Raw genomic sequence first — 51,848 nt, 5'->3', positions numbered from 1 at the left:
CCAACGCATCTGCGAAGCTCGGTTGCCCCACCTGCCGATATGCCATCCCCAGATCCTCTTCAGATGTCTCTTAGAGATCGCAGATTCGCGATTTACGCAAAGCCCTCGCACGCGGGAGAGGTTGCACCGAACCTGCCGCGTGAGTGATTGATTCTCGCTCGAGCGTGCCTGGCTGCGCCACCTCGCCGCACCCGCCGAGTTCCCCAAAAATCGAGCCAGGACAGCCATTTACCGCAGTCCTGTTTTGACTTTTGGATGGGTTGACCCGCCCCCCTCATCCGGCCAACTTCCCGGCCGGTTTGGGGAGTAGAAAGATCATGAAACGAACGATTTTCGGAGTGGCCGCGGCTGTTGCTCTGGCGGCGTCGGCGCCTTGCGCGCAGGCGCAATCCTTCATCAACGTGCTGACCGGCGGCACCTCCGGCGTCTACTATCCGCTCGGGGTCGCGATCGGAAAGATCTACGGTGACAAGATTCCGAACGTGAAGACGCAGGTGCAGGCCACCAAGGCGTCAGTCGAGAATCTGATCCTGCTCCAGCAGGGCCGCGGCGAGCTGGCATTCACGCTGGGCGACTCGCTGAAAGCGGCCTGGGACGGCGAGGAGGAGGCGGGCTTCAAGTCCAAGCTCGACAAGCTCAGGACCATCGGCGCGATCTATCCGAACTACATCCAGATCGTCGCGACCGCCGAGAGCGGCATCAAGACGCTGGCGGACCTCAAAGGCAAGAGCCTGTCGGTCGGCGCGCCGAAATCGGGCACGGAGCTGAATTCGCGCGCGATTCTGGCGGCGGCGGGTATGAGCTACAAGGATCTCGGCAAGGTCGAGTATCTGCCGTTCGCCGAATCCGTCGATCTCATGAAGAACCGACAGCTCGGCGCGACCCTGCAATCGGCCGGGCTCGGCGTGGCCTCGTTGAAGGATCTGTCGACCTCGAGCCCGATCACGGTGGTGTCGGTACCGAAGGAGACCGTCGACAAGATCGGCCTGCCCTTCATCGCGGCGACCATTCCCGCCAACACCTACACCGGGCAGGACAAGGACGTGCCGACCGCGGCCGTGGTCAACTATCTCGTCACCAGCTCGGCCGTGTCGGACGATCTTGCCTACCAGATGACAAAACTGGTCTACGAGTCGCTGCCCGAGCTCGCCAACGCGCATGCGGCCGGCAAGGAGATCAAGCTCGAGACGGCCGCCAGCGGCAGCCCGGTTCCGCTGCACCCCGGCGCGATCCGCTATTACAAGGAAAAGGGGCTGATCAAGTAAGGTCGGCCGTCACTATCGGACGTCATGGCCGGGCTTGTCCCGGCCATCCACGTTCTAAGGCCAGGCGAGAAAGATCGTGGATGCCCGGGACAAGCCCGGGCATGACGGTCTGAATACGCGGCGCCAATGCTATAAGCGCTGGACGGTTGGGGACATATCGATGTTGCAGGCAGAGGGCAGCGAAGCGCCCATCAAGGTCGAGTTCGACAATTTCGAACACGGTTTTCCGGAAGGCTTTGGCCCGGGCTGGTGGGGCACGCTCGCGTACTGGATCGGCATCGCCTTCGCGACCTTCCAGCTTTATGTCGCGGCCTTCAACTATCTGCCGAGCCAGGTGGTGCGCGGCGTCCATGTCGGATTCCTCATCCTCCTCACCTTCGGCCTGATCGGCAACTTCACCGCCAAAAGCAATGTCGGCCGCGGGCTCGGCTGGCTGATCGGCAGCGCGGGCTTTCTGTGCGGGCTCTATCAATGGATCTTCTATGCGGATCTGATCGCACGTGACGGCGATCCGACGCGCCTCGATCTTGTGGTCGGCACGCTGCTCGCCGTCCTGATCTTCGAGGGCACGCGGCGGCTGATGGGCGCGGCGCTCCCGCTGATGTGCGGCGCCTGTCTCGTCTACTGGTTCTTCGGCCAGTATCTGCCGTCACCGCTGAACCATCGCGGCTATGATTTCGACCAGATCGTCACTCATCTGTCGTTCGGCACCGAAGGTTTTTACGGCGTGCCGATCTACGTCTCGGCGACCTATATCTTCCTGTTCATCCTGTTCGGCTCGTTCCTGGAGCGCGCCGGCATGATCCAGCTCTTCACCGACGTTTCTCTTGGCTTATTCGGCAGGACCCGCGGCGGCCCGGCCAAGGTCGCGGTGTTCGCCTCCGGCATGATGGGCACGATCTCGGGCTCCGGCGTCGCCAATGTCGTCACCGTCGGCCAGTTCACGATTCCGCTGATGATCAGGTTCGGCTATCGCCGCGCGTTCGCGGCCGGTGTCGAGGCGACGGCCTCGATGGGCGGGCAGATCATGCCGCCGGTGATGGGAGCGGTTGCCTTCATCATGGCGGAGACGCTCGGCGTCCAATATTCGGAGGTCGTGAAAGCGGCTGCGATTCCCGCGATGCTCTATTTCGCCTCCGCCTTCTGGATGGTGCATCTGGAGGCCGGCAAGCACGGGCTCACCGGGATGAAGAAGTCGGAGACCCCGAGCGCCTGGAAGGCGCTGGTGACGCGCTGGTACCTCGTGCTGCCGCTCGCAGCGCTCGTCTACATGCTGTTCGAAGGCTTTACGCCACTCTATGCCGGCAGCATGGGCCTCGCGCTCACAGTGGGGCTGATCCTCGGCACCGCCATTACGACGGGCGCACCTTCGATGGCTATCCGCTATATCTTCTGGATCGGGCTTGCGCTCGTCGTCGCGGCGCTCTCGCGCGACGGCCTCCAGATCGTGCCGGTCGCAGGCGTCGTCGTCGCGTTGATCGTGATCACTGCGTTCGTGCGCGGCGGATTTTCCGCCCTGCGCGCCTGCCGCGATGCGCTGGCTGAAAGCGCGAAATCCGCCATCACCGTCGGCATGGCCTGCGCCATCGTCGGCGTCATCATCGGCATGATGTCGCAGACCGGCGTCGGTACCATCTTCGGCGGCTGGGTGATCGGGCTCGGCGAGAAGAGCCTGTTCCTGGCGCTGATCATGACCATGCTGCTGTCGATCCTGCTCGGCACCGGCATCCCGACCATCCCGACCTACATCATCACGGCGGCGCTCGCGGCGCCCGCGCTGGCGAAACTCGGCGTACCGCTGATCGCGAGCCACATGTTCGCGTTCTATTACGGCATCATGGCCGACCTCTCGCCGCCGGTGGCGCTGGCTGCGTTAGCCGCGGCACCGATCGCGAAGGAGAATCCTGACAAGATCGGCTGGGAGGCGATGCGCATCGCGCTCGCCGGCTATGTCATCCCCTTCATCTTCGTCTATTCGCCGGCGCTGATGCTGCAGGCCGGCGATCCCATGGCTGCCAAGCTCGGCTTCTACGGCGCGGTGGCGCTGGCGACCTTGAAGGCCTTGGTGGCGATCGCGCTGTTCGGCATGGTCGCGATCGGCTTTTTGTTCACGCGGCTGACGTTCCTCGAACGTTTGGTCGCGCTCGGTGCCGCGATCTGCCTGCTCGGCGATTTCCCGTTCAGCGACACCGCCGGCTTCCTGCTCGCCGCGGCAATCGTGCTGTGGCAGTGGCGGCGGCGTCCGCCGTCGCCGGTCGAGGCGGTGTGAGCCTCTGCTTCGTCACAGCCTCAGGCGTGAAGGCGCTGGCGCTGTCCGCGTTCACGCTGGTGTGGACGCATTCCATCGCGAAGGTCGACTGGCAGGAAGACTGGCGCGTCACCCCCGCCGGGCTCGAACTGACGCAGGCACGCGTGAAGGGCACCGGCCCCGGCATGGAGCCGCCGCCCGAGGCGCGCCTCGTCGACGGCTGGTTTCAGTGGAGGCCTGCGCGTGCGCCGATGCCGGAGGTGGTGCTCGGCAATTCGGGCGCGGCTGGCGAATGGCGGCTATGCCATGACGGCAAGTGCCGGACGTTGTCCGAGATTGTCGGTCATCCCATTGGTGCTAACGTCACAAAGATGAAGATTTGCGACCATCCGTAGCCCGGATGAGCGAAGCGACATCCGGGAGCGGCGGACCCGGATATCGCTACGCTCATCCGGGCTACAAGAAAAATAAAGGAGAAACGCGATGGGTCGGCTCAAGGGCAAGGTTGCGATGGTGGTGGGCGCGGGCTCGATCGGCCCCGGTTGGGGCAACGGCAAGGCCACCGCGGTCACCTTTGCGCGCGAGGGCGCGCAGGTGTTTTGCGTCGATCGCAACGGCGCGGCCGCCGAGGAGACCGTGAAGATCATCACGGACGAAGGCGGCCAGGCGATCGCGTTCACGGCCGAGGTCTCGCGTGCGCACGAGGTCGAGGCGATGGTCGCCGCGTGCCTGCAGGCCTACGGCCGCATCGACGTCCTCGACAATAATGTCGGCATCGCCGAGATGGGCAGCGTGGTCGAGGTGACCGAGGAGAGCTGGGACCGCGTCTTCAGCGTCAACCTCAAGAGCGCGTATTTCGCCATGAAGCACGTCATCCCCGTGATGGTGAAACAGGGCGGCGGCTCCATCATCAACATCTCCTCGATCGCTTCGATCCGCCACATGGGTATCTCCTACGTCACGTACGGCACTTCGAAAGCGGCGATGAACCAGATGACGCGCACCACCGCGATCGAATTCGCGCGCCACCATGTCCGCGTCAACGCGATCCTGCCCGGCCTGATGAAAACGCCGATGGTGGAGCATTCCGCCGGTCTCGCCGCCAGTTACGCCAAGGGCGATGTCGAGGCGATGTGGCGGGCGCGCGATGCGCAAGTGCCGATGGGCCACATGGGCGACGCCTTCGACGTCGCTAACGCCGCACTGTTCCTGGCCTCGGACGAAGCGAAATATGTGACGGGGATCGAGCTCGTGGTGGACGGCGGGATCACGTGCAAGGCGGGGGCGTAGCTCCTTGCTCGTCGCCCTGGCGTAAGCCAGGGCCCATTACCACAAGGCTCGGTTGGCGAAGACTGCCGGCTCCAGCTTCTTCAACAATCAGCATTCGGGGTAATGGGTCCTGGCTTTCGCCAGGACGACACTATTGCGCCAGCGCCAGAATCCCGCCGGCGAATGAATGCCATGCCGCCGTTTCGCTGATCGGCCAGTTCAGTACCTTCACCGCCAGCATCGCGAGCGTGCCGGTGATGTAGACCGGGTGCACGCGGCCTTCGGTGCGCCAGTCGCGTACCATGGCGACGACGAGCAGCAGCGAAGCGACCATCGCGGGTGCGATGGTGACGGGCACCGGCGGCGGCCCGGGCGGTCCCGGAGGCGCGAGGAAAGTGAGAAACCAGCGCGCGATCGCGGCATCGAGGATGGAGACCCCGGCGAGCAGCATCAGGCGTTTGTGAATCTCCGGCTTTCGCGTGTTCATGATCGCGAGCACGAACACCATTGCAAAGAACGCAATCCCGCTCATCGGTACGATCGAGAAGGCGATGCCGGCCTGTTTCTGTCCGAGCGCCGCGGAATGCTGCATCACATGGACGGAGGCGAGGAAGCCGAAGATCGTCATCGCGGTCGCGAGCGAAACGCCGGCGATGCCGAGCGCACGGTGATTGACCACGCGGCCTGAGGCGGCGAGCCAGGTCTGGATCACGAAATAGAGAGACCAGGTGAAGAACAAGAGACCATGGAAATGAATGACGGGGCTTGCGGACAAGGTCCGTTGCGCGAGCGGCACAAAATAGGTCGGTGCGAAGCCGAGAAAGGCGGTGGCCGCGCAGGCCAGCGCCATGTGGAGATAGAAATATCGTGCGGGCGACGCATCTCGCGCGCGCACACGACGGTCGTCGATCAGGGTCGTCATGAGGGATGAGTCTGGAGAGGCGGCGTTTGGTTCAAAGCAAACCGTCCCTGCGCCGTCGTCCCGAGGCGCGCACAGCGCGAGCCCGGGACCCATAATCACAGGGCGCGGTTTGGCGCGAAGCTGGTAACTCCGAATCTTCGCAAAACACTTGCTGCGGCGTATGGGTCCCGGATCTGCGCTTCGCTTGTCCGGGACGACAGCGGTGTTTGCGGATCTAACCCCCCGCGCTCAATTCCGCGCGATCAAGCTCCTCCTCGATTCTGTGAAACGCGTCGTCGCCGATCACCTCGGTGGCGCGGAGTTCGAAGATCGACTTGCGCGCGGCCGCGATGCCGCGGCGGCGCAGGGGATCGGCCGGCAGTTCGCCGTTGGTGATGCCGCCATGGGGATCGTCGTCGGCCTGCATCAGGATGGCGCGATATTCGAGCCGCAGGATTTCCGCTTCCTCCGACGGATCGTCCTCGATCGCGTCGAGCGCCGCGCGATAGGCGACGGCGCGGGCACGCGCGACCTCGATGCCGACGGGATCGTCGTCCTTGAGGCCGAACGCCAGGATCAGCGGCCGCAACGTCAGGCCCTGCACGACCAGCGTGCCGAGCACGACGGCAAACGCCGAGAAGACGATGAAGTCACGATGCGGAAAGCTCTCCGGCAGGGCAAAGGCGGTGGCGAGCGTAACCAAGCCGCGCATGCCGCACCAGGAGATGATGAGGCCGCCCTTGGCCGAGGCGACCTGCTTCGGATCCTTGGGGTGATAGATGCCGTGCGCCACCAGCGTGCGCAGCGTCGTGCGGTAGAACGTAATCCAGGCCAGCCGCACCAGGACCACGGTGAGCAGGATCCAGGCGGCCGCCACGCAATATTCCCAGCGCACGTCCGCATCGAGGCGCGTCCAGATCGGCCGCATCTGCATGCCGATCAGCATGAAGGCGAGCACGTTGAGCACGAACACCATGGTTTCCCACACCGCATAGGAAGGTACTCGCAGCCGCGCCGGCATGCGTGTCCCAGCCGTGCGGGCGATGGTGATGCCGTAGACTACTATGGTGAGGATGCCAGAGAGACCGAGATGCTCGGCGGCAATCCAGACCATGAAGGTCGTGGCGAATTGGATGATGATCGAGCTGGGGGCCTCCTTCACGCGTTCCATGAACAGCGGAATGATGCGGCCTGCGACCAGGCCCGCGACGACGCTGCCGACCAGGGCCAGCGCCATGGTCGGCGCGACCTGGCTCCATGCCAGATGCTCGGTTGCGATCGCTCCGACCGCGATGCGATAGATCAGGAGCGCGGTCGCGTCGTTGAGCAGGCTCTCGCCCTCCAGGACCTTCACCATGCGGTGAGGCAGCTTCACCTGGCTCAGGATCGCGACCGCAGCGGCCGCGTCCGGCGGGGCCACGATGGCGCCGAGCGCAACCGCGGCGGCCCAGGGCATGTCAGGCATCAGCCGGTGGGCGACGTAGGCCACAGCGGCCGTGGTCAGACCGACGGCGGCGACGACCAGAGTGGAGACCGGAACCCAATTGTTGCGGAGATCGCGCAGCGAGGTGTCGAAGGCGGCATCGAGCAGGACCGGTGCGACAAAAAGAGCCAACGCCAGGTCGGGCTCCAGCGTCCAGGACGGGCTCGACGGCACAAACGCGATCAGCGCGCCCCCGATCGCGAGAAAGGTCGGATAGGGGACCTTGATCCGCCGCGCCAGCGCCGATAATCCAACGGCGCCGAGCAGAAGCACAATGATCCATTCGAATGTCGACACGTTGATCCCCGAAACCGATTTGAGCGGCGCCACAAGCTAGCACCAATCCGGCCGTATGATGGATAGTGCGGCCCCGAGACAAGACCTCAACCCGGACCTTAACCCAAGATTTTCCGACTGTGACGAGCATGCGTTTTCTCATTCAATGGTCCGGCGCCGGGGTGCTATTCGCGCTCTCGTTCGTCGTGGCTCATGCCGCGACCGGCGGCGAACCGGCCGCGGTCCCGCAGGTCGACATCGCGCCGTGCCTCGCGGCTGCCGCGGCCGACGACATCGACAAGGCCGCCACGGCCTGCGCCGCCGTGATCGACAACGAGAAGACGGCGAAAGGCGATCTGATCAAGGCGCTGATCGCGCGCGGCGGGCTTTATGCGCGGCACGACCAGATCGATCGCGCGATCGCCGACGACAGCCGCGCTCTGGAGCTCGATTCCGGTCTCGCCGATATCTTCAACGCGCGGGGCGAGCTCTGGCTGAGGAAGGGCGACAAGCCTAAGGCGGTGCAGGATTTCGGCGCGGCGTTGAAGATCGATCCGAACCACGAGCAGGCCAAGGCCAATCACAAGGCGATGGCGCGCGAGATCGAGCGGATCGGCGCGCAGATGGCGGTCGCGGGCAAGCCCAGCTTCATTTGCAAGGGTGCGCGCCGCCCCGTCGAGAAGGCGATCTGCGCCAACCGCGAGCTCGCTGATCTCGACCGTGAGGTCTTTGCCGCCAACGCGCGCGTGTTGCGCGAAGCCCGCAATGCAGGCGAAGCGAAGGCGCTTCAACGCGAGCAGGACGATTTCATCGCCCGCCGCAACGCCGGGTTCGGCCGGCCGGGGTACGATTTGAAGAAGGCGATGCAGGAGCGGCTGCAGCGGCTCAACGGGGTGGACGGGTATTGAGGCTGCTCATCTCGCCCGTAAGAGCGGGTCGAAAAAGGGAAGGATCGGTGCGCCGCTGGCACGCCTCGATTTGAACCGATTCTTTGGCCGCCGCGACAATGGTGAAAGCCTGATGTCCCGGAGCTCTATGCCATGTGCGGCACGCATCCTTCCGCGCAAATGCTCTCGTTTGCAAAAATCTCGTTTCGCTCGCTCCTGCTCAGCGCGGCAATGAGCGTCGTCCTCGTCGCTCCTGCCTTGGCCGGCGTCGATTGCGTGATGGAGAGCAAAGCCGCTCCGGCTGAGCTGATCCCGGCCTGCAGCGCCACCATTGACCAGGCCTCAATTCCATCCTCCGATCGCGCCGCGGCGTTGCTGGTGCGCGCCGACGCCAATGCGCGGACCTCGGGCGGCCGCACGCAGGCGCTGCGGGACATCGACCGCGCCATTGCGCTCGATGGCAAGAACGCAAAAGCCTGGCGCCTGCGCGGCGATCTCCTCCGCGAGGCCGGCGGCGATCTCAACCGCGCCGCGGCGGACCTCAGCAAGGCCATCGAACTCAATCCGCAGGATTCGGAATCTTACGAGCTGCGCGGCGTGGTCTACACCAACCAGCGCCGGCTCGACCGCGCGCTTGCCGATTACGACCAGGCGATCAAGCTGAAGCCTGACAATGCACAGGCCTGGTCAGACCGCGGCGTGACCTATTATCTCGGCGGCGACAACGAGAACGCGATCCGCGATCTCAGCGAGGCGTTGCGGCTCGATCCGAATCGGCCGCGCAGCTACACCAATCGTGGCGCCGCCTACAAGAAGCTCGGCCAGCTCGAGAGGTCGGTTGCCGACGACGGCGAGGCGATCAGGCTCGATCCGAAGGTGCCCGAATATTACGACAATCGCGGGCTGTCCCTGGCCGCGATGGGCGAGTACGACAAGGCGATTGCCGATTACGATCAGGCGCTGCGGCTGGCACCGCGCCCGAACTTCTTCGCTAACCGCGGCGACTCCTACCACCTCAAGGGCGAGCTTGGCGCGGCGCTGAGCGATTACGAGGCCGCGCTGAAACTCGAGCCGAATTTCGCGCAGACCTACAATAACCGCGCCGTGCTCTACAAGAAGATGGGCGAGCGCAAGAAGGCGCTGGCCGACTACGAGACCGCGCTGCGGCTCGATCCCGGCAACGACAACGCTGCCGCCGGCCGCCGCGCCATGATCGCGGAGATCGTGAAATTCGGCGGCGAGCCGCTGCGGCCGCTCGCGGCGAATTCCGGCAAGGGCCCGTCGTTCGATTGTGCCACTGCGAAGCGCGAAGTCGAGAAGGTGATCTGTGCCGATCCGCAGCTGGGTGTGCTCGATCGCCAGATCGCCGAGACTTATGAGCGCGTGCTGAAATCGGCAGGGTCCCGCTCGGCCGGCGACCTCCGTCGCACCCAGCGCGACTTCCTCGCCACCCGCAATACGAGCTTCGGCCGCGCCGGCTATGATCTGAGGAAGGTCATGCAGGACCGCCTGCAGCGGCTGAACGCGATGGATAGCTGAGCACTGTTCTTTTCAGCTTGAACCGCGGCCCATTCCCGGGAAAATAGCCCTCAAACATGGCCGGTACTTGATCCCTGTCATGGCGGGACGTTTGTCCTGCCACAAGGTCAAGGCTAGGCGAATAAAAGGGAACGGGAGCGCGGGAATGAACGTCCGAGGAAACGTCCAAGGAAACATCGACGGAAAGAGCCTCTATCACGAGGTTTATGCGCGCTCGCTGGCCGACCCTGAGGGCTTTTGGGCCGAGGCGGCCAAGGAGATCGACTGGATCGAGCCACCAAAAAAGATCTTCGATCCCTCGCAGGGCGTCTACGGCCGCTGGTTCAGCGGTGGCATTGTGAACACCTGCTACAACGCGCTCGACCGCCACGTCGAACGCGGCCGCGCCGACCAGATCGCGCTGATCCATGATTCGCCGCTGGCAAATAGCGTCACCAAATTCACCTACGCCGAACTGCTGGCCGAAGTGCAGGCGCTCGCCGCCATCATGCAGGACTTTGGTGTCGCCAAGGGCGATCGCGTCGTCCTCTATATGCCGATGGTCCCGGAGGCCGTCGTTGCGATGCTCGCCTGCGCGCGCATTGGCGCGGTGCACTCCGTGGTGTTCGGCGGCTTTGCCGCGAAAGAGCTCGCCACCCGCATCGACGATGCGCAGCCAAAGTTGATCCTGTCGGCGAGCTGCGGCATCGAGCCCGGCCGCATCGTGCAGTACAAGCCGCTGCTCGACGAGGCGATCAGGCTTGCGGGCGCAAAGCCGAAGGCCTGCATCGTGCTGCAACGTCCGCAGCTCGTCTGCGCCCTCACGCCCGGCCGTGACTATGATTGGGCGGGCCTGCGCCGCAAGGCGATGAACGACGGCAAGCAGGCGCCTTGCGTGCCCGTCGCCGCCACCGATCCGCTCTACATCCTCTATACGTCAGGCACGACCGGCATTCCCAAGGGCGTCGTGCGGGACAATGGCGGCCATCTCGTCGCAGTGAAATGGTCCATGTTCAACCTCTATGGCGTCAAGCCGGGCGAGGTCTGGTGGTGCGGCTCCGACATCGGCTGGGTGGTCGGCCACAGTTACATCGTCTACGGCCCGCTGCTGCACGGCGCGACCTCGATCATGTATGAGGGGAAGCCGGTCGGCACGCCCGATGCCGGCGCGTTCTGGCGCGTGATCAGCGAGCACAAAGCTGTCGCCTTCTTCACTGCGCCGACCGCGTTCCGCGCGCTCCGGAAAGAAGATCCGGAAGGAAAATTCATCCGGCAGTACGACCTCTCGACGTTCCGCACGCTGTTCCTGGCCGGCGAGCGCGCCGATCCGCCGACGGTGGAATGGGCGGAGCAGCAGTTGAAAGTGCCTGTCATCGACCATTGGTGGCAGACCGAGACCGGCTGGTGCATCGCCGGCAATCCGGTTGGCTTAGGCCAGCTGCCGGTGAAGCACGGATCGCCGACGGTGCCGATGCCGGGCTACCAGGTCGACGTGGTCGACGAAGCGGCAAAGCCGGTCGGTCCGAACACCATGGGCTCGATCGTCATCAAGCTTCCGATGCCGCCGGGCTGCCTGCCGACACTGTGGAATCAGGACGAACGGTTTAAGGAAGCCTACCTCACCGAATTCCCCGGCTACTACAAAACATCGGATGCCGGCTACAAGGACGAGGACGGCTATGTCTTCGTCATGGGCCGCACCGACGACATCATCAACGTCGCCGGCCATCGGCTCTCCACCGGCGGCATGGAGGAGATCCTGGCTTCGCATCCCGATGTCGCCGAATGCGCCGTGCTCGGCGTCAAGGACGCGATCAAAGGTGAGGTACCCTGCGGCTTCCTGGTGCTCAAGGCGGGTGTGAAGCGGGCCCCCGCCGAGATCGAGAAGGAGATCATCGCGCTGGTGCGCGACAAGCTCGGTCCCGTTGCCGCGTTCAAGCTCGCCATCACCGTCGGGCGCCTGCCCAAGACGCGCTCCGGAAAGATCTTGCGCGGCACCATCAAGAAGATCGCAGATGGTGAAGCCTGGACCATGCCGGCGACGATTGAGGACCCCAAGGTGCTCGACGAGATCGGCGATGCGCTGAAGGGGCGGGTGTGAGGTTTGCAATGGGGCTTGAATAGGCCGCATTTTTCCGCTCAATCCTCATCCTGAGGAGCGCGCCTGGCGCGCGTCTCGAAGGATGAAAGGCCCCGCTGCTCCAGCTTGGCCTGCATGGTTCGAGACGCCCGCTGCGCGGGCTCCTCACCATGAGGATGAAGGGCCTGCCATGAATTCGAAGCCGTTCCTAGCGATTGCATTTGCGGGCCTCATTCTCTCCGCCTGCTCCGCGCGCTACCAGACGCCGGTGGCGATGGGCGGCGATGATGACGACGCGGTCTGCCAGAGCCGCGGCTATGCGGCCGGCTCGCCTGAATACGTGGCCTGCCGCAAGGACCGCGACGTCCAGCGCAGCGCCGCGACCACCCGCGCCGACCGCCGCCAGCGCGACCTCGGCGAATACATGCTGAACCATCCGGACCGGCCATGATGTAAGCCGTGGCATTATCCTGCCGCGACAGATCTGCAACGCCGCAGCCAAATCGCAATCGCACTTGTCCTGATTTGATCGGCATCAAATCCTTCACCACTGCCTTTCTGCTCTGACGCTGATGTCGCGCAACGAAGCGCGCAAATGGCTGAAGGGGAATGCAATGGACGGAATAATAAGAAACGTGGCGCGGCTCGCGGCGCTAGGTGCGGCGCTGGCGGGGGCTTTTGCCTCGGCACAGGCCGCCGATTTGCCGATCTACAAAAAAGCGCCGCCGCCGGTAGAAGCCTTCAATCCCTGGATGGTACGCTTGCGGGTGCTAGGCGTGTTGCCGGATGCGGGCGGCTCGACCGTCAATGTCGCCGGCGTTCCGTCACTGTCGTCGCCGAATTCGGGCCTCTCGATCAGCGACCAGGTCGTGCCTGAGCTCGACATCAGCTATTTCTTCACCAGGAACATCGCGGCCGAGCTGATCCTGGGCGTAACCCGGCATTCGATCAGCGGCACCGGCTCGCTCGCAAATCTGCCGATCGGCAAGACTACGCTGCTGCCGCCGACGCTGACCCTGCAATATCACTTCGACAATTTCGGCGCATTCAAGCCGTATATCGGTGCCGGCGTGAACTACACAATGTTCTTCAGCAACTCCGCCGCCAATACGCCGGCCGTCATCGCAGGTCCGCCCGCGATTGTCGCCACCACCACGAGCCTGCATGTCAGCAACGCCTTCGGTGGCGCGGTGCAGCTCGGCTTCGACTACATGCTCGATCGGCACTGGGGCCTCAACGTCGACGTCAAGAAGCTCTGGTTGCGGCCGGACTATTCGGCGACGGTCAGTGGGCTGCCGGTTACCGGCACTGCGCATATCGACCCGTGGCTGGTCGGCGGTGGTGTGACGTATAAGTTCTGAAGTTGTTGTTGCCTTAGGGAGGCACACTGTCGCCCTAACGTCGTCCTGGCGAATGCCAGGACCCATACCGCGGAATCTATCGACTGAGCGCGGTAGGAGAACCGAGCGACGAGTCTTCACCAAATTCCTCCTTGGGGTAATGGGTCCTGGCTTTCGCCAGGACGACGCCGGAGGGTATGCGTTGTCAGTCGTTTTGCAGATGCAAAATAAAAACGCGGCAGGTTTCCCTGCCGCGTTTTTGTTGGGTTCACGAATGAGGAGCGGAAGGATTACTCCTCCTCCTGGTCCTGCTTCTTGCCGCCGAGTGTCTTCAGCTTGGCGAACACGGCATCGACGTTGAGATCGTCGCTGGACCTCTCGGCGGGTTCGTACTCGTCCTTCTTGGTGGTTTCGGAGGCCGGCAGCAGGGTGGCGCCGCCATAGGCCGCGTCGATCGGCTTTTCCTTGGCCGCGCGCGCGACCTCGAAATCGAGCTCGATCTGCGAGCAGAGGCCGAGAGTGACGGGATCAATCGGCGTCAGCTGAGACGTGTTCCAGTGGGTGCGATCGCGGACACTGGCGATCGTGCTCTTGGTCGTGCCGACCAGGCGCATGATCTGGGCGTCCTTGAGCTCGGGATGGTTGCGCAGCAGCCAGAGGATGGCGCTCGGGCGTTCGTGGCGGCGCGAGACTGGGGTGTAGCGCGGGCCCTTGCGCTTGGGTTGCGGCGGCAGCACCACCTTACTCTCCTGGAGTCGGAGCCGGTAGTCCGGGTTGTTCTCGCCCTTCTCGATCTCCTCGCGGGTCAGCTGGCCGTTGGAGAGGGGATCCATGCCCTTGATGCCCTGGGCGGCGTCGCCATCGGCGATCGCGCGCACCTCGAGGGGGTGCATTTTGGTGAAATCGGCGACCTGATCGAAGGTCAGCGCGGTGTTGTCGAGCAGCCAGACGGCGGTCGCCTTGGGCATCAGAGGTGCGTTGCTCATGGCAAATCTCCTTTGTGCTTCGCCCACCCCTTTGGAGGCGAAACCGGTGGTCATCAGCGATGACTGGGAATTCGCGCTATATAAGCCCGGAGGGGGTAGCCACGCAATGGTTCTGCTATAGATAGTGCCTTGACAGCGCCCGAAAGGGGGCCCAATTCCCTCTGAAGTCCCTGTAAGACCGTACCCAAGCCCTATTCATTCATCGACCGCTTCCCGCCCATTTGGCGAGGTGATTCGGTCCCGAGATCGCTCAATGTCAGCCAAACCAGACCTCAAGATCGTGCTTTGTTCTCCCCGTGGCTTCTGCGCCGGGGTGGTCCGGGCGATCGATACCGTGGAACGGGCGCTCGATAAATACGGCGCCCCCGTCTATGTTCGCCATGAGATTGTGCATAACAAATACGTCGTCGATGGGTTGAAGAAGAAGGGCGCGATCTTCGTCGAGGAACTCGCCGAGATCCCGGAAAACACCACCGCGCCGGTGGTGTTCTCGGCCCATGGCGTGCCGAAATCGGTTCCGGCCGACGCCACATCCCGCAATTTGTTCTCGCTGGATGCGACCTGCCCCCTGGTCACCAAGGTCCACCGCGAGGCCGCGATCCATTTCAAGCGCGGCCGCGAGATCTTCCTGATCGGCCATTCCCATCATCCCGAGGTGGTGGGCACGCTCGGCCAGCTCCCGACCGGCGCCGTGACCCTGATCGAGACCGCCGAGGACGCGAAGACCATCGCCCCGAAGGACCCGAACAACCTCGCCTTCGTGACCCAGACCACGCTGTCGATCGACGACACCGCGGAGATCGTGGCGCTTCTGAAGGAGCGCTTCCCGAACATCAACGGGCCGCACAAGGAAGACATCTGCTACGCCACCACCAACCGCCAGCTCGCGGTGAAGAAGGTGGCGCCGGTGGTCGACGCCCTGATCGTGGTCGGTGCGCCGAACTCGTCGAACTCGCAGCGCCTGCGCGAAGTCGCCGAACGCGAGGGTTGCCCGATCGCCGTGCTGGCGCAGCGCGCCACCGAAATCGACTGGAAGCGGTTCGAGAACATCACCAGCCTCGGCATCACCGCTGGCGCCTCGGCACCGGAAGTGATCGTCGAGGAGATCATGGACGCGTTCGCCGAGCGCTTCACGCTGCATGTGGAGACGGTCTCGGCCGCGGAAGAGAACGAGTTCTTCCCGCTGCCGCGTCAGGTGCGCCCCGAAGCCGCCGCCGAGTAGATCTTCATGGCGGTCTACACCGACGTTGCCGCCGACGAGCTTGCGGACTTCCTCAACCAATACGATCTCGGCGAGTTGCTCTCGTACAAGGGCATCGCCGAGGGCGTCGAAAATTCCAACTTCCTGCTGCATACGACCAAGGGATCGTTCATCCTCACGCTCTATGAGAAGCGCGTGGCGAAGAACGATCTGCCGTTCTTCCTCGCACTGATGACGCATCTGGCCGAGCACGGCGTCAACTGCCCGCTGCCGGTGAAGGGAACGGACGGCGAGGCGTTGCGCGAGCTGTCGGGCCGGCCGGCCGCGATCATCACCTTTCTCGAGGGCGTCTGGCCGCGCAAGCCGAACGCGGCCCATTGCGCCGGCGTCGGCGAGGGGCTCGCCAGGATGCATCTGGCGAGCGCGAATTTCGCGATCAGGCGTGCGAACGCGCTGTCGGTCCCGGGCTGGCGGCCGCTGTTCGATGCCGCGTCACAGCGGGCCGACGAGGTGCAGCCCGGCCTGCGCGCGTTCCTGAGCAACGAGCTCGACTACCTCGAGAGCGGGATCTGGCCGACGCAGCTGCCTGAAGGCGTGATCCACGCCGACCTCTTCAACGACAACGTCTTCTTCCTCGGCGACAAGCTCTCCGGAATCATCGACTTCACTTTCGCCTGCAATGATATGCTGGCTTATGACGTCGCGATCTGTCTCAACGCCTGGTGCTTCGAGCCAGATCATTCCTTCAACGTCACCAAGGCGCGGGCCTTCCTCAACGCCTATGGCCGTGTGCGAAAGCTGTCCGAGGCGGAAGAGGCAGCGCTGCCGCTGCTCGCGCGCGGCGCCGCGATGCGGTTCCTGCTGACGCGGCTGGTCGACTGGCTCAACGTTCCGCCCGGCGCGCTGGTTCGGCCGAAGGATCCGCTGGAATATGTCCGCAAGCTGCGCTTCCACCAGAGCGTTTCCAGCGTGCGCGACTACGGGCTGATGCCGTCGGGGCTGGTGGCGTGAGCGAGCTTCCGATTGTCACGATCTACACCGACGGCGCCTGCTCGGGAAATCCGGGGCCCGGCGGCTGGGGCGCGATCCTGAAGTTCGGCGACAAGGAAAAAGAACTGAACGGTGGTGAGCGCCACACCACCAACAACCAGATGGAATTGATGGCGGCGATCTCCGCGTTGGAAGCGCTGAAGAAGCCGTGCACGGTCGATCTCTATACCGACAGCCAATATGTCCGTCAGGGCATCACCGGCTGGATTCACGGCTGGAAGCGCAACGGCTGGCGCACCGCCGACAAGAAGCCGGTGAAGAATGTCGAGCTATGGCAGCGCCTCGATGCTGCGCTGAAGGCTCATGACGTGCGCTGGCACTGGGTCAAAGGCCACGCAGGGCATCCCGAGAACGAACGCGCCGATCAGCTCGCGCGGGACGGCATCGTGAAGGCGCGGTTGCAGGCGCGGGTGGCGGAGTAGCGCGGATCCGCGCTCCTTCCTCATGTTCCGCCGTCATCGCCCGGCTTGACCGGGCGATCCAGTACGCCGCGGCCTCTCGATTCAACAACAACTGTCTCTGGAATACTGGATGCACCGCTTTCGCGGGGCATGACAGTGTCGTTTGTGGCTGAAAGCGGTGGCCGCTTACAGCTGCCCGAGCAGCGTATCGCCGCCGGACACCTCGACCTTGCCGGGCATCGCCTCGAGGTTCAGCTTCTTGACCACGCCGTCCTCGACCAACATCGAATAGCGCTTGGAGCGGATGCCGAGACCGTTGCCGGAGGCGTCGAGCTCCATGCCGATCGCCTTGGCGAAGTCGGCATTGCCGTCGGCGAGGAAGATGGCCTCGTCGCGCTGGTCGGTGTCGCGCTTCCACGCGTTCATGACGAAGGCGTCGTTGACGGAGACGATGGCGATGGTGTCGACGCCCTTGTCCTTCATGGCGTAGGCGTTGAGGAAGATGCTCGGCAGATGCATCTTGTGGCAGGTGCCGGTATAGGCGCCGGGCACCGCGAATAGCGCCACTTTCTTGCCCTTGAAGATGTCGTCGGTGGTCTTCACCTGCGGGCCTTCGGCCGTCATCACGCGGAATTTCGCCTCGGGCAGCTTGTCGCCAGTCTGGATCGCCATCGTCAGTCTCCCTGAAAATCGGTCCCGCTTTTTAGACCGTGCGGCGGCGCTGCACAATGTTGCCGGTAGGGCAGGCGGTGAGGGCGGGACCCTTCACCATTATGTCATCAGCCGGCGAACCCGCCGCCGTCGAGGAAGGCCTGCTCGTCCGGGGTGGTGTCGCGGCCGAGCAGGCGGTTGCGGTGGGGGAAGCGGCCAAACCGCCGGATGATGTCGGCGTGCTCACGCGCGTATTTCAGGTTTTCGGCATTCTCGGTGTTTTGAAACAGCGCGACGCAGTGCAATTGGTCGGGCAGGTGCTCGGAATGCATGAAGGGCAAATAGAGGAATTCGAGCAGGACCGGATCGATCCTTTGATCTGCACCCCGCGCAATGGCGCGGCGGGCGACGTCGCGCGCGAGCGCGTCGCTGGCAAAGGCCTGCGCCGTGCCCCGGAACATGTTGCGCGGAAACTGGTCGAGCACGATGACGAGCGCGAGTGCGCCCTCGTCGGTCTCCTCCCACGACGAGAGCTCGCCGGCGACCGCCTTCTGCCACAGCGCGAGAAAGCGGCGCCTGACCTCCGCGTCGAATGCGTCGTCGCGCTCGTACCAGGCATCGCGGCCGGCCTCGCGCCAGAAGGCGAGGATGCCGGCCGGACTGATGATGCTGTCGTCGGTCATGAACGAAAGAGGCGCTTACGCCGCCTCCGCCTTCTTCTCGTCGCGCAGCTGCCGGCGCAGGATCTTGCCGACATTGGTCTTCGGCAGGTCGGTGCGGAATTCGATGTGCTTGGGCACCTTGTAGCCCGTCAACTGCTCCTGGCAGAATTTGACCAAGGCCTCCGCCGTGAGGTTCGGGTCCTTCTTGACCACGAACGCCTTCACCGCCTCTCCCGACTTGGAATCGGGAATGCCGATGACGGCGCATTCGAGCACCCCCGGGTTGCTCGCGATCACTTCCTCGATCTCGTTCGGATAGACGTTGAAGCCGGAGACCAGGATCATGTCCTTCTTGCGGTCGACGATCTTGGTGTAGCCTTTCTCGTCCATGATGCCGATGTCGCCGGTGCGGAAATAGCCGTCTGCGGTCATCACCTTGGCGGTCTCCTCCGGCCTGTTCCAATAGCCCGACATCACCTGCGGACCCTTGGCGCAGATCTCGCCGGGCTGGCCGAGCGGCATCTCGTTGCCGTCGTCGTCGCGGATCGAGATCCAGGTCGAGGGCACGGGGATGCCGATGGTGCCGTTGAACTCGGGATCGGTCGTGGTGTTGCAGGTCAGCGTCGGAGACGTCTCCGACAGGCCGTAGCCTTCGGCGATGGAGCAGCCCGTGATCGCCTTCCACTGCTCGGCGACGGGGCGCTGCACCGCCATGCCGCCACCATTCGAGATCTTCAGCTTGGAGAAGTCGAGCTTCTTGAAGTCGGGATGATGCATCAGGCCGTTGTAGAGCGTGTTCACGGCCGGGAAGTTGTTGACCTGGTACTTCGCCAATTCCTTGATGAAGCCCGGGATGTCCCGCGGGTTGGGGATCAGGAGATTGCAGCCGCCGGCGCGCACCGCGAGCAGGTAGCAGGCCGTCAGCGCGAAGATGTGATAGAGCGGCAGCGCGCAGACGACCATGAGTTGATCGACATGCGGCGGCGCGGCCATCGCCGGCTGCAGCCAGGCGTCGTTCTGCAGGACGTTGGCGACGATGTTACGATGAAGCAAGGTGGCACCCTTGGACACGCCGGTGGTGCCGCCGGTATATTGCAGGAAGGCGACGTCGCCGGGCGACAGCTTCGGCTTGTTGAATGCCAGAGAGCGGCCGGCGGAGATCGCGTCGTTGAAGGACACCGCGCCTGGCAGCGACCAGGCCGGCACCATCTTCTTGACGCGGCGGACGACCAGATTGACGATCACGCCCTTGAAGCCGAGCAGGTCGCCCATGCTGCCGACGATGACGTGCTTGACTTGCGTCTTCGCGATCACCTGCTCGACGGTGTGGGCGAAATTCTCCAGCACGATGATGGCTTCGGCGCCGGAATCCTTGAGCTGGTGCTCGAGCTCGCGCGGCGTGTAGAGCGGATTGACATTGACCACCGCGAAACCGGCGCGCAGTACGGCTGCGGTCGCGACCGGATATTGCAGCACATTCGGCATCATGATCGCGACGCGGGCGCCGCGTTGCAGGCCTCGCCCTTGCAGGTAGGACGCCATCGCCAGCGACATCTGGTCGAGGTCGCGATAGCTGATCGACTTGTCCATGCAGATGAACGCCTTGCGGTCGGCGAACTTGGCGAAGCTCTCCTCCAGGAGGTCGACCAGCGATGAATATTGCGTCGGCTCGATATCGGCGGGGACGCCGGGCGGATATTGCTTAAGCCAGATGCGCTCCATGGAAACTCCCCTCATTGACCAGAGCCCGTTGTGTCTCGGGCTTGCCTCATTGCCGTCAGTATCGAGCCTGCCGGAACGGGTGGCAAGCGGTCGAGGCTTAGGATAAACGCCAGGGAGTGGCTACCGGAATCCTCGCAAACGGCGCTGCCGCAAGTGCGAAGTGCGGCGCGGTCTCGTCTCGCGTCGGCCGTTAACTGTTGTTGGCCGGCTTGGCGGGCTTGGTCGCGGCCTTGGGCTTGGCGGGCTTGGTTGCCTCGCCGCTCACCGCAGGCTTTGCCACCGCATCGGGCTTGGCTGCGGCATGCTTGGTGCCGGCCGGCTTGACTGCGGACTTGCCGTCGGCCGGCTTGGCGGCCGCCACCGGCTTGGCATCGGGCTTCGCCGCCGCCGTCTTGGCATCCTTCGGCTTGTCTGCTGGCTTGTCTGCCGCGTCGGGCTTTTTGGCGACGCGCGACTTCTTGCCACGCGGCTTTGGCGTGGCCTGCTGGTCGGCATCGGCCGCGACCGCCGCGATCAGGGCGGTCCCGGTGCGGGTCGGACCGGTATACACCAGCACGGGCTCGGCCGCGGCCGGGGCCGAGGCCATCAGCTCGGAGGCCTTCATCAGCGGCGGCTGAAGCCCGGCCGTGAAGAAGGTGACCTGGGCTTCGCCGCCCGTGGCCGAGGCGGACCCGGACGTGCCGCCATTGGTCGCGATCAGCGCGTCGTCATCGTCGCTGGCCGGCCGCTTGCGATGGCCGCCGCACATGTCGTCACGCAGGTTCGGCGGCGAGGCGTCGACCGGCACCAGCTTGTCGACCGTGCCGAGCGAGGGCCGGAGCCAGGTGAGATTGTCTTGCGAGAAGCCGCGCTCCAGCAGCTGCGCTGCCTTCACCGCGCGCGCGGTCCCGGAGTTGGCGCCCAGCACGACGGCGATCAGCCGGCGGCCGTTGCGGGTGGCCGATGCGACGAGGTTGTAGCCGGAGGCGCAGATGAAGCCGGTCTTGAAACCGTCGGCGCCGGGATAGCGGCCGATCAGCTTGTTGAAATTGCCGGTGACACGCTTGCCGAAGCGGATAGCCGGAATGTGCACGAAATACTCGTACTCGGGCAGGTCGCGCAGGAACGAGCGCGCGAGAATGCCGAGATCCCGCGCGGAGGTGATCTGTCCGTCGGCGGGCAGGCCGTTCGGATTGACGTAGCTCGTCTGCGTCATGCCGAGCTTCTGCGCGGTGTCGTTCATCAGCGCCGAGAAGCCGTCGATCGAACCGCCGACGCCTTCGGCGAGCACGACGGCCATGTCATTCGCCGATTTCACCATCATCATCTTGAGTGCGTTGTCGACGGTAAGCTGCGTTCCCGGTCGAAACCCCATCTTCGAGGGCGACTGCGAGGCTGCCGTCGGCGACACCGTGAGCAGTGTGTCGAGTGTGAGCTTGCCGTCCTTGACCGCCTTCAGCGTCACATAGGCGGTCATGATCTTGGTGACGGAAGCCGGATACCAGGGAATGGTCGCGTTTTCCGCCTGCAGCACCTTGCCGCTATCGGCCTCGATCAGGAGCAGCGCTTCGGCGCTCGCCGCGCGCGGCACGAGCAATGCGCCGCATGCGAGTGCCGCGGCGAGCAGGTTGAACAAGGATTGACGAAGCAGCGGGCGAAGAGCGTGCACTATCCGATTCCGGTCCTTGGAGACCCGCCGGTTCCGGTCGGCTCTCGTGATCTGATGTTCGGTTCTGAAATCCAGCGCCGCCGCTTGCGGCGCCGCAAACCTATACCGGCTGGTGCGTCGGGAATAGGGGCATCAGCGGGGTATTCCGCAATGAAATGGGCCGAATTTCGACGATACGATGGGGACTTGCCAAGGCTTGCTAAGGCGATTTGGCGGCAGTCGCAGCAGCCTCAGCCGCTGTCACGCTGGCCCGTGCGCTCTCCTGAACCATGAACTGGGCCCTGGCGAGGTCGGCGAAATGGCCGCCTTTGGCCACGAGTTCATCAAAAGTTCCGCTTTCGATCACACGCCCGTTCTCGAATACCAGGATGCGCGTGGCATTGCGGATGGTGGAGAGACGGTGGGCGATCACGAAGGTGGTGCGGCCCTTCATCACTTCGTCGAGAGCGGTATTTACCTTCGCCTCGGTGACGGCGTCGAGTGCGCTGGTCGCCTCGTCCAGGATCAGGATCGGCGGATCCTTCAGCAGTGCACGGGCGATCGACAGCCGCTGGCGCTCGCCGCCGGACAGCATGCGGCCGCGCTCGCCGGCATTGGTCTCGAAGCCGCCGCTGCGCTCGATGAATTCGAGCGCCTGCGCACGCTCCGCCGCCTTGCGCATCTCGGCCTCGGTGGCATCAGGCTTGCCGACGCGCAAATTCTCCGCGATCGAGCGGTTGAACAGCAGCGCCTCCTGAAAGACCACGCCGATGTTCCGCCGCAGCGATGTCAGCGTCACCCCGCGCACGTCCATGCCGTCGATCCTGATGAAGCCGGACTGCGGATCGAAGGCGCGATGCAACAGCGCAATCGCGGTGGATTTTCCGGCGCCGGTCGCGCCGACCAGCGCGATGGTCTGGCCGGGAAGCGCGGTGAAGGAGAGATCCTCGACCGCCGGCCGCTTGCCGTCATAGGAGAAGGTGACGTCGTTGAATTCGACGAGGCCGGAGAGCCGACCCGCATCGATCGCGTCGTGCCGGTCGTGCACCGCAGGCACCGCATCGAGCACGTTGAAGAACTCGCGCAGGCGCGGGGCTTCCATGAACACGTTGTTGATGAAGCTCACGACCTGCTCCAGCTTCTGGATCAGAAGCGTCGCGAAGCTCACGAACATCACGATCTCGCCGACCGAGGTCAGCCCCTGGTCGTGCAGCGCGATGCCGAAAGCGAAGATCGCGAGCACCGTGATCGTGGTGGAGGCGCGCGTGATGACGGTGACGAGCGCCCACCACGACAGCACCGGCATCTGGGCTGCAAGCAATTGGTCGGCAACGGAGCGCAAACCCTGTACCTCGGATTCGACGCGGACGAAGCTCTGCACCAGCGCGACATTGCCGAGCGCATCCGAAGCGCGTGCGGAGAGCTCGCTGTATTGCTCTTCGACGTCCATCTGCATGCCGAATGTCTTGCGCACCACGAAGGTGGTCAGCGCGGTGAAGACGATGCAGAGCACGAACAGCAGGATTGCAAGCCGCCAGTTGAGGTAGAGCGACAGCGGCAGCAGCACCACGACTGAGAGGATCGCAGCAAAATGCTCGCGGAAGAAGCCCAGCCACAGCCGCCACAGCGCATCGGTGCCGTTGAGCATGACCTTCATCAGCCGGCCCGAATGGGTGCCGGAGTGGAAGGTCAGCGGCAGTTGCAGGATGTGCTCGAAATAATCCGTCAGGACCGCTTGCCGCTGCCGGTGGGAGAGCCGGTCGGCCTGCAACGCCACGAGCGCGCTGCAGGCGATGGTGAACAGTCCGAACGCAACCCATGCAACCAGGAACGGCCAGGCCGAGTTGGAGCCTGCGACCGTCTTGCCGGAGAGCACGTCGACGATCCGGCCGAACAGCACCGGCTCGGCGAATTGCGAACCCGCAAGCAGGAGATTGACGATCGCGAGCAGCCAGCCCAGCCGTGCCTCCTTGCCGAGCAGCTCGAGAACACGGGTGTAGAGGCGGAGAATGGGCATGGGCGAGGAGCTCGGGCGGCTGGAGTGAGCCCATACTCTAATCAGGGATCGGCTGCGAGATATAGCGGAAGCTGTCGGTTTTGCTCAGTTGATCAACCGCCCTGCGAGCGGCGGCAGGAAGCCGCCGTCGAAGATATCGTCCGCCGCCGGCCGTTTGCGGAATTTGAAATCCTGCCCGATCTGGTCGATCGCGCGATCCATGCGCGCCGGGTCGATGTCGCCGAGGCCGTTGCGACGGACCTCGTCGGTCAGGATGTTGTCGACGAGGACGGTGCGCAGGCGCTCCAGCTCAAGATCGCGGTCGCCGTCCTCAATGCGGCTCGCGGCCTCGTCCGCCGCGCGCGCCGGGTCCTTGACGGTCGCGTTGATGCCGGCAATCAATGCGCGGACGAATCCCTTCACGCTGTCCGGCCTGGACGCGGCGAAAGCCGGGTTGACCACGACGGCAAAGCCATAGGCCTCGCAACCATAATCGGCATAGCGAAGCGCGACGAGATCGCCGCCTGGCACGCCGCGGTCGCGCAGGTTCACTGCCGAGAGATAGCTGAAGCCGGCGACGGCATCGACCTGTCCCGCGGCACCGCGGCGCTGATCTTGTGGAATTTCACGTGAGCCGTGTCGATGCCGTTCTGCTGCGCCAGCGCCGGCCACAGCCGCATCGACAGATCGCTATCCGCGACGCCGACGGTCTTGCCGTCCAGGTCGGGCATGAGGTGGATGCCACGGCTCCTGCGGGCGACGATCGCGTAGGGCGCGCGGTTGAACAGCACGAACACCGACTTGACCGGTGCCGGATCCTTGTCGCGGAAGCGGATCAGCTCGTTGATGTCGACGAGCGCGAACTCGCTATCGCCCTTGGCGACGCGCGCAAGCGCCGCCGGCGATCCGGCCGCGCTGCTGAAGGAGACGTTGAGACGTTCGGCGCTAAAGCTGCCGTCCTTTGCGGCAAGAAAAAACGGCGCCATGCTCGCATCGATCGGGCGGTCGAAGGTGAAGTGGATTGCAATGGAGGGCGCGACGGTCTCGGCCGCGGTAGCATCGCGCGCAGTCAGCGCCGCAAGCAAGATTGCAAGGGCCGGTAGGCAACGAAGGGCAGTGGTCCTGAATCCGAACATCAGTGGCGCCGGTCCCGCATTGTGGTTCGTGACGCTCGCAGCGCCGGCGGGCGTAGCAGTCTGTTTGCGCCAATATGAACGGCGGATGAGCGGCGGTTGCGTCACGATCACGCAACTCCGTTCAGCTTGTGTTGGGGTTGGGGAACCCAACATGGGATGCAGGTGTTTGAGAGACACGAGCCTGTCATCAGGCACCATTCGAGGTCCCAAGGAGGGTCCAGGACATGTTTGACAGATTTTCAGGATTTGCCGGCCGTAAGGCCCTTCTCGCTACCGCCGCGGTGCTGGCGCTGACCGCAATGACCCCGACCGCTTCATACGCGGGCGGCCGCCATTGGCATGGTGGCGGCGGCGCGGCCTTTGCCGGCGCGGCCATTGCCGGTGCTATCGGCACCGGCCTCGCAATCGCCGCGACCCGCAATGCCTACGCCTATGACGACGGCCCTTATTATGGCGGTCCCGCCTATTACAGCGGCCCTGCCTATTACGGTGATGGCCCGTATTACGGACCCGGCCCGAACTACCAGTATCAGCGCTACGGCGGCACCGCTCCGTCGGAGCTTTGCGGCCAAGGCTACCACACCAACTGCTACTAGGTTTGGCCGCAAAAGGTTGACCACAAACGGGCCGTCGTGCTTGCCGCGGCGGCCCATTTTGGGCTTTTACTATCGCGCGTTAACGCGCTCGCCATGGGTTTAGAGTAGTTTCGAGTACCATGAGTGATTCGCTTGAGCGGCTATATCTGGCTGTGCTCGCGGCCAGGGACCTTGATCCGGCAACATCGCGCACCGCGCGGCTGTTTCAGCGCGGCCCGTCAAAAATGGCGAAGAAACTGGCTGAAGAGGCCATCGAGGTCGTCATCGACGCGGTCAACGGCGATAGCGAAGCCGTGATCCGGGAAAGCGCCGATCTACTCTACAATCTGATCGTGCTATGGGCCTCGGCCGGCGTGCGCCCCGAGGACGTCTGGCGCGAGATGACGCGGCGTGAAGACATGCTCGGCATCGCCGAGAAGCTGCCGAAGTCGGCGATGAAGCTGCCCAAAGTTGCGTCACCGCGGGTCGCCGCCAGGCGGCCTATCGTCGCGCTCGAAGGCCGCAGCGCGCGCAAGCGCCACTAGTATTGGCACAAATCGGTCCCATCTCGGCATGGACAAATCCGTCCCATGGTGCTTCATCGCGGCGCCATGCTGAAACGTATCTACGACTGGTGCATCGACGCCGCTCACAAGCCTTACGCGCTCTGGATCATGGGCGCCGTGGCTTTCGCTGAAAGCTCCTTCTTTCCCGTCCCGCCGGACGTGATGCTGATCCCGATGTCACTGGCGCGCCCGCAGCGCGCCTGGGTCTATGCGGCGATCTGCACTGCGACGTCGGTGCTGGGTGGTCTGTTGGGCTACGCCATCGGTGCGCTGCTCTTCGACTCGGTCGGCCATTGGCTGATCGAGGTCTATGGCCTCGGCGGCAAGGTTGACGCCTTCCGCGCCTCCTATGCCGAATGGGGCGCCGTGATCATCCTGCTCAAGGGCCTGACACCGATCCCCTACAAGCTCGTGACCATCACGTCCGGCTTTGCCGGCTACAATATCGGGCTCTTCATCCTGTGCTCGATCGTGGCGCGTGGCGGGCGCTTCTTTATCGTGGCGATCCTGCTCAACCGCTACGGCGACTGGATCCGGGTCAAGATCGAGAAGCATCTCGGATTGGTGGTGGCAATCGGCGCTGCGGTGCTCGTGCTCGGCTTTGTCGTCGCAATCAAGTTGATCTAACTCCAAGGCGCTTTGCCGCCGCGCCTCGTTCGGCTACGGTTGCCGTCATGATGCTTCGATCCGGCAATCCGGTCCTGCGGCTGGGCACGCTGACATTTGCGGTGCTTTCGCTCCTGCTCGTTGCCGGCGGCACCGGATGGCCGCAATCCGCGCCGCCGGCGCTCGGCTTGCAGGAGCAAGGACCGCAGGCCGCACCGGCGCCCTCGACAGCTCCTTCGTCGCCGCCGGCGCATGAGGAAAATCCCGGGCTGATCAACGAAATGGGCAAGCTGTTCGACAAGCTGCCGTCGATCCTGCCGCCGATCAAAAGTCCGAGCGAGACCATGAACGATTTGTCGCGCCTGGCGAAGCCGTCGACCATGGTGTCGGGACGCGTCGCCTGTCCGGCCTCGTCGAACGGCGCGCCCGACTGCAAGCTCGCCGCCGACAAACTCTGCCAGAGCAAGGGCTACACGGAAGGCAAGAGCCTGAATGCCGATTCCGCGGAAAAGTGCTCGGCCAAGGTTCTGATCCCGGGCAGGCAACGCAAACCGGATGACTGCCGCACCGACACCTTCGTCACCAGCGCGCTGTGCCAGAACTAAGGACGTCGCGCGAGCAAGCAAGGAGCGCCCATGAGTCGCACGGAGCAGGACTTCCTCGGACAGCGTGAGATCGCCGACGACATCTATTACGGCGTCCAGACCATCCGCGGGAAGGAGAACTTCCACATCACCGGCATTCCGATGAACCAGGAGCCTTACTTCGTAAAGGCGCTTGGTTACGTCAAGAAGGCCGCCGCCATGGCCAACCGCGATCTCGGCGCGGTGGACACCAAAGTCGCGGAAGCCATCATCGTGGGCTGCGATCGCGTCATCGCCGGCGATATGATGGACCAGTTCGTCACCGACTTCATCCAGGGCGGGGCCGGCACCTCCACCAACATGAACGCCAACGAGGTGATCGCCAATCTCGCGCTGGAATCGCTCGGCTTCGCCAAGGGCGACTACCAGCACGTCAGCCCCAACGATCACGTCAATTACGGCCAGTCGACCAACGACACCTATCCGACCGCCTTTCGGCTGGCGCTGATCCTGCGGCTCGAGAGCTACATGACGGCGCTGCGCCAGCTCCAGGAGGCGTTCTTCGCCAAGGGCAGGGAGTTCGAGCGCGTGCTGAAGATGGGCCGCACCCATTTGCAGGACGCGGTGCCGATGTCACTCGGCGCCGAATTCCGCGGTTGGGGGACCACCATGGGCGAGGAGGTCGATCGAATCTCCGAGGCCCGTGCGCTGCTGCGCGAGATCAATCTCGGCGCCACCGCGATCGGCACCTCCGTCACCGCGGCGCACGGTTATCCCAAGCTCGCGGTCCGGCATCTGAGCGCGCTCACCGGCGTCGACTTCATCCTCGCCGGCGATCTCGTCGAGGCGACGTCGGATACCGGCGCCTATGTGCAGCTCTCCGGCGTTCTCAAACGCACCGCGAGCAAGCTAACGAAGATCTGCAACGACATCCGCCTGCTCGCCTCGGGCCCGCGTGCCGGCTTCAACGAGATCAACCTGCCGCAGCTTCAGCCGGGTTCCTCGATCATGCCCGGCAAGGTCAATCCTGTGATCCCCGAGGTCGTCAACCAGACCAGCTTCCTCGTGATCGGGCTCGACACCACCGTGACGCTCGCGGCGTCCGCCGGTCAGCTCCAGCTCAATGTGATGGAGCCGGTGATCTCGTTCGCGCTGTTCTTCTCGATCCGCACCATGGAGCGCGCGGTCAACAGCCTGCGCGAGAATTGCGTCGTCGGCATCACTGCCAACGAGGAGCACACCCGCAACATGGTGCTGAATTCGCTCGGTATCGTCACGGTGCTGAAGCCGCTGCTCGGCTACAAGCAATGCGCCGAGATCGCGCGCGAGGGCTACAAGAGCGGCAAGTCGCTGCACCAGATCGTCGTGGTCGAACGCAAGCTGCTGACCCAGGAGAAATGGGACGAGATGTTCTCGTTCGAGCGGCTGATCAATCCGGATTTGCTTGCATAGGCGCCGCTCTCTCCTCCCGTCATTCCGGGCCCGCGAAGCGCGAGCCCGGAATCCATTTCGCCATTCGTGCCGAGGCCCGATGGATTCCGGGCTCGACGCTACGCGTCGCTCCGGAATGACGGAAGCAGGAATTCCGCTGTTTGGAATTGCGGTAACGGCGTCCTCCACGGCGCCAAAACGCAATACTTGACAGTGGAAAGATTGCCTTGTTGGTATGGCTCCCAACTTCGATGTGACCGCCAACAGAGGATCGTCTCGCAATGTCCATGCCTGCCTTGTTTAGGGGACGCCTGTCGATCCCCGTGATCGGCTCGCCGCTCTTCATCATCTCGGTGCCCGATCTCGTGATCGCGCAGTGCAAGGCGGGCGTGGTCGGCTCGTTTCCGTCGCTGAACGCGCGTCCGCCGGAGCTGCTTGACGAGTGGCTGGCGCGGATCACTGAAGAGCTCGCGGCCTATGACCGCGCGCATCCGGACAAGCCGTCGGCGCCGTTCGCGGTCAACCAAATCGTGCACAAGTCGAACAACCGGCTCGATCACGACATGCAGCTTTGCGCCAAGTACAAGGTGCCGATGATCATCTCGTCGCTCGGCGCGCGCGAGGAGCTGAACCAGGCCGTGCACGGCTGGGGCGGCATCGTTTTCCACGATGTGATCAACCAGAAGTTTGCGCACAAGGCGATCGAGAAGGGCGCCGACGGCCTGATCCTGGTCGCGGCGGGCGCCGGCGGCCATGCCGGCACGATCTCGCCGTTGGCATTCGTCGCCGAGACACGAAAATGGTTCGACGGCCCGATCGCGCTGTCGGGCGCGATCGGCAACGGCAAGGCGATCCGCGCCGCGCGCATTCTCGGAGCCGACTTTGCCTATATCGGCTCGGCCTTCATCGCCACCAAGGAAGCCAATGCGGTCGAGAAGTACAAGGAGATGATCGCGGGCGCGACGGCCGACGACATCGTCTATTCCAACCTGTTCACCGGCGTGCACGGCAACTATCTGAAGCCGTCGATTCTCGCCGCCGGCATGGATCCGGAGAACCTGCCGACGTCCGATCCCTCGAAGATGAACTTCGGCACCGACGCCTCCGGTGAGCGCGCCAAGCCGAAGGCCTGGAAGGAGATCTGGGGCTCCGGCCAGGGCATCGGCAGCGTCGACGGCATTCTTCCCGCCGCCGAGCTGATCGCGCGCTTCAAGAAGGAGTACGACGAAGCGATCGATCCGCCGTTGTAATGGCCCTCCCAATGACGGCCATCTACCGCGTCGACGGCAACAGCGTCATCACCAGCCCGGATGCCGCCGGCCCGTGGGACCGGCGCATGCAGCACGGCTCGGCGCCGGCCTCGCTGGTGACGTGGGCGGCTGAGCGTATTCCGACGCCTGTCGCGATGGACATCGCGCGCGTCACCATCGACCTGATGCGCCCGGTTCCGGTGGCGCCGCTCACGATCGCGACCGAGGTCTTGCGCGAGGGCCGCAAGATCCAGCTCTGCGGGGTCAAGCTGCTCGCCGACGGCGTACAGGTGGTCGGCGCCACCGTGCTCAAGATCAAGCGCCAGGCGCTGACGCTGCCCGATGACATCAAGGCACTGCCGGTTACGCTGCCGTCGCCGGAGGACTCGCTGCTCGAGGACGGTCATGCCGCCACCAGCCCGTTCGTGCGATCGGTGTCGATGCGCGCCGCGCGCGGCCGCTTCGGGCAAGCCGGCGCCGGCGCGATCTGGTTTCGCGTCGACCATCCCCTGATCGCAGGCGAACCGCTCTCGCAGGCGATGCGCGCCGTGGTCGCGGCCGATTTTTCCAACGGCACCGCCTCGTCGCTCGATTTCCGCGCCTGGACCTACATCAACGCTGACCTCACCGTGAGCTTTGCGCGCCAGCCGGTCGGCGAATGGATCCTGCTCGACGGTGATTCCTGGATCGGCCCCGATGGTGCCGGGCTTGCGATGTCGCGGCTGGCGGACCGGACGGGGTATTTTGGCCGCGCCGTGCAGAGCCTGGTGATCGAGAAGCGGTGAGGGGCTGCGTGAGACTGCGCCGCGGCCGGGGCAGGAGCTACCCCACCATCCGGTCCCGCCCGCTCCAGAATTCCGCGCGCAGCACCTTCTTGTCGACCTTGCCGACGCCGGTCATCGGCAATTGCCTGACGAACTGGATATGCTTGGGCGCGTGAGCCGAGCCCTTCCGCGTTCTCACCATGTTGATCAGCTCGTCGGCGTCAGGCGTAGCGCCCTCGCGCGGCACGACGATGGCAGTGACGGCTTCGTCCCATTTCTCGTCAGGGATGCCGACGACCGCGACCATGGCCACGTCGGCGTGCTGTGACAGCACGTCCTCGATTTCCCGCGGAAAGATGTTGAAGCCGCCGGAGACGATCATGTCCTTCTTGCGGTCGAGGATGAACATGTAGCCGCGTTCGTCCCTGCGCGCGATGTCGCCGGTATGGACCCATCCGTTCCGAAGCGTCTCGGCGGTGATGTCGGGCCGCTTCCAGTACTCCGCCATCGCGTGCGGGGCGCGCACGCAGATCTCACCGGCTTCGCCCGTCTTCACTTCTTGATCGTTGTCGTCGAGGATCCGGACCTCGCAGGCCGCGATCGGGAAGCCGCAGGACAGGAACAGTTCGGGCGTCCTGGGATCGTGATCCGCCTTGCGCAGCACCGAGATTGGATAGCATTCGGTCTGGCCGTAAAGCTGCGAGAACACCGGCCCGATCCGCTCGATGCCCTCGATCAAGCGGCTCGGCGACATCGCGGAGGCGCCGTAGAGCACCAGTTCGAGCGAGGAGAGCTTGGTCCTGCTCAATGCGGGATGATCGAGCAGCACATAGATCATGGTCGGCACGAACAGCGTGAAGTTGATGCGCTCGCGCGCGATCGTCGCCAGCACCGCCTCGGGATCAAAACCCTTCAGCATGTGCACGGTGCCGCCACGCATCAGGGTCGGCAGCACCTTCGTGCCGGCGACATGGCTGATCGGTGCCACCGCGAGGTAGCGCGCGCCATCGGGGATCTCGAAGTCGGCGAGGATCGCGGCCGCGGCCCCGGCATTTTCGCGGTGGTAGCGCAACGCGCCCTTGGATTTGCCGGTCGTGCCACCGGTATAATTCAGCGTGGAGAGATCGTCGGGGCCGGCGAGGCAATGCGCGCTGGCATGGCCTTCGATCTCGATCGCCTGCAACAGGTCGACGCCATAGGCGGCCGGTCCCATGGTGAAGACCGCCTTGAGCCACGCCGCCTGCGCGGCGAGTTCGCCGCCGCGATCTCGGAAGGCGGCCGCATCGACCACCAGCACCTCGGCCTCGGAATCCTCGAGCTGAAACAGCTGGTCTGCCCGCGATCCCAAAGGATGCAGCCAGGTGACGCAGAGCCGCGACAATTGCGCGGCGACGCCGGTGCACCATGTGTCGGCGCGGTTCGCGGTGAGGAAGGCGACCCGCGCGCCGGGCTGCAATCCAAGCCGCATGAACACGCCCTGGATGCGCCCGATCAGGTCGATGGTGCCCTGATAGCTCAGCGATCCGCCGGGCCACGCGAACGCGGTGCGGCCCGGATAGCGCGACAGCGCCCGCAGCGCCTGCGCGCAAGTCGGGGACGATGCGTAGAGCGGATCGGACATATGTTTCCTCGCTGCTTTGTCATCGGCTTCTGGCGTGCCAATGTTTATCGCGACGCTAGCACAGGGAATGCGGGATGGAACGACTAAGCCCGCGCGAGGGAGGCATGCGTGACGTCAGATCGGCTGCAACATTTCCACGGTCGTCTCGCCCTGCCGCTGATTGCCGCGCCGATGTTTCTCGTGTCGGGCGTCGAGCTCATGGTAGCTGCCTGCCGCAACGGCGTGATCGGCAGCTTCCCCAGCGCGAATTGCCGTAGCACCGAACAACTCGATGAATGGCTCACCGACATCGAAACGCGGCTGCTGCGGCACGAAGATCAAACCGGCCGCAAGGCCGCGCCGCTTTGCCCAAACCTGATCGTGCACCGCTCCAATGCACGGCTGCAGCAGGATCTCGCCGTGTTGCTGCACCACAGGCCGGAGATCGTCATCACCTCGGTCGGCTCCCCCACGCCGGTGCTGAAGCCGCTGCACGACGCCGGCGCATTGGTGCTTGCGGATGTTGCCTCGATCCGCCACGCCGAACGCGCGGCGGAAGCAGGTGCCGACGGGCTCGTGCTGCTCACTGCGGGCGCGGGCGGCCAGACCGGCTGGCTCAACCCGTTCGCCTTCGTCCGCGCGGTGCGCGCGTTCTACGATGGCATCATCGTGCTCGCGGGGGGCATCAGCGACGGCTACGCATTGCGCGCGGCCGAAGTGCTCGGCTGCGATCTCGGCTACATGGGTACAAAGTTCATCGCGACCCACGAGAGCATGGCGGATGATCGTTACAAGCGGCTTCTGGTCGAGAGCAGCGCCGCCGATATCCTGCTGACCACCGCATTCACGGGACTTCAAACCAGCATGCTGAAGCCGTCGATCGTCGCCGCGGGTCTCGATCCCGACGATCTGCCGGCGCGCGGCGCGATCGACATCGGCAAGGACATCGACGTTACCGCACGAGAGAACCGGCCAAAGCGCTGGCGCGATATCTGGAGCGGTGGGCACTCGACATCCGGCGTGACCGATGTTCTCGCGGTTGACGACCTCGTCGCATCAACGCTCGCGGAATACCGTGAGGCGGTGGAGCGGTAGACCCGGCCCCCTTTTCCGGAAGAACCGGGAGAGGGAAGGAGATACCGTCGCATCGGTCACAGTTAATCCCGCATGGCTCCGCAGCCCCACACTTAACGGCAGATTAACCATCGATCGCCCAGAATCCCCCTCAGGCGCCAATCAGGACCGAGAGGGACAGGCGATGGACTTCGACTTTCTCAACACCAAGACGGCGGCTTCGCTGGACGAAATTCGCATTCGCGTAGCCCATGCGCTGGCCCGCCATCCGCTGTGCCGCAACGTGCGCTTCGACATCGTCAGCGTCCCCCGCACCCGCCGGGGCGGCAATTGGACGGTGGCGCTGCAGTCGGTCGAGCCGCGTGGAGTTTGGGAGGCCTCGGAGATCGTGGCCGACATCCAGGACGCTTACGATCTGGCGCTAGCTGCCTGATTTTGTTGATCCTTCTAGGTGATGTCGCCGCAGTCCGCGCGATTGCCGCCGCGATGGCACGGTTAAGCCTTAATTTTCGCCCAGTTTCCGGGCAGTGATCACGTGGACTTGAAGCCGGTTGCGGAGAGACGTTTGTCGAAAGCCATCACCATCGTCGTGCTGACCTGCTTCCTCGTCCTCGGCGCCGCCACCACCGCCATTCTCGGCCGCGACAGCGTGCCCAGCGTCAGCGCCGAAATGATCACGCAGGCGCCGGCACCCAAGCCGCTTGCAACCAATCGGGCGGCCAAGGCTGACCGTCTGGTTCCGACGCTGGCGCTGGCCTCGGCCGCCATCGACCCGGTCCACGTTCCGGCCGACAAGCTCTCGCAAATGCCCGTGCTGACCGAGCCGCTGCGCCAGGCGTTTGCCGCCGCCACGCCATCCGATTTCCCGATGCCCAAGGCGAGCGTGAACGAGGCTCCGGCCGCTGCAGAGATTCCTGCCGTCGAAGTCCCGGCCAAGCCGAAGGTCGTTGCCAAGCCGCAGCCGCAGAAATCCTATTCGCTCCTGTCCGACGTGCAGATCGCGGGCATCAGGGACCGTCTGAAGTTGTCGTCGTCGCAGGAATATTACTGGCCCTCGGTCGAAACCGCGCTGCGCAACGTCGTCCGCAAGATCTCGGCAAACAAGCTGTCCAATCCGAACGTGCAGGGCGTGCCGATCGATCCCAATTGCGACGAGGTCCAGCAGTTGAAGTCGGCCGCGATGCCGCTCCTGTTCCAGCTGCGTGACGACCAGAAAGAGGAAGTGCGCAAACTCGCCCGCATCATCGGGCTCGAGAAGGTCGCGCAGCAGATCTGACGCGCAAGTTCCTTCCGGAACTGCGCATGTATCGGGAACATCAGGCAATCGAGAAGCGTTGCCCGCTCCAAAGAGGGAGTGGACCAATGCGCGCCTCGACAGCCTATTTCGTCGGTGCAGGAACCATCGTCGCAGCCATCGCCATTGGTCTCGGCGGCGGCATTGTCGCCGGCAATATCATGAATCCGGTCTCGCCCAAGCAGGGGCCTGATACCAGCAAGATCGCGCAGCGCGCTGACGCCAAGCCCGCCACGACGGACGCGCCATCCGAGCGCCTGCAATATCTCACCGGCTCGCAAGCATTCGGCGCCATGGTCGCCGCGCCAGCGCAGGCCGAAGCCAAATCCGACGCCAGATCCGACGCGAAGGCCGAGTCCAAGCCTGAGGCAAAGTCCGAAGCGGTGAAGCCCGACACGCAGACCACTCAAGCCAACGCTGAACAGCCAGCGCAACAGCCTTCGCAAGCGGCCGCGGTGGAGCCCCCGAAACCGCCACCGGCGTCGCCTCCGCAAGTCGCAAAGCCTGCCGAGCGACAGGCATCGACAGAGCCGTCATCCGACAACGCCTATGCCAAAGCCAGGGATTCTGACGTCAAGCGCGCCACGTCTGAACGGCGCCGGACGGAGCGCCGTGAGCGCTGGGCCGAGCGCCGTCATTACGATTTCCGCGAGCCGCGTGGTATGCGCGACCGCACCGATTGGGACGACGTCGCGCGCAACATCCGCGAAGATGCCGATGCACGCGAGGTCCCGAGCAGGCCGCACGGCGGTTTTCCGCAGATCAGGCTATTCGGAGACGACGATTAGCGTCCATCCTCTATGACCGGCGCATCGACGTCTATTGGCCTGACGGCATTGGCGCCGGCGAGGTTTGTGCTGTGGATGGCGAGCACTTACCCGCCGTGTGACTCCACGACCTTGCGGCAGCCGTCCGAAAGCTTCGACTTGTTCTCGCGCAGGCAGGCATTCATCTGCGGCGGCTTGCCGATGTGTTCGGCGCAGAATTTGCTCGCGTCGCTTCGGCAGGTCATCTGCTCCTGCGGCGTCGGACCGGATTGCGCAGCGGCGGTCTGGGCGGTAGCGGCGAGCAGCAGCACGACAAGAACCGAAATCTTCATAAAACACCTCCTTGGGAATGTCGTTGGTCCCGCCTGGGATCAAGTGGGCCGGACCATCTCGCGAGCCCCGGGCGCAGGTCCATGCCATGTTCATGGCATCGGCCAGCCCGTCCCGCCGCCGTACCCCCATTTTCATGGCATGTATCAGCGCGCCGTCTTTTGTCATTCAGGCTGCACGTCGGCTGCGAGACCCGGTGATTGCATCGGGCCACCGAACGGGAAGCAGGAGAGCAAGATGTCGAAAAGAGCGGGAGCGCTGAGCGCCGGGCTGACGATTTTGGCGCTGGCAGGTGCGGCGATGGTTTCGTTGGGCACGAGCCCGGCGCAGGCGGTGGTCTATTGCAAGACGGTCGGCATACCCAAGGGCTGCGTGGTGCGGCCGACAGCGGCAGTGGTTGTTGCGCCGGCCGCCGCGGTCGCGGTCGCGACACCCGGGGTCGGTGCGCCCGGTGTCGGCGTGCGCGCGGGCACGCCGATGAATCGCGGTGGTCCGGTCAATCGCGTCGGCGTGCGCTGAGAAAGACAAAGAGTTCGGGCGAAGGAGCATTGCGGACGACCCCCCGTCCTCCGCAGGCAAATCATCCGGCCCGTCCCTCTCTCCGCGCGTCCCACACGTTCGGAGAGGGGGCTTTTCAGCCGACGGCGGCATCGCTGTCGGGGAAAACCTGCGGCAATTGCAGCCGCACGCGCGTGCCTGAGGAATCCGAGCTCAGATCGAGCATTGCCCCGCAGCGCGCGGCACGGCTCCTCATGTTGCGAAGGCCCCGCGCGGTCTGGCTCGCGTCGGTGGCTCCGCCGCTGCCGACCGGCACAGAACCGTTCGCAAAGCCCTTGCCGTCATCCGCGACCTTGATCACACCGTACGGTCCCTGACCTTCGTCGACCGTCTCGATGGTGACCGCGATGCGGCGGGCCTCTGCGTGCTTGACCGCATTGGTCACGGCCTCGTCGAGGATGCGCACGATCTGGATGACATGCCATGGCCTGAGCTCGGGATGCAGCGGTAGCCCCTGCGGCATGGCCACGTGCCAGTCGAGTGCGATGTCGTGCGGTCGCAATTGCGCGGTCGCGCGCTCGCGCCAGGAGCCGAGTGCGAGCATCAGGTCGCCGCCGATGTCGTCCATGGAATCGATGACGAGGCGGAGGTCCTTCAGCGCCGCACGGGCGGCGTCGGTGATGGTCGCGCCCTCGTGCCCGCGCTCGGACAGTGCCACGATGCTGATGAGCTGGCCGCCGAGGCCGTCATGCAGGTCGCGCATCAGCCGCGTGCGCTCATTGGCGAGCGCGGCGGCCCGTGCACGCTCCTCCTCGCGGGCAAAGCTCGCCTTCAGCCGCTCCTCAGCCTCGCGTACGCGCGTCACGAGCTGGTCGGCAAAGCTGTCGACCTGGTTCAGCGCGCGCGCGAACCGCCAGGTCAAGCCGGCGCCGATCGCGACCAGCATCGCCGAATAGGACAGGCGCGAGAGGAAGATGCGCTCGTTGGTCACGATCTCGAACACCGACAGCATGTCGTGGACCCAGCAGATCAGCACGATGGTCACCGCGCAGCCGAGCGTGAAGCTTGCCGCGTCCTGCCGCCGCACCACCGCGGCAGCGGTGACGCAGGCCATCAGGAGCAGGCAGAGACCGACGGTCGGAATGCCAAGCAGGAGAAACAGAATGCGCGGCAGCGGCGGGCCGGCGATCAGTCCGACACCGAACACGACGAGCCCCGGTGCGAACAGCAGCATGCCGTAACGCGGCCAGCGCCAGCCGAAGAACAGCACGCCGAAGACGACGACCAGGGCGCTCTCGATCGGTGCGGACGCGAGCAACACCGCGGCGAGCCGGGACGTGTTGACGGGGGGCACCGGTGGCGGCGCGAAGGCCTGCACCACGCCAAGTACCATCGCCACGGCGAGGACGCCGTAAACCGGCTCGCGGCGGCGCATCAGCCACATGATCGCCAGGATGACGGCGAGGATCGACTGCCAGGCGGAGAACACCACGGGCAACGTGACGAACATCAGCGTGCGTGTCTCGTAGGCCGGCCGCAAGGCCGCATCCGGGCCGACATAGACGGTGTCGAGAAAGCCCTTGAGCGGTCCCCAAACCAACAGCCGCACCGTGATCTCGTTCGCGCCCTCGCGCAGCAGCGAGGACGGGATTGACGCGATCTGGGGAGTGTTGCGGTCGGGCCGGTTGGCGTTGGCATCGCGTCGGGAATCCAGGATGACGACGCCGTTGATTGCGACTTCCACCGCGTTGCTGAAGCGCGGCAGGAGTACCGACCATCCCGACGCCACGTCGCCGCGGCGGAAGGTGAAGGTGCCGGTGTAGAGCGGCGGGTCGGCCAGGGAATAGCGTGACGACGTGAAATGCGGCAGCGTCACCGGACGTGCCACGCCGTCCTCGCGCAGCGAGAATTCGCTCAGGGCAAAGTCGTCGGGGTCGCTGGGCTGGAGCAGCCGCAGCCCGAGGACGGTCGCGACAACTATGAGCGCCTGGAGCAGCAGATAGGGTACGAGGCGCGAGACCAGCAGCCGGCGCCGCGCGGGTTTGACCGGTGCCTTGGCCGCGATCTCGCTCACAGCTTGATCAGGCCCTGCTGCACCGCTTCGAACACCGCTTCGCTGCGGGTGTGCACTTCTAGCTTGCGATAGATGTTCTTGATGTGGCCGGGCACGGTCTGCCGGGACAGGCCGAGATGGCTCGCGATCTCGGCGTAGCTGAAACCTTTGGCGATGCCCCAGAGGATGTCGATCTCGCGCGGGGTGAGCCTTGCGGTGTTGAGCGCGGGACCAGGCGGAGGCTCGGCCGCATTCTGCGCGGAACCTTGCGTTCTGCGCACGATGAAGCGGGCGATCGAGGCCGAGATCGGCGAATGGCCGGCGACCAGATCGCGCACGGTGGTGGCGATATCAGTGGGGAACGCATCCTTCAGGAGATAGCCGGTGGCGCCGACCGTGATCGCGGAGATCACACTCTCTTCGTCACCGAGCGCCGAGATCACCATGATCTCGGTGTCGGGAAAGCGTTGCCTTGTCTCGCGGATCAGCTCGACGCCGTGGCCGTCGGGTAGCCGCAGATCGGTGAGCAGCACGCGCGGTGCCCGCTCGCCGAGCCCGGCGCGGGCCTCTGCGAGCGTGCCGGCGCTGCGCACCTCGTAGCCGGCCTTGACCAGCGCGTCGTGGAGCCGCCAGCAGGTCGGCGCGTCGTCCTCGACGAGGAGGATGGTGATGGCCTCACCCGTCTCGCCCTGTTCGGTCATGATCATCGCCCTGCACCGCGTGTCCCCCGCGGCGCACGGCCAAGTTTAGCCGCGGTGCCGGCGCCGCGACACCCATAATCATGGGGGCGCATTGTCACTCTTCCGCACCCTCGCGGACGCCGCCTACCGCTTTGCTGCGGCCGATAGCGTCGGCGGCGCGGGCAGATGCTGCACCCTGACCCGCGCCGTGCGGCGTTGCTCGCCCTGGGTTGAGGGGCTGGTGAGATCCTCGCGTCCGCCCAGGATGGCCCCTCTACGAAGCCTCTCCCCGCGGCGGCGGATATCGCCGGGCCAGCGCCGACAACGGCAAGTGTCGCTCGCCCTCCGGCAGCTCCAGATAGGCGAGCACGAGCGGCCGTTTCCAGTCACCGACGCCGAGATCCATCGTCATCCATTTCTGCGGTTCGGGGCCCTCGAGGCCGCGCACCCAGACGAAATAGCGGGGGAGATCGTCGGCTTCCGTTTCGGTCGCGCGTCTCCTGGCCATCAAAGCTGCTCGCTGCATCGATGCGTGTTGCCACACGATATAGGGACTGGCCCGGCGAAGTCGAACCGCCGAGCGTGGGCGTGCCGGAAGCACGCGGTCCTCTGGCGAAGTGTCCCAAGGATGCGGATGCGAGCCGTACGCCGCCCGCGCTTGTCACTGCCAGAGTTCGCAGGTCGCAACCCGGTTGATGTCCGCGAGCCGCCGGCTGGTGTCGCCCTCGAGGTCGAGGCTTGCGACCAGCGTCAGCAGGCGATGATAGGCGTCGTCAGCGACCTCGACGGGCAGCGGGGCCTCATCGAACGTCTCGACATAGCTGCCGACGAGGCCGCTCAACAGACGGCACAGGCCGCGCTGTTCGGGGTCGTCGCGGCCGAGCGTCTCGAGCTTTTGCTGAAAGATCCGGAACGTCCGCAGGCCGTGGTGCTGTTGCGAAAGCCAAGTGTGCAGGTCGTTCATATGAGCTCCTTCGAGTTGCGGAAGAAGCTACCGGTTTATACAGGCGGGATGTGACGATTGCTAGGGAGGGCGAGGGACTGGACGCGTTGACCCAGTCCGCTAGCCTCCGCGAGGAAGCTCCGATTTGATCTTTCGATACTGTGCTTCTAGCCTCACGGTAACGTCTCCCTCGCACGGGTGGTGCGAACGCAAGGGTTTGTTCAGTGAGGATTCTGATTGTCGAGGACGATGCCGCCATGGCGCGGGGCCTTGCCGAGCGGCTCAAGCTGTCCGGGTTCGCCGTCGATATCGAGTCTGACGGGGCTTCGGCGGCGCAGACCGCCTTGCTGGAACCCTACAGCCTCATCATCCTGGACATCAACTTGCCGAACGTGTCGGGTTTCGGTGTCCTGCACAAGATACGGCAAGCCGGGTCGACCGTTCCGGTCATGATTCTGACTGCCCGTTATGCGACCGGCGATAAGGTCAGCGGGCTCGATCTCGGCGCCGACGATTATCTCTCCAAGCCATTTGATATCGCCGAATTTGATGCCCGCGTTCGCGCGCTCGTGAGAAGGGGACAGGGGCTTCCAAATCCGACCTTGATCTGTGGCCCGCTCGCGTTCGACCGCGCCGCGGGCACGATTACATTGAGCGGCCGGCCGCTTGAATTGCGACGGCGCGAGTTCGCCGTGCTGGAGGTGCTGATGACCCGCGTCGGCAAAGTCGTCTCCAAGGAGCGCCTGATCGCGGAGGTGTTTGGCTTCGACGAGGCGGTAGCGCCGAACGCGGCGGAACTCTATGTTGGTCGCGTTCGCCAGAAACTCGGTCCCGACGGGCCGCGGATCCGCACCGTCCGCGGGCTAGGGTATCTGCTGGAGGTATAGTGATCGCCACCTGGCGGCCGTCGTTGAGGCGAACACTCCTCACCAATCTGGTGGCGCCCGCCATTGTATTGGCGATGGTGCTTGGAATCGGCGGTATGTTGCTGATTCAGCGGGTTGTCCAGACAGTCCATGACCGGTTGCTCGATGGGTCGATTCTCGCCATCGCCGAACGTGTCGGCGTGGAAGATGGCGAACTGACCGTCGACTTGCCGCAGGTTGCGCTCGGCATGCTGGAGAGCCAGTCGCACGATAGCATTTACTACAGCGTGACTTACCTCGGCGAATTGATCACCGGTTACAAGGATCTTCCGCTCGCCGGGTTCGATCGATTGAAGGCTGGCGAAACCGGACATCGCGATGGCGCGTACCGCGGCAAAACGGTTCGTATCGGCGCGCAGGCGCGGCAGGTCTACGGCAGGCCAGGGCTGGTCCTCGTCGCAGTGGCCGAAACGGTGCAGGCGCGCCGCGTCGTCGAACGTGAAATGCTGATCGGACTGGCGATGCTCGAGGCAGGCTTGATTAGCCTCATCGCTTGCCTCGGCTGGTACGCGGTCGATCGAGGCCTGAGGCCGCTTGGCGAACTCAAACAAGAAATCGACGCGCGCGGCATCCAGGGCGGTCCAAATCTCAGTCCGCTTGACCTTTCCCGGGTGCCGCAGGAAGCTTTAGCACCGGCGCTCGCGGTAAATTCCCTGCTACAGCGGCTGGATCTGGCCATTGGACTGGTGCGCCGATTCACCGCCGATGCCTCGCATCAGATGCGAACGCCGTTGGCGATATTGCGAACGCATCTCGATCTGGTGCGACGCCTGGGGTCGGAGACGCCGGCGGGCCAATCTGCCCTCGACGAGGTCGATAACGCCATCAACCGCCTTGAACGGCTGCTCGAGCAGCTCGTGACACTGGCTCGGGTCGACGAGCAGAACATTGCGCAACCGGCCGCGGAGAACGTTGACCTGAACGAGGTCGCCTTCAATGTCCTGTCGGAGCGTGCCCCACAGGCGTTCGCGCGCGACATCGACGTCCAGTTCGATCGATTTGACGGTCCCGCGGTCATCGCCGGCAATACCGTCCTGATTGGCGAATTGCTGGCAAACCTGATCGACAATGCCATCCGCTACAACCGACCCGGCGGGTTGGTCCTGGTTCGCGCGGTTGTTGACGCCACGACCGCGCGGATTGAAGTCGAGGATACCGGTCCGGGAATTCCGGAGGCCCATCTGGCCCGTGTCTTCGAACGCTTTTATCGGATTCCGACGGCGAACGGCCCTGAGGGTAGCGGCCTTGGACTGGCCATCGTGAAAGCGTTGTCGGACCGTCTCGGGGCTCAAATCGTGCTTGCACCTGGCCCGGAAGGCCGGGGCCTGCGGGTTTCCGTGAGCTTTCCTCTTGCCAAGCGTGATGGTGAAAGCTCAAGTTGAGGCCTGATTGTGCGCCGCTGTAGAAGTGGCTGCAGTCCTGAACAAACTAAAGTCCGCAAAGCGGCTCATGGACGAGGACACGTCACGATGGGGGCTGCCAAAGCCTTGGCCTTGTGCGTTGGAATCTTGCTGGCGTGGCCTGCCATGTCGGAGCAGGCGCAGCTCGGCCCTCTCAAGGGGCAAGCATCAGTTCCCGCCGCAACTCGAGAGCAACTCAACATCGTATCGACGACCCAAGACGCGGACGTCGCCGACTTGCTTGCCGATTTCCGGGCAGGTCATCCGGACATCGAGATCGTCCATACAAAGATCAACTCGAACGAAATCTACAATCAAGTCGTGGATCCCTCGACCTCCAGCGCAGCACCCGGAGATATTGTCTGGAGCTCCGCGATGGATCTGCAGATCAAGCTCGTCAATGACGGCTATGCCCAACCCTATGTCTCGAAGGAAATTGCGCATATCCCGGATTGGGCAATCTGGAAAGACGAAGCCTATGCCATCACGGCGGAGCCGATTGTCATTGTTTATAACAAGAACCTCGTCGCGGAGGGCGATGTTCCTCGAACCCGCGCGGATCTGAAGAGCCTTCTGAGCCGGAAGCCCGATACCTATCGGGGCAAGATCGCAACCTATGACCCGGAGCAGAGTGGGACCGGTTTCCTGTTCATCACGCGCGATGCCGGAATCACCAGGACAACGTGGGATTTGGTCCGTGCCTTTGGCGGCGCCGGTATCAAGCTTTACTCGACCACCGGAACGGTGCTTGATCGAATTTCATCCGGCGAACATCTGATCGCCTACAATATGATAGGGTCTTACGCGATCGAACGGGCCAAGGAAGATGCCTCTATCGGAATCGTGTTTCCTGCCGACTACATCACCTTGATGTCGCGAATAGCCTTCATACCTGTCACTGCGCCGCACCCGGAATCCGCGAAACTGTTTCTTGATTACTTGCTTTCGGAGCGCGGCCAGAAATTTCTCCTGGCCCGGTCGGTTGGTCCTGTGCGCCTCGGTCTCGGCGCACAAGGCGTGATACCTGCGGATCGCAGCGGCGCGGTCAAGCCGATCCATATTGGTGCAGAATTGCTCACCTATCTCGATCAGTCGAAACGAGCGAGCTTTCTCAAAGAGTGGCGCCGCGCATTGCAGGATCGATAGAGATCCAGGGATTTGGATTTCAAACGGAATAGCATCCGAGAGAAATCCCCATATCTGCCGGCTCGCCAAGCGCGCCGTCTTCACCTCCGGCTTCGACCAAATTTCCTGCAGGGTGCATCAGCGACAGGTTGATGACAGGCAGCTGATATACGGTGAGGCAGCCTAGCTTGAACGATAGCGCCTCGCGTATCGGTCAATCCGGCCGCGATCAAGTTTGCAACACCTGCCTGACAGGTGAACAAGACAAAGAATCACAAACGATAAAAAGGGAGGACGGCATGACGGCTACCACCGGACAGTCGAAGCTTGGCATGGTGCTCCGCGTCACCAGTGGCAACTTTCTTGAGATGTTCGACTTCTTTCTGTCGGGCGTCTACGCATCGTACATCGCCAAGGCATTCTTCCCGCTTGAAAATGAATACGCGTCACTGCTGCTGACGTTTGTCGCGTTTGGCGCAGGCTTTCTGATGCGTCCACTCGGCGCCATCATCCTCGGCGCCTACGTGGATCGGATCGGGCGGCGCCAAGGCCTGATCGTTACATTATCCATCATGGCTGCCGGAACGGTGCTCATCGCGTTCGTGCCAAGTTACGCAACCATTGGCATCTTGGCCCCGATCCTCGTCTTGATTGGGCGCCTGCTGCAGGGCTTCTCGGCTGGCGTCGAGCTTGGTGGTGTTTCCGTCTATCTCTCGGAAATGGCCACACCGGGAAAGAAGGGTTTTTACGCCAGCTGGCAATCGGCTAGTCAACAGGTCGCGATCATCGTCTCGGCCTCGCTGGGGTTTGCTCTGAATGCATGGCTTGCACCTGCACAACTTAACGATTGGGGCTGGCGCATTCCGTTCTTCATCGGCTGCCTGATCGTTCCTTTCGTGTTCTTCATTCGACGCTCGCTGCAGGAAACCGATGAATTCCTGGCGCGGAAGCATCATCCGACACCCCGCGAGATCTATCGCTCCATCCTCGCAAACTGGAGCATTGTTCTTGCCGGGATGATGATGGTGATCATGACCACGGTGTCGTTCTACCTCATTACCGTCTACACGCCGACATTCGGCAAATCGGTCCTCAAACTGACCGCGGCCGATGGCCTGATCGTGACGATTTGCGTGGGAATATCGAATTTCATCTGGCTTCCCATCATGGGCTCGTTGTCCGATCGGATTGGTCGTCGGCCGATCCTCATCGCCTTTTCGACTTTGGCATTTCTGACTGCATATCCCGCGCTTTCCTGGTTGGCCGCAGGCCCGACGTTCCCGAAGATGCTGACGGTCCTGCTTTGGTTGTCGTTCATCTACGCCAGCTACAACGGCGCGATGATCGTCGCATTGACCGAAGTCATGCCGGTAGGCGTACGAACGTCGGGATTCTCCCTCGCATATAGTCTGGCAACGACGTTCGGAGGGTTTACGGCAGCGATCTGCACCTGGCTGATCGCTGCCACTGGTGACAATGCATCGCCGGGATATTGGATGAGCGCGGCAGCGCTCTGTGGTCTGGCCGGGACGTACCTCGTTTACAGGCCGCAGGAACGACGCGCGCTATCCGGCGCTAGTTCGGTTGAGACGGCGATAGGGACGTGACCACCAAAGTGCTCGATGATTTCGACCGTCAACGAGCAAGCACAGTCCCCGAATAATAGCATCGAAGGAAATTGCCGATGAGCGTGACGATCGTCGTGCGCAGGCTAGTTGCGCTGAGCTTGCTGATTGTTTTGACGGCCGCGGCGGGAATCGCCGGGGCGTCCGAGGTCAGGGTCATGATCTCGGGAGGCTTGGCGACGCCTTACAAGGAGCTCGTACCGCAATTTGAACGCGCGACGGGAAACACGGTCGTCACGGCCTATGGCCCTTCGATGGGTACGACGGAGAACGCTATCCCAGTGCGACTGGCACGTGGGGAGGCAGCGGACGTGCTCATCATGGTCGGCGACGCGCTGGGCGAGATGATCAAGCAGGGCAGGGCGGTCAGAACCAGCCGCGTCGACCTGGTGCGCTCGCCGATCGGGATCGCGGTACGCGCCGGGACGCCAAAGCCTGATATCAGTACGTCCGACGCATTGAAACAGGCACTGTTGAACGCGAAGTCGGTTGCATACTCCGATAGCGCCAGCGGCGTCTATGTCGGCAACGAGCTGTTCAAGCGTCTCGGGATTGCGGCCGAGATGAAGGACAAAGCCAAGATGATTCCGGCCGAGCCGGTCGCCAGTGTTGTTGCACGCGGTGACGCCGAACTCGGCTTTCAACAGATCAGCGAACTCCTGCCGATCGCTGGAGCCGACCTTGTCGGGCCGCTCCCGTCAGACGTCCAGAAAATTACGATCTTTTCTGCAGGCATAACCTCCAGCGCCGATCAGCCAGAAGCCGGACGGGCTCTCATTGCCTTCCTCGCTTCAGCTGCAGCCGCTCCGACTCTGAAAAAAGCGGGTCTCGATCCCCTTGCCGCATCGGAGAAATAGACCGGCTTCAGATCTGCGGGACGCGCACGATTGCAGCGAAGGGGGGACTTGATCATGAAGCAGTATCTCAACAGCTTCGGCGCACGCCAGACACTTGTCGTCGGTGCAAAGACCTGCGCCTACTATTCGCTTGCCGCAGCGGAAAAAGAATGGCCTTCCCAGCATCTCCAGAAGCTCGCGATCGAGATCCGCGAGTCCGATGGTGCGAATAAGGCCATCATTCCCTTGACCTGCCGCATCGATACGCTCGACGAGCTCGAATATTTCCGCAACGGCGGAATTCTTCAATACGTCCTGCGCCAACTGGCTGCCTGACCGTCAACCCGAAACGAGGACGCCATGCCAATGAATTCCGCGCCGCTACCGAGGATCGAAGCGGAAACCATGCGCCGCATTACATGGCGCCTGCTTCCGTTTTTCATGGTTTGCTATTTCATTTCGTACGTCGACCGCGTCAATGCCGGGTTTGCGGCCCTGCAAATGAACAAGGATCTGGGCCTGACGCAGGCTGCTTTCGGGGCGGGCGGGGCGCTGTTCTATATCGCCTACATTATTTTCGAGGTCCCCAGTAATCTGGCGATGCAGAAAGTTGGCGCGCGGATCTGGATCGCGCGCATTATGATCACATGGGGGATGGTCGGTATTCTCTCCGCTTTTGCGGTAGGGCCGGTTACTTTTTATCTGAGCCGGTTTTTGTTGGGTGCAGCGGAGGCCGGGTTCTTTCCTGGTGTGATCCTGTATCTGACCTTCTGGTTTCCGGCGGCTTATCGCGCACGGATCGTTGCGGTTTTCATGGTGGCCATACCGCTATCGAGCTTTCTGGGATCGCCGATATCCGGCGCCTTGCTGGCGATGGATGGCTTGCTGGGTCTGCGTGGTTGGCAGTGGCTTTTCATCGTTGAAGCCATCCCAGCCGTCCTGCTCGGCCTGGTCTCGTTCTTCGGGCTTCCGAACAAACCCGCTGATGCAAAGTGGCTCGAGCCGGGGGCGCGCAATTGGCTCGACGCGCGCCTGCAGTCCGAGCGATCGATGGCGAAGCAGGGCGGCCACATGTCGCTGTGGCAAATCCTGACTAATAAATATGTGCTCATCCTCGGTTTGATCTATGCGGGGAGCTCGGCCACGAGCAACGCGTTGTCGCTGTGGCAGCCTCAGATCGTGAAATCGTTCGGGATGTCCGACATGGAGACCGGATTCCTGAATGCCATCCCGTTTGGCATTGCCTCCGTCGCGATGATCTTTTGGGGAAGATATTCGGACAGGTCGAACGCCCATGCTCAAAACACCGCAATACCGCTTGCGTTATGCGCAACCGCGCTGCTTGCGACCATGCTCACGAGTTCATTACCCGTGACGCTCGCTATTCTGAGCGTAGTCTTGATCGGCAATTATTCGATCAAGGGACCATTCTGGGCCTTGGCGACGGGGACACTTTCTCCGGCTACGGCTGCGGCCGGAATTGCCGGCATTAATACCCTGTCGCACATCGGTACTTCGGGCGCGGTGTGGCTGCTCGGTGTCATCAAGGAGGCGACGGGTAGCTTCCCCATGGCCTTGATTCCGCTGGCTCTGCTTCAAATCGCGGGAATCGTCGCGGTGCTTTGGATCAACAAGCAGGAAATGCTCCCCGCCACTTCCGCCGCAAGCCCCGTACATTGAGCGCAGGCAACATGTCTGACATCCACAAATCCCCGCGGCTCTCCACCAGGATATAAAAATGTCTGCTCAATCCAAAACGAAGCGGCCCGCCACGCTCATTCCAGGCGATGGTATCGGCCCCGAAATCGTGAAATCGGCCGTAGACATTCTCGAAGCGCTCGGCTCTCCATTCGAATGGGACATCCAGCAGGGGGGCCTGGCCGCGATCGAGGCAAGCCGTGATCCGCTGCCGCAGGCGACGCTGGACAGCATCCGACGCACGCGGCTCGCCCTGAAGGGCCCGCTGACGACGCCGGTGGGGGGAGGATTCCGCTCGATCAATGTTCGTCTGCGCGAAGAATTCGGCCTTTACGCCAATTTGCGGCCGGTTCGAAGCATGGTTCCCGGAGGACGATTCGACGACATCGATATCGTGCTGGTGCGAGAGAACCTCGGCGGCCTCTATGTCGCTTTCGAACACTACATCCCGATCGGGGACGATCCGCACGCGGTCGCCATTTCGACCGGGGTCAACACCCGCGAAGGATCGCGCAAGATCATCGAATTCGCATTCGACTACGCGCTCAAGAACGGTCGCAAGAAGGTGACCGTCGTGCACAAGGCCAACGTGCTGAAGGCGCTGACCGGCATCTTTCTCGAGGTCGGGCACGAGGTTGCAAAGAAGTACGAGGGCAGGGTCAAAATGGACGATCGCATCGTCGATGCCACGGCGATGCAGCTCGTCATGAATCCCTGGCAGTTCGACGTCATCGTCACCACCAATTTGTTCGGCGACATCCTGTCCGATCAGCTCGCCGGCCTGGTCGGCGGTCTCGGGATGGCTCCCGGTGCCAACATTGGACCGGATGCGGCGATCTTCGAGGCCGTGCACGGCTCGGCGCCGGATATCGCCGGCAAGGGAATCGCCAATCCGCTGGCTTTACTGCTGGCGGTCGGGCTGATGCTGGAGCACATTGATCAGCCTGATCTTGCAAACCGTCTTAGAGCGGCAATTGATCAGGTCCTGCGCAAGGACGGCGTTCGCACGCCCGATCTGGGCGGCAAGGCGTCCACTGGCGACTTCACGCAAAGCATCATCCGTCGATTGGGAGGGTAAGCAATGACCGCTATTGTTGCATCGCACGCGGCAATCCCCGCTGATAGCACGGCGCAAAAGCTCTCGCGTATCAAAGCGATCGTGGCAGCCTCATCGGGAAATCTTGTCGAGTGGTACGACTTTTATGCTTACGCATTTACCTCGATCTATTTCGCCGCCGCGTTCTTCCCGTCGGGCGACCAGACCAGCCAGTTGCTGGCGACGGCCGGCATTTTCGCCGTAGGGTTCTTCATGCGGCCGCTCGGTGGCTGGCTGTTCGGTTGGATCGCCGACGCGCATGGCCGCAAGAATTCGATGGTGCTGTCGGTGCTCCTGATGTGCGCCGGATCGCTGATGATCGGGATGCTACCCACGTACCAAACAATCGGCGCCGCAGCGCCGGCTTTGCTGCTGTTTGCGCGCATGGCGCAGGGCCTGTCGGTCGGCGGCGAGTATGGAACGGCGGCAACTTATATGAGCGAGATTGCCGGCAAGGGCAACCGCGGGTTCTATTCGTCCTTCCAGTATGTCACGCTCATCGGCGGGCAACTTCTCGCGCTCCTCGTGGTGGTGGTTCTGCAACAGACATTGTCCCTCGACGAGCTGAAGGAATGGGGCTGGCGAGTTCCGTTCCTGTTCGGAGCCGTCGCAGCGGTTGTGGCGTTGTATCTCCGCCGCTCGTTGCAGGAGACGGCGTCGGCCGAGACCATGCATCGCAAGGAGGCTGGTTCTCTCTCCGGTCTCTTGCGTCACAAGCGCGCGCTCCTGATCGTTCTCGCATTTACCATCGGCGGGTCGCTCTTCTTCTATACGTTCACGACCTACATGCAGAAGTTCCTTGTCAACAGCGTGAAGCTCGATGCCAAGGTGGTCAGCTCGATCATGACCGTGGCGCTGATCGCTTTCATGCTGCTGCAACCGGTGTTCGGGGCGCTCTCGGACCGGATTGGTCGCCGCAACAACATGCTTCTGTTCAGCGGATGCGCGACGCTCGCCGCGGTGCCGCTGTTGATGATGTTGTCCGGCACGACCAACGTCTATGCCGTTTTCGGCCTGATCATGGTCGGCCTCATGATTGCATGTTTCTACACCTCGATCAGCGGCGTCGTGAAGGCCGAGCTGTTTCCGCCCGAGGTGCGCGCGCTTGGGGTCGGGCTTCCTTACGCCATTGCAAATGCGATGTTCGGCGGAACCGCCGAATATGTTGCGTTGTCACTGAAATCGTCCGGATACGAAACGGTATTCTTCTGGTACGTCGCGGCGATGGCTTTCGTCGCCTTCATTGCCTCGCTCTGGATGCCAGATACGAGGACGCGAGGCTATCTCGAAGGCGATGGCCGGATCTGAATCGAACACCACGGGCTTCGTCCATGCGTGGGACGGTGTCTGCTGAGAAGTGAATTGAAAAAGGAGACGCGCTAATGCCGAAGGGGTCAGATCTATTGGTTGCCGCACTCGAGAACGAGGGCGTCGACCGAATTTTCGGCGTTCCCGGTGAAGAGAATCTCGATGTCGTGGAAAGCTTGCGCAACTCGTCGATCAAGCTGATCCTGACGCGCCACGAGCAGGGCGCGGCCTTCATGGCCGCGACTTATGGACGGCTGACCGGCAAGCCCGGCGTGTGCATCACCACGCTAGGCCCGGGCGCATTGAACCTGACGACTGGCGCCGCCTACGCGTTGCTCGGCGCCATGCCCATGATCATGCTCACGGGTCAGAAGGGCATCATGAGCAGCCGGCAGGCCAAATTCCAGATCGTCGACGTCGTTAGCGCATTCAAGCCGTTGACCAAGCTGTCGCTCCAGATCGTCAGCACAAGCGGCATTCCGACAATCGTTCGCGATGCCTTCCGGATCGCCATGGAAGAGCGTCCGGGTCCGGTTCTTCTGGAACTGCCCGAGGACATCGCGGGCGAGGAAGCCGAAGACGTCGCGATGGTGGCGCCGCATCCGATCGAGATCCCGGTCGCCCATCGCGCCTCGCTGGACCGCGCCGCCGACATGATCCTCAAGGCCAAGCGGCCCTTGATCATGCTCGGCGCTGCCGCGTCCCGGCCGCGCAGCACGGCTGGCATCGGCGGCTTCGTCCGCCGCACGAAAATTCCGTTCTTCACCACACAAATGGGCAAAGGAACGGTACCCGGCGGCAGCAATCTCTACATGGGAACGGCGGCGCTCAGCGAGCGCGATTACGTTCATGAAGCGGTCGACCGGGCCGATCTGATTATCGCCATTGGCCACGATACCATCGAAAAGCCGCCATTCATCATGGGCCCGAAAGGTCCTCAAGTCATCCACGTCAGCTACACGCCGGCCAACGTCGAGCGGGTCTACTTTCCGCAGTGCGAAGTGGTCGGCGATGTCGGGCCGAGCCTGGAGTTGCTGGCCGATCGCCTTGAGGGGCGGCTGCATCATGCCGGCGCGCTGTTGAGCCTGCGCGAAAGCATTTTGGCCCGGATCGGCGATCGCGCGACCGAGGAGCGCTGGCCCCCGACGCCGCAACGCATCGTGCACGATGTGCGAAAGGTCATCCCCGAAGACGGCGTCGTCGCGCTCGACAACGGGATGTACAAGATCTGGTTCGCCCGCAACTACCGCACCTATGTGGCGAACACGCTGCTGTTGGACAATGCCCTCGCGACAATGGGCGCCGGGCTGCCATCCGCCATGATGGCGGCGATGCTGCATCCGGAACGTCGCGTGCTCGCGGTCTGCGGCGACGGCGGCTTCATGATGAATTCGCAGGAGATGGAAACCGCGGTCCGCCTCAAGCTCAACCTCGTCGTGTTGATTCTGGAAGATTCGGCCTACGGCATGATCCGCTGGAAGCAGGCGGTAGATAGCTTCCCCGATTTTGGCCTGACGTTCGGCAATCCGGATTTCGTCAAATATGCCGAGAGCTACGGCGCCAAAGGCTCGCGGGTCGAAAGTACGGATTCATTGATTCCGACACTTGAAAACGCGTTCAAGGGCGGCGGTGTGCACCTCGTCGTGGTGCCGATCGACTACAGCGAGAATACACGCGTGCTCGTGGATGAACTTCGCGAGAAGCTGAAACAGGTTGTTGAGCCGACCGCGTGAGCCGTCGGCAAGGGTCAATTGATTGGCTGAGCTGAAATTGGCGCAGTCGCAAGCGCTGGCGATGGAGAGTGCAATGAGTGAGCAGATCAACGAGCAGGCCGAGAAGATGCGGGAAATGGCGCAGACCACGCTCGACAAGGCGAAAGAGGCTGTGTCGAAATACATAACGGAATCCCAGAAATTGAGAGAGAAGGCCGATTCCAGCGTTCGCTCAACCTATTCGGCGGCGAAGGAGATGAACGAAAGGGCAGTCGCGTTCGCCGAGGAAAATGTGGCTTCGGGCTTCGAGCTTGCGCAACGGCTGTTGCATGCCAAGGACCCGCAGGAAATGAGTGCGGTTTACCAAAGCCATCTCAAGGAGCAGATGGACAAAATGAACGCGCAGTT

The 51,848-nt window shown here is 63.5% G+C and carries 49 protein-coding genes and 1 pseudogene (1 of these 50 running past the window's edge); 35 read left to right on the top strand and 15 right to left on the bottom strand.

Annotated elements, in window-relative coordinates; all coding sequences use genetic code 11:
- Positions 1–317: 317 nt before the first annotated feature.
- The 4 genes from AC0L3A_RS19995 (at position 318) to AC0L3A_RS19980 (ending at position 4,803) form a co-directional block, all read left to right on the top strand.
- On the top strand, positions 318–1,265 hold the full coding sequence (locus AC0L3A_RS19995; protein ID WP_007597521.1) for a TAXI family TRAP transporter solute-binding subunit: 948 nt from the start codon (positions 318–320) through the stop codon (positions 1,263–1,265).
- Between the two features lie 160 nt (positions 1,266–1,425).
- Positions 1,426–3,534, top strand: coding sequence for a TRAP transporter permease (locus AC0L3A_RS19990; RefSeq protein WP_473255048.1), 2,109 nt, complete (start codon positions 1,426–1,428; stop codon positions 3,532–3,534).
- Entirely contained in the window at positions 3,531–3,908 is a 378-nt protein-coding gene (locus AC0L3A_RS19985; RefSeq protein ID WP_007597519.1) for a DUF1850 domain-containing protein, read from the top strand. Before AC0L3A_RS19990 ends, AC0L3A_RS19985 begins: the two co-directional genes overlap by 4 nt.
- An 88-nt stretch (positions 3,909–3,996) precedes the next feature.
- The gene (locus tag AC0L3A_RS19980) at positions 3,997–4,803 is read left to right on the top strand and encodes an SDR family NAD(P)-dependent oxidoreductase (protein ID WP_219682439.1); all 807 of its coding nucleotides are present in this window, start codon (positions 3,997–3,999) and stop codon (positions 4,801–4,803) included.
- A gap of 130 nt (positions 4,804–4,933) precedes the next feature.
- Here AC0L3A_RS19980 and AC0L3A_RS19975 read toward each other — a convergent pair whose 3' ends face one another.
- Positions 4,934–5,704, bottom strand: coding sequence for a hypothetical protein (locus AC0L3A_RS19975; RefSeq protein ID WP_473255047.1), 771 nt, complete (start codon positions 5,702–5,704; stop codon positions 4,934–4,936).
- Between the two features lie 214 nt (positions 5,705–5,918).
- Positions 5,919–7,496, bottom strand: coding sequence for a cation:proton antiporter (locus tag AC0L3A_RS19970; RefSeq protein ID WP_088941041.1), 1,578 nt, complete (start codon positions 7,494–7,496; stop codon positions 5,919–5,921).
- A 95-nt stretch (positions 7,497–7,591) separates the two neighbouring features.
- Here AC0L3A_RS19970 and AC0L3A_RS19965 point away from each other — a divergent pair, with 95 nt between their 5' ends.
- From AC0L3A_RS19965 to AC0L3A_RS19945, 5 genes are all read left to right on the top strand, one after another.
- A complete protein-coding gene (locus AC0L3A_RS19965; protein ID WP_473255046.1) occupies positions 7,592–8,350 on the top strand; it encodes a tetratricopeptide repeat protein in 759 nt (252 codons plus the stop codon).
- 132 nt (positions 8,351–8,482) lie between these two features.
- The gene (locus AC0L3A_RS19960; RefSeq protein ID WP_473255044.1) at positions 8,483–9,868 is read left to right on the top strand and encodes a tetratricopeptide repeat protein; all 1,386 of its coding nucleotides are present in this window, start codon (positions 8,483–8,485) and stop codon (positions 9,866–9,868) included.
- A gap of 145 nt (positions 9,869–10,013) precedes the next feature.
- A complete protein-coding gene (locus AC0L3A_RS19955) occupies positions 10,014–11,948 on the top strand; it encodes a propionyl-CoA synthetase (protein ID WP_473255043.1) in 1,935 nt (644 codons plus the stop codon).
- Between the two features lie 169 nt (positions 11,949–12,117).
- Positions 12,118–12,378, top strand: coding sequence for a hypothetical protein (locus tag AC0L3A_RS19950; RefSeq protein WP_007597509.1), 261 nt, complete (start codon positions 12,118–12,120; stop codon positions 12,376–12,378).
- Between the two features lie 163 nt (positions 12,379–12,541).
- On the top strand, positions 12,542–13,288 hold the full coding sequence (locus tag AC0L3A_RS19945; protein WP_354126870.1) for an OmpW/AlkL family protein: 747 nt from the start codon (positions 12,542–12,544) through the stop codon (positions 13,286–13,288).
- Between the two features lie 269 nt (positions 13,289–13,557).
- Here AC0L3A_RS19945 and AC0L3A_RS19940 read toward each other — a convergent pair whose 3' ends face one another.
- Positions 13,558–14,253, bottom strand: a complete 696-nt coding sequence (locus AC0L3A_RS19940; protein ID WP_007597507.1) for a DUF1013 domain-containing protein — start codon at positions 14,251–14,253, stop codon at positions 13,558–13,560.
- A 253-nt stretch (positions 14,254–14,506) separates the two neighbouring features.
- On the opposite strand from AC0L3A_RS19940, the gene ispH reads away from it, so the two are divergent.
- Genes ispH through rnhA form a run of 3 tightly spaced genes read left to right on the top strand, consistent with a single transcriptional unit; the run spans position 14,507 to position 16,926 of the window.
- Entirely contained in the window at positions 14,507–15,475 is a 969-nt protein-coding gene (gene ispH, locus AC0L3A_RS19935) for a 4-hydroxy-3-methylbut-2-enyl diphosphate reductase (RefSeq protein ID WP_007597506.1), read from the top strand.
- Between the two features lie 6 nt (positions 15,476–15,481).
- Positions 15,482–16,465: a homoserine kinase gene (locus AC0L3A_RS19930; protein ID WP_473255042.1), complete on the top strand. Its 984-nt coding sequence runs from the start codon at positions 15,482–15,484 to the stop codon at positions 16,463–16,465.
- Positions 16,462–16,926 carry a ribonuclease HI gene (gene rnhA / locus AC0L3A_RS19925; protein WP_007597503.1) on the top strand — a complete coding sequence of 155 codons (465 nt, stop codon included), beginning with the start codon at positions 16,462–16,464 and terminating at the stop codon, positions 16,924–16,926. Before AC0L3A_RS19930 ends, rnhA begins: the two co-directional genes overlap by 4 nt.
- A gap of 165 nt (positions 16,927–17,091) precedes the next feature.
- On the opposite strand, the gene AC0L3A_RS19920 is transcribed toward rnhA, so the two are convergent.
- The 6 genes and pseudogenes from AC0L3A_RS19920 to AC0L3A_RS19895 form a co-directional block, all read right to left on the bottom strand.
- Positions 17,092–17,577 carry a peroxiredoxin gene (locus AC0L3A_RS19920; RefSeq protein ID WP_007597501.1) on the bottom strand — a complete coding sequence of 162 codons (486 nt, stop codon included), beginning with the start codon at positions 17,575–17,577 and terminating at the stop codon, positions 17,092–17,094.
- A gap of 107 nt (positions 17,578–17,684) precedes the next feature.
- On the bottom strand, positions 17,685–18,239 hold the full coding sequence (locus tag AC0L3A_RS19915; protein WP_219680613.1) for a DUF924 family protein: 555 nt from the start codon (positions 18,237–18,239) through the stop codon (positions 17,685–17,687).
- A 15-nt stretch (positions 18,240–18,254) separates the two neighbouring features.
- A complete protein-coding gene (locus tag AC0L3A_RS19910; protein ID WP_219680612.1) occupies positions 18,255–19,940 on the bottom strand; it encodes a long-chain fatty acid--CoA ligase in 1,686 nt (561 codons plus the stop codon).
- A gap of 190 nt (positions 19,941–20,130) precedes the next feature.
- Positions 20,131–21,588 carry a D-alanyl-D-alanine carboxypeptidase family protein gene (locus tag AC0L3A_RS19905; RefSeq protein WP_354126867.1) on the bottom strand — a complete coding sequence of 486 codons (1,458 nt, stop codon included), beginning with the start codon at positions 21,586–21,588 and terminating at the stop codon, positions 20,131–20,133.
- A gap of 199 nt (positions 21,589–21,787) precedes the next feature.
- Entirely contained in the window at positions 21,788–23,584 is a 1,797-nt protein-coding gene (locus AC0L3A_RS19900; RefSeq protein ID WP_354126866.1) for a glucan ABC transporter ATP-binding protein/ permease, read from the bottom strand.
- A gap of 84 nt (positions 23,585–23,668) precedes the next feature.
- A pseudogene (locus AC0L3A_RS19895) lies at positions 23,669–24,699 on the bottom strand (ABC transporter substrate-binding protein).
- A gap of 224 nt (positions 24,700–24,923) precedes the next feature.
- Between AC0L3A_RS19895 and AC0L3A_RS19890 the strand changes: the two are divergent.
- The 7 genes from AC0L3A_RS19890 to AC0L3A_RS19860 all read left to right on the top strand — a co-directional run bounded on the left by AC0L3A_RS19890 (position 24,924) and on the right by AC0L3A_RS19860 (position 30,496).
- Complete coding sequence (locus AC0L3A_RS19890) at positions 24,924–25,295, top strand: hypothetical protein (RefSeq protein WP_007597488.1); 372 nt, start codon at positions 24,924–24,926, stop codon at positions 25,293–25,295.
- A 119-nt stretch (positions 25,296–25,414) separates the two neighbouring features.
- Complete coding sequence (gene hisE / locus AC0L3A_RS19885) at positions 25,415–25,819, top strand: phosphoribosyl-ATP diphosphatase (protein WP_219680599.1); 405 nt, start codon at positions 25,415–25,417, stop codon at positions 25,817–25,819.
- Positions 25,820–25,864: 45 nt separating this feature from the next.
- Positions 25,865–26,467, top strand: coding sequence for a YqaA family protein (locus tag AC0L3A_RS19880; RefSeq protein WP_219680596.1), 603 nt, complete (start codon positions 25,865–25,867; stop codon positions 26,465–26,467).
- 47 nt (positions 26,468–26,514) lie between these two features.
- Positions 26,515–27,051: a hypothetical protein gene (locus AC0L3A_RS19875; protein ID WP_007597483.1), complete on the top strand. Its 537-nt coding sequence runs from the start codon at positions 26,515–26,517 to the stop codon at positions 27,049–27,051.
- A gap of 30 nt (positions 27,052–27,081) precedes the next feature.
- Entirely contained in the window at positions 27,082–28,482 is a 1,401-nt protein-coding gene (locus AC0L3A_RS19870; RefSeq protein WP_007597482.1) for an aspartate ammonia-lyase, read from the top strand.
- A 260-nt stretch (positions 28,483–28,742) separates the two neighbouring features.
- The gene (locus tag AC0L3A_RS19865) at positions 28,743–29,711 is read left to right on the top strand and encodes an NAD(P)H-dependent flavin oxidoreductase (protein ID WP_007597481.1); all 969 of its coding nucleotides are present in this window, start codon (positions 28,743–28,745) and stop codon (positions 29,709–29,711) included.
- Positions 29,712–29,722: 11 nt separating this feature from the next.
- Positions 29,723–30,496, top strand: coding sequence for a thioesterase family protein (locus tag AC0L3A_RS19860; protein WP_035993707.1), 774 nt, complete (start codon positions 29,723–29,725; stop codon positions 30,494–30,496).
- Between the two features lie 37 nt (positions 30,497–30,533).
- Here the strand turns inward: AC0L3A_RS19860 and AC0L3A_RS19855 are convergent, their stop codons facing one another.
- Positions 30,534–32,096 (bottom strand): AMP-binding protein, encoded by a 1,563-nt coding sequence (locus AC0L3A_RS19855; RefSeq protein WP_354126863.1) that lies wholly within the window; start codon positions 32,094–32,096, stop codon positions 30,534–30,536.
- Between the two features lie 108 nt (positions 32,097–32,204).
- Here AC0L3A_RS19855 and AC0L3A_RS19850 point away from each other — a divergent pair, with 108 nt between their 5' ends.
- From AC0L3A_RS19850 to AC0L3A_RS19835, 4 genes are all read left to right on the top strand, one after another.
- The gene (locus tag AC0L3A_RS19850) at positions 32,205–33,170 is read left to right on the top strand and encodes an NAD(P)H-dependent flavin oxidoreductase (RefSeq protein WP_354126862.1); all 966 of its coding nucleotides are present in this window, start codon (positions 32,205–32,207) and stop codon (positions 33,168–33,170) included.
- Positions 33,171–33,333: 163 nt separating this feature from the next.
- On the top strand, positions 33,334–33,582 hold the full coding sequence (locus AC0L3A_RS19845) for a hypothetical protein (RefSeq protein WP_007597474.1): 249 nt from the start codon (positions 33,334–33,336) through the stop codon (positions 33,580–33,582).
- 132 nt (positions 33,583–33,714) lie between these two features.
- Positions 33,715–34,425 carry a hypothetical protein gene (locus tag AC0L3A_RS19840; protein ID WP_007597473.1) on the top strand — a complete coding sequence of 237 codons (711 nt, stop codon included), beginning with the start codon at positions 33,715–33,717 and terminating at the stop codon, positions 34,423–34,425.
- Between the two features lie 86 nt (positions 34,426–34,511).
- A complete protein-coding gene (locus tag AC0L3A_RS19835) occupies positions 34,512–35,231 on the top strand; it encodes a hypothetical protein (protein ID WP_007597471.1) in 720 nt (239 codons plus the stop codon).
- 86 nt (positions 35,232–35,317) lie between these two features.
- Here the strand turns inward: AC0L3A_RS19835 and AC0L3A_RS19830 are convergent, their stop codons facing one another.
- Positions 35,318–35,542, bottom strand: a complete 225-nt coding sequence (locus AC0L3A_RS19830; RefSeq protein WP_473255040.1) for a cysteine rich repeat-containing protein — start codon at positions 35,540–35,542, stop codon at positions 35,318–35,320.
- A gap of 235 nt (positions 35,543–35,777) precedes the next feature.
- On the opposite strand from AC0L3A_RS19830, the gene AC0L3A_RS19825 reads away from it, so the two are divergent.
- Positions 35,778–36,059 (top strand): hypothetical protein, encoded by a 282-nt coding sequence (locus AC0L3A_RS19825; RefSeq protein ID WP_007597469.1) that lies wholly within the window; start codon positions 35,778–35,780, stop codon positions 36,057–36,059.
- Positions 36,060–36,174: 115 nt separating this feature from the next.
- Here the strand turns inward: AC0L3A_RS19825 and AC0L3A_RS19820 are convergent, their stop codons facing one another.
- The 4 genes from AC0L3A_RS19820 to AC0L3A_RS19805 all read right to left on the bottom strand — a co-directional run bounded on the left by AC0L3A_RS19820 (position 36,175) and on the right by AC0L3A_RS19805 (position 39,735).
- A complete protein-coding gene (locus tag AC0L3A_RS19820; RefSeq protein ID WP_473255038.1) occupies positions 36,175–38,112 on the bottom strand; it encodes an ATP-binding protein in 1,938 nt (645 codons plus the stop codon).
- On the bottom strand, positions 38,109–38,792 hold the full coding sequence (locus tag AC0L3A_RS19815) for a response regulator (protein WP_219680579.1): 684 nt from the start codon (positions 38,790–38,792) through the stop codon (positions 38,109–38,111). The genes AC0L3A_RS19820 and AC0L3A_RS19815 overlap by 4 nt, the downstream gene beginning before the upstream one ends.
- A 253-nt stretch (positions 38,793–39,045) precedes the next feature.
- Positions 39,046–39,279, bottom strand: coding sequence for a hypothetical protein (locus tag AC0L3A_RS19810; RefSeq protein WP_354126860.1), 234 nt, complete (start codon positions 39,277–39,279; stop codon positions 39,046–39,048).
- A 153-nt stretch (positions 39,280–39,432) separates the two neighbouring features.
- The gene (locus AC0L3A_RS19805; RefSeq protein WP_354126859.1) at positions 39,433–39,735 is read right to left on the bottom strand and encodes a hypothetical protein; all 303 of its coding nucleotides are present in this window, start codon (positions 39,733–39,735) and stop codon (positions 39,433–39,435) included.
- A 203-nt stretch (positions 39,736–39,938) separates the two neighbouring features.
- On the opposite strand from AC0L3A_RS19805, the gene AC0L3A_RS19800 reads away from it, so the two are divergent.
- The 11 genes from AC0L3A_RS19800 to AC0L3A_RS19750 form a co-directional block, all read left to right on the top strand.
- On the top strand, positions 39,939–40,601 hold the full coding sequence (locus AC0L3A_RS19800; RefSeq protein WP_354126858.1) for a response regulator transcription factor: 663 nt from the start codon (positions 39,939–39,941) through the stop codon (positions 40,599–40,601).
- Entirely contained in the window at positions 40,601–42,022 is a 1,422-nt protein-coding gene (locus tag AC0L3A_RS19795; RefSeq protein WP_007597459.1) for a sensor histidine kinase, read from the top strand. Before AC0L3A_RS19800 ends, AC0L3A_RS19795 begins: the two co-directional genes overlap by 1 nt.
- A gap of 87 nt (positions 42,023–42,109) precedes the next feature.
- The gene (locus AC0L3A_RS19790; RefSeq protein WP_007597457.1) at positions 42,110–43,186 is read left to right on the top strand and encodes an ABC transporter substrate-binding protein; all 1,077 of its coding nucleotides are present in this window, start codon (positions 42,110–42,112) and stop codon (positions 43,184–43,186) included.
- 278 nt (positions 43,187–43,464) lie between these two features.
- The gene (gene tcuC, locus AC0L3A_RS19785; RefSeq protein WP_219680623.1) at positions 43,465–44,772 is read left to right on the top strand and encodes an MFS transporter; all 1,308 of its coding nucleotides are present in this window, start codon (positions 43,465–43,467) and stop codon (positions 44,770–44,772) included.
- Positions 44,773–44,849: 77 nt separating this feature from the next.
- Positions 44,850–45,647 (top strand): substrate-binding domain-containing protein, encoded by a 798-nt coding sequence (locus tag AC0L3A_RS19780; RefSeq protein ID WP_354126857.1) that lies wholly within the window; start codon positions 44,850–44,852, stop codon positions 45,645–45,647.
- Positions 45,648–45,701: 54 nt separating this feature from the next.
- Complete coding sequence (locus AC0L3A_RS19775) at positions 45,702–45,962, top strand: hypothetical protein (protein WP_007597450.1); 261 nt, start codon at positions 45,702–45,704, stop codon at positions 45,960–45,962.
- Positions 45,963–45,986: 24 nt separating this feature from the next.
- The gene (locus AC0L3A_RS19770; protein ID WP_473255035.1) at positions 45,987–47,306 is read left to right on the top strand and encodes an MFS transporter; all 1,320 of its coding nucleotides are present in this window, start codon (positions 45,987–45,989) and stop codon (positions 47,304–47,306) included.
- 58 nt (positions 47,307–47,364) lie between these two features.
- On the top strand, positions 47,365–48,402 hold the full coding sequence (locus AC0L3A_RS19765; RefSeq protein ID WP_007597446.1) for an isocitrate/isopropylmalate dehydrogenase family protein: 1,038 nt from the start codon (positions 47,365–47,367) through the stop codon (positions 48,400–48,402).
- 3 nt (positions 48,403–48,405) lie between these two features.
- The gene (locus AC0L3A_RS19760; RefSeq protein WP_007597444.1) at positions 48,406–49,728 is read left to right on the top strand and encodes an MFS family transporter; all 1,323 of its coding nucleotides are present in this window, start codon (positions 48,406–48,408) and stop codon (positions 49,726–49,728) included.
- A gap of 74 nt (positions 49,729–49,802) precedes the next feature.
- Entirely contained in the window at positions 49,803–51,461 is a 1,659-nt protein-coding gene (locus tag AC0L3A_RS19755) for an acetolactate synthase large subunit (protein WP_007597442.1), read from the top strand.
- Positions 51,462–51,534: 73 nt separating this feature from the next.
- Positions 51,535–51,848, top strand: the 5' portion of a protein-coding gene (locus AC0L3A_RS19750; RefSeq protein ID WP_007597440.1) for a phasin family protein. Its footprint extends 55 nt past the window's final position; the window shows 314 of its 369 coding nt (coding positions 1–314); its start codon is at positions 51,535–51,537; the stop codon falls past the right edge of the window.

The organism is Bradyrhizobium sp. MI1.3 (assembly GCF_055811695.1).
This window is presented reverse-complemented; position numbering and strand designations above follow the sequence as displayed.

Coding starts and splice junctions, on each gene's coding strand:
- ispH (WP_007597506.1), top strand. CDS start 14,507: ATGTCAGCCAAACCAGACCTCAAGATCGTGCTTTGTTCTCCCCGTGGC.
- AC0L3A_RS19810 (WP_354126860.1), bottom strand. CDS start 39,279: ATGGCCAGGAGACGCGCGACCGAAACGGAAGCCGACGATCTCCCCCGC.
- AC0L3A_RS19825 (WP_007597469.1), top strand. CDS start 35,778: ATGTCGAAAAGAGCGGGAGCGCTGAGCGCCGGGCTGACGATTTTGGCG.
- AC0L3A_RS19890 (WP_007597488.1), top strand. CDS start 24,924: ATGTTTGACAGATTTTCAGGATTTGCCGGCCGTAAGGCCCTTCTCGCT.
- AC0L3A_RS19865 (WP_007597481.1), top strand. CDS start 28,743: ATGTCCATGCCTGCCTTGTTTAGGGGACGCCTGTCGATCCCCGTGATC.
- AC0L3A_RS19945 (WP_354126870.1), top strand. CDS start 12,542: ATGGACGGAATAATAAGAAACGTGGCGCGGCTCGCGGCGCTAGGTGCG.
- AC0L3A_RS19830 (WP_473255040.1), bottom strand. CDS start 35,542: ATGAAGATTTCGGTTCTTGTCGTGCTGCTGCTCGCCGCTACCGCCCAG.
- AC0L3A_RS19920 (WP_007597501.1), bottom strand. CDS start 17,577: ATGGCGATCCAGACTGGCGACAAGCTGCCCGAGGCGAAATTCCGCGTG.
- AC0L3A_RS19805 (WP_354126859.1), bottom strand. CDS start 39,735: ATGAACGACCTGCACACTTGGCTTTCGCAACAGCACCACGGCCTGCGG.
- AC0L3A_RS19755 (WP_007597442.1), top strand. CDS start 49,803: ATGCCGAAGGGGTCAGATCTATTGGTTGCCGCACTCGAGAACGAGGGC.
- AC0L3A_RS19960 (WP_473255044.1), top strand. CDS start 8,483: ATGTGCGGCACGCATCCTTCCGCGCAAATGCTCTCGTTTGCAAAAATC.
- AC0L3A_RS19955 (WP_473255043.1), top strand. CDS start 10,014: ATGAACGTCCGAGGAAACGTCCAAGGAAACATCGACGGAAAGAGCCTC.
- hisE (WP_219680599.1), top strand. CDS start 25,415: ATGAGTGATTCGCTTGAGCGGCTATATCTGGCTGTGCTCGCGGCCAGG.
- AC0L3A_RS19965 (WP_473255046.1), top strand. CDS start 7,592: ATGCGTTTTCTCATTCAATGGTCCGGCGCCGGGGTGCTATTCGCGCTC.
- AC0L3A_RS19770 (WP_473255035.1), top strand. CDS start 45,987: ATGCCAATGAATTCCGCGCCGCTACCGAGGATCGAAGCGGAAACCATG.
- AC0L3A_RS19765 (WP_007597446.1), top strand. CDS start 47,365: ATGTCTGCTCAATCCAAAACGAAGCGGCCCGCCACGCTCATTCCAGGC.
- AC0L3A_RS19775 (WP_007597450.1), top strand. CDS start 45,702: ATGAAGCAGTATCTCAACAGCTTCGGCGCACGCCAGACACTTGTCGTC.
- AC0L3A_RS19835 (WP_007597471.1), top strand. CDS start 34,512: ATGCGCGCCTCGACAGCCTATTTCGTCGGTGCAGGAACCATCGTCGCA.
- AC0L3A_RS19980 (WP_219682439.1), top strand. CDS start 3,997: ATGGGTCGGCTCAAGGGCAAGGTTGCGATGGTGGTGGGCGCGGGCTCG.
- AC0L3A_RS19780 (WP_354126857.1), top strand. CDS start 44,850: ATGAGCGTGACGATCGTCGTGCGCAGGCTAGTTGCGCTGAGCTTGCTG.
- tcuC (WP_219680623.1), top strand. CDS start 43,465: ATGACGGCTACCACCGGACAGTCGAAGCTTGGCATGGTGCTCCGCGTC.
- AC0L3A_RS19880 (WP_219680596.1), top strand. CDS start 25,865: ATGGTGCTTCATCGCGGCGCCATGCTGAAACGTATCTACGACTGGTGC.
- AC0L3A_RS19940 (WP_007597507.1), bottom strand. CDS start 14,253: ATGAGCAACGCACCTCTGATGCCCAAGGCGACCGCCGTCTGGCTGCTC.
- AC0L3A_RS19995 (WP_007597521.1), top strand. CDS start 318: ATGAAACGAACGATTTTCGGAGTGGCCGCGGCTGTTGCTCTGGCGGCG.
- AC0L3A_RS19900 (WP_354126866.1), bottom strand. CDS start 23,584: ATGCCCATTCTCCGCCTCTACACCCGTGTTCTCGAGCTGCTCGGCAAG.
- AC0L3A_RS19910 (WP_219680612.1), bottom strand. CDS start 19,940: ATGGAGCGCATCTGGCTTAAGCAATATCCGCCCGGCGTCCCCGCCGAT.
- AC0L3A_RS19915 (WP_219680613.1), bottom strand. CDS start 18,239: ATGACCGACGACAGCATCATCAGTCCGGCCGGCATCCTCGCCTTCTGG.
- AC0L3A_RS19790 (WP_007597457.1), top strand. CDS start 42,110: ATGGGGGCTGCCAAAGCCTTGGCCTTGTGCGTTGGAATCTTGCTGGCG.
- AC0L3A_RS19870 (WP_007597482.1), top strand. CDS start 27,082: ATGAGTCGCACGGAGCAGGACTTCCTCGGACAGCGTGAGATCGCCGAC.
- AC0L3A_RS19875 (WP_007597483.1), top strand. CDS start 26,515: ATGATGCTTCGATCCGGCAATCCGGTCCTGCGGCTGGGCACGCTGACA.
- AC0L3A_RS19855 (WP_354126863.1), bottom strand. CDS start 32,096: ATGTCCGATCCGCTCTACGCATCGTCCCCGACTTGCGCGCAGGCGCTG.
- AC0L3A_RS19990 (WP_473255048.1), top strand. CDS start 1,426: ATGTTGCAGGCAGAGGGCAGCGAAGCGCCCATCAAGGTCGAGTTCGAC.
- AC0L3A_RS19860 (WP_035993707.1), top strand. CDS start 29,723: ATGACGGCCATCTACCGCGTCGACGGCAACAGCGTCATCACCAGCCCG.
- AC0L3A_RS19760 (WP_007597444.1), top strand. CDS start 48,406: ATGACCGCTATTGTTGCATCGCACGCGGCAATCCCCGCTGATAGCACG.
- AC0L3A_RS19815 (WP_219680579.1), bottom strand. CDS start 38,792: ATGACCGAACAGGGCGAGACGGGTGAGGCCATCACCATCCTCCTCGTC.
- AC0L3A_RS19845 (WP_007597474.1), top strand. CDS start 33,334: ATGGACTTCGACTTTCTCAACACCAAGACGGCGGCTTCGCTGGACGAA.
- AC0L3A_RS19975 (WP_473255047.1), bottom strand. CDS start 5,704: ATGACGACCCTGATCGACGACCGTCGTGTGCGCGCGCGAGATGCGTCG.
- AC0L3A_RS19930 (WP_473255042.1), top strand. CDS start 15,482: ATGGCGGTCTACACCGACGTTGCCGCCGACGAGCTTGCGGACTTCCTC.
- AC0L3A_RS19950 (WP_007597509.1), top strand. CDS start 12,118: ATGAATTCGAAGCCGTTCCTAGCGATTGCATTTGCGGGCCTCATTCTC.